At 67.1% G+C, this 51,981-nt stretch carries 46 protein-coding genes and 4 tRNA genes; 31 read left to right on the plus strand and 19 right to left on the minus strand.

Features of this window, described 5'->3' with window-relative positions; all coding sequences use genetic code 11:
- Positions 1-164: 164 nt before the first annotated feature.
- Positions 165-893: a CerR family C-terminal domain-containing protein gene (locus AAG801_RS10290; protein ID WP_341888302.1), complete on the minus strand. Its 729-nt coding sequence runs from the start codon at positions 891-893 to the stop codon at positions 165-167.
- 141 nt (positions 894-1,034) lie between these two features.
- Here AAG801_RS10290 and AAG801_RS10295 point away from each other — a divergent pair, with 141 nt between their 5' ends.
- The 10 genes from AAG801_RS10295 to AAG801_RS10340 all read left to right on the plus strand — a co-directional run bounded on the left by AAG801_RS10295 (position 1,035) and on the right by AAG801_RS10340 (position 10,882).
- A complete protein-coding gene (locus AAG801_RS10295; RefSeq protein WP_341888303.1) occupies positions 1,035-2,579 on the plus strand; it encodes a sigma 54-interacting transcriptional regulator in 1,545 nt (514 codons plus the stop codon).
- The gene (locus AAG801_RS10300) at positions 2,576-2,842 is read left to right on the plus strand and encodes a hypothetical protein (RefSeq protein ID WP_192196496.1); all 267 of its coding nucleotides are present in this window, start codon (positions 2,576-2,578) and stop codon (positions 2,840-2,842) included. Before AAG801_RS10295 ends, AAG801_RS10300 begins: the two co-directional genes overlap by 4 nt.
- Before the next feature lie 156 nt (positions 2,843-2,998).
- The gene (locus tag AAG801_RS10305; RefSeq protein ID WP_341888304.1) at positions 2,999-4,195 is read left to right on the plus strand and encodes a substrate-binding domain-containing protein; all 1,197 of its coding nucleotides are present in this window, start codon (positions 2,999-3,001) and stop codon (positions 4,193-4,195) included.
- Positions 4,196-4,369: 174 nt separating this feature from the next.
- A complete protein-coding gene (locus AAG801_RS10310; RefSeq protein ID WP_341888305.1) occupies positions 4,370-5,830 on the plus strand; it encodes a hypothetical protein in 1,461 nt (486 codons plus the stop codon).
- Positions 5,831-5,879: 49 nt separating this feature from the next.
- Positions 5,880-6,644 (plus strand): ABC transporter ATP-binding protein, encoded by a 765-nt coding sequence (locus AAG801_RS10315; RefSeq protein WP_341888306.1) that lies wholly within the window; start codon positions 5,880-5,882, stop codon positions 6,642-6,644.
- On the plus strand, positions 6,641-7,369 hold the full coding sequence (locus AAG801_RS10320; protein WP_192196499.1) for an ABC transporter ATP-binding protein: 729 nt from the start codon (positions 6,641-6,643) through the stop codon (positions 7,367-7,369). The genes AAG801_RS10315 and AAG801_RS10320 overlap by 4 nt, the downstream gene beginning before the upstream one ends.
- The gene (locus tag AAG801_RS10325) at positions 7,366-8,346 is read left to right on the plus strand and encodes a branched-chain amino acid ABC transporter permease (RefSeq protein WP_101492917.1); all 981 of its coding nucleotides are present in this window, start codon (positions 7,366-7,368) and stop codon (positions 8,344-8,346) included. The genes AAG801_RS10320 and AAG801_RS10325 overlap by 4 nt, the downstream gene beginning before the upstream one ends.
- Before the next feature lie 13 nt (positions 8,347-8,359).
- On the plus strand, positions 8,360-9,427 hold the full coding sequence (locus tag AAG801_RS10330; RefSeq protein WP_101492918.1) for a branched-chain amino acid ABC transporter permease: 1,068 nt from the start codon (positions 8,360-8,362) through the stop codon (positions 9,425-9,427).
- Positions 9,428-9,450: 23 nt separating this feature from the next.
- Complete coding sequence (locus tag AAG801_RS10335) at positions 9,451-10,323, plus strand: alpha/beta hydrolase (protein ID WP_099797515.1); 873 nt, start codon at positions 9,451-9,453, stop codon at positions 10,321-10,323.
- A 52-nt stretch (positions 10,324-10,375) separates the two neighbouring features.
- On the plus strand, positions 10,376-10,882 hold the full coding sequence (locus AAG801_RS10340; protein ID WP_341888307.1) for a DUF1993 domain-containing protein: 507 nt from the start codon (positions 10,376-10,378) through the stop codon (positions 10,880-10,882).
- Positions 10,883-10,888: 6 nt separating this feature from the next.
- On the opposite strand, the gene AAG801_RS10345 is transcribed toward AAG801_RS10340, so the two are convergent.
- Positions 10,889-11,740 carry a class I SAM-dependent methyltransferase gene (locus AAG801_RS10345; protein WP_341888308.1) on the minus strand — a complete coding sequence of 284 codons (852 nt, stop codon included), beginning with the start codon at positions 11,738-11,740 and terminating at the stop codon, positions 10,889-10,891.
- Complete coding sequence (gene hemH, locus AAG801_RS10350) at positions 11,737-12,777, minus strand: ferrochelatase (protein WP_341888309.1); 1,041 nt, start codon at positions 12,775-12,777, stop codon at positions 11,737-11,739. Before hemH ends, AAG801_RS10345 begins: the two co-directional genes overlap by 4 nt.
- Positions 12,778-12,792: 15 nt before the next feature.
- On the opposite strand from hemH, the gene AAG801_RS10355 reads away from it, so the two are divergent.
- Positions 12,793-13,524: an HAD-IA family hydrolase gene (locus tag AAG801_RS10355; RefSeq protein WP_099796711.1), complete on the plus strand. Its 732-nt coding sequence runs from the start codon at positions 12,793-12,795 to the stop codon at positions 13,522-13,524.
- A gap of 12 nt (positions 13,525-13,536) precedes the next feature.
- Here AAG801_RS10355 and AAG801_RS10360 read toward each other — a convergent pair whose 3' ends face one another.
- A complete protein-coding gene (locus AAG801_RS10360; RefSeq protein ID WP_062475864.1) occupies positions 13,537-13,842 on the minus strand; it encodes an NIPSNAP family protein in 306 nt (101 codons plus the stop codon).
- 120 nt (positions 13,843-13,962) lie between these two features.
- Between AAG801_RS10360 and AAG801_RS10365 the strand changes: the two genes are divergently transcribed.
- Positions 13,963-14,604 carry a LysE family translocator gene (locus AAG801_RS10365; RefSeq protein ID WP_341888310.1) on the plus strand — a complete coding sequence of 214 codons (642 nt, stop codon included), beginning with the start codon at positions 13,963-13,965 and terminating at the stop codon, positions 14,602-14,604.
- Positions 14,605-14,619: 15 nt separating this feature from the next.
- Here the strand turns inward: AAG801_RS10365 and AAG801_RS10370 are convergent, their stop codons facing one another.
- Genes AAG801_RS10370 through hpnC form a run of 4 tightly spaced genes read right to left on the minus strand, consistent with a single transcriptional unit; the run spans position 14,620 to position 17,980 of the window.
- On the minus strand, positions 14,620-14,928 hold the full coding sequence (locus AAG801_RS10370; RefSeq protein ID WP_341888311.1) for a hypothetical protein: 309 nt from the start codon (positions 14,926-14,928) through the stop codon (positions 14,620-14,622).
- 4 nt (positions 14,929-14,932) lie between these two features.
- Positions 14,933-16,198, minus strand: coding sequence for a hydroxysqualene dehydroxylase HpnE (hpnE, locus tag AAG801_RS10375; protein ID WP_341888312.1), 1,266 nt, complete (start codon positions 16,196-16,198; stop codon positions 14,933-14,935).
- A gap of 19 nt (positions 16,199-16,217) precedes the next feature.
- Positions 16,218-17,057 carry a presqualene diphosphate synthase HpnD gene (gene hpnD / locus AAG801_RS10380; RefSeq protein ID WP_341888313.1) on the minus strand — a complete coding sequence of 280 codons (840 nt, stop codon included), beginning with the start codon at positions 17,055-17,057 and terminating at the stop codon, positions 16,218-16,220.
- Positions 17,054-17,980: a squalene synthase HpnC gene (hpnC, locus tag AAG801_RS10385; protein WP_341888314.1), complete on the minus strand. Its 927-nt coding sequence runs from the start codon at positions 17,978-17,980 to the stop codon at positions 17,054-17,056. Before hpnC ends, hpnD begins: the two co-directional genes overlap by 4 nt.
- Before the next feature lie 157 nt (positions 17,981-18,137).
- On the opposite strand from hpnC, the gene AAG801_RS10390 reads away from it, so the two are divergent.
- The 13 genes from AAG801_RS10390 to AAG801_RS10450 all read left to right on the plus strand — a co-directional run bounded on the left by AAG801_RS10390 (position 18,138) and on the right by AAG801_RS10450 (position 33,126).
- Complete coding sequence (locus tag AAG801_RS10390) at positions 18,138-19,982, plus strand: potassium transporter Kup (RefSeq protein ID WP_341888330.1); 1,845 nt, start codon at positions 18,138-18,140, stop codon at positions 19,980-19,982.
- 111 nt (positions 19,983-20,093) lie between these two features.
- Entirely contained in the window at positions 20,094-21,296 is a 1,203-nt protein-coding gene (locus AAG801_RS10395; protein ID WP_341888315.1) for an efflux RND transporter periplasmic adaptor subunit, read from the plus strand.
- Positions 21,293-24,457, plus strand: coding sequence for an efflux RND transporter permease subunit (locus AAG801_RS10400; RefSeq protein WP_341888316.1), 3,165 nt, complete (start codon positions 21,293-21,295; stop codon positions 24,455-24,457). The genes AAG801_RS10395 and AAG801_RS10400 overlap by 4 nt, the downstream gene beginning before the upstream one ends.
- 206 nt (positions 24,458-24,663) lie before the next feature.
- A tRNA-Leu gene (locus AAG801_RS10405) sits at positions 24,664-24,750 on the plus strand.
- A 26-nt stretch (positions 24,751-24,776) separates the two neighbouring features.
- Positions 24,777-26,090, plus strand: coding sequence for a trigger factor (gene tig, locus AAG801_RS10410; RefSeq protein ID WP_101492930.1), 1,314 nt, complete (start codon positions 24,777-24,779; stop codon positions 26,088-26,090).
- Positions 26,091-26,213: 123 nt separating this feature from the next.
- Positions 26,214-26,822, plus strand: coding sequence for an ATP-dependent Clp endopeptidase proteolytic subunit ClpP (clpP, locus tag AAG801_RS10415; protein ID WP_095745077.1), 609 nt, complete (start codon positions 26,214-26,216; stop codon positions 26,820-26,822).
- Positions 26,823-26,932: 110 nt separating this feature from the next.
- Entirely contained in the window at positions 26,933-28,201 is a 1,269-nt protein-coding gene (clpX, locus tag AAG801_RS10420; RefSeq protein WP_099796720.1) for an ATP-dependent Clp protease ATP-binding subunit ClpX, read from the plus strand.
- Positions 28,202-28,216: 15 nt separating this feature from the next.
- Positions 28,217-30,658: an endopeptidase La gene (gene lon / locus AAG801_RS10425; RefSeq protein WP_101492931.1), complete on the plus strand. Its 2,442-nt coding sequence runs from the start codon at positions 28,217-28,219 to the stop codon at positions 30,656-30,658.
- Between the two features lie 61 nt (positions 30,659-30,719).
- Positions 30,720-30,795: transfer RNA gene (locus AAG801_RS10430), tRNA-Gly, on the plus strand.
- Positions 30,796-30,859: 64 nt separating this feature from the next.
- Positions 30,860-30,933, plus strand: a tRNA-Cys gene (locus AAG801_RS10435).
- Positions 30,934-31,031: 98 nt separating this feature from the next.
- A tRNA-Leu gene (locus AAG801_RS10440) sits at positions 31,032-31,123 on the plus strand.
- A 23-nt stretch (positions 31,124-31,146) separates the two neighbouring features.
- Positions 31,147-31,788: a DUF6806 family protein gene (locus AAG801_RS10445; protein ID WP_101492932.1), complete on the plus strand. Its 642-nt coding sequence runs from the start codon at positions 31,147-31,149 to the stop codon at positions 31,786-31,788.
- Positions 31,789-31,821: 33 nt separating this feature from the next.
- Entirely contained in the window at positions 31,822-33,126 is a 1,305-nt protein-coding gene (locus tag AAG801_RS10450; protein ID WP_341888317.1) for an MFS transporter, read from the plus strand.
- A gap of 13 nt (positions 33,127-33,139) precedes the next feature.
- Here the strand turns inward: AAG801_RS10450 and AAG801_RS10455 are convergent, their stop codons facing one another.
- The 7 genes from AAG801_RS10455 to proV form a co-directional block, all read right to left on the minus strand.
- The gene (locus tag AAG801_RS10455) at positions 33,140-35,335 is read right to left on the minus strand and encodes an Ig-like domain-containing protein (protein ID WP_341888318.1); all 2,196 of its coding nucleotides are present in this window, start codon (positions 35,333-35,335) and stop codon (positions 33,140-33,142) included.
- Positions 35,336-35,423: 88 nt separating this feature from the next.
- On the minus strand, positions 35,424-36,212 hold the full coding sequence (locus tag AAG801_RS10460; RefSeq protein ID WP_341888319.1) for a hypothetical protein: 789 nt from the start codon (positions 36,210-36,212) through the stop codon (positions 35,424-35,426).
- 14 nt (positions 36,213-36,226) lie between these two features.
- Positions 36,227-37,039: a glutamate racemase gene (gene murI, locus AAG801_RS10465; protein ID WP_341888320.1), complete on the minus strand. Its 813-nt coding sequence runs from the start codon at positions 37,037-37,039 to the stop codon at positions 36,227-36,229.
- Positions 37,036-38,589, minus strand: a complete 1,554-nt coding sequence (locus tag AAG801_RS10470) for a fumarate hydratase (RefSeq protein ID WP_341888321.1) — start codon at positions 38,587-38,589, stop codon at positions 37,036-37,038. Before AAG801_RS10470 ends, murI begins: the two co-directional genes overlap by 4 nt.
- A gap of 103 nt (positions 38,590-38,692) precedes the next feature.
- Positions 38,693-39,703: a glycine betaine/L-proline ABC transporter substrate-binding protein ProX gene (gene proX / locus AAG801_RS10475; RefSeq protein WP_341888322.1), complete on the minus strand. Its 1,011-nt coding sequence runs from the start codon at positions 39,701-39,703 to the stop codon at positions 38,693-38,695.
- A gap of 22 nt (positions 39,704-39,725) precedes the next feature.
- Positions 39,726-40,910: a glycine betaine/L-proline ABC transporter permease ProW gene (proW, locus tag AAG801_RS10480; protein WP_341888323.1), complete on the minus strand. Its 1,185-nt coding sequence runs from the start codon at positions 40,908-40,910 to the stop codon at positions 39,726-39,728.
- Between the two features lie 21 nt (positions 40,911-40,931).
- Positions 40,932-42,185 carry a glycine betaine/L-proline ABC transporter ATP-binding protein ProV gene (proV, locus tag AAG801_RS10485; protein WP_099796730.1) on the minus strand — a complete coding sequence of 418 codons (1,254 nt, stop codon included), beginning with the start codon at positions 42,183-42,185 and terminating at the stop codon, positions 40,932-40,934.
- A gap of 557 nt (positions 42,186-42,742) precedes the next feature.
- On the opposite strand from proV, the gene fumC reads away from it, so the two are divergent.
- Positions 42,743-44,140: a class II fumarate hydratase gene (fumC, locus tag AAG801_RS10490; RefSeq protein WP_341888324.1), complete on the plus strand. Its 1,398-nt coding sequence runs from the start codon at positions 42,743-42,745 to the stop codon at positions 44,138-44,140.
- Positions 44,141-44,204: 64 nt separating this feature from the next.
- Here the strand turns inward: fumC and AAG801_RS10495 are convergent, their stop codons facing one another.
- Positions 44,205-44,822, minus strand: a complete 618-nt coding sequence (locus tag AAG801_RS10495) for an NAD(P)-dependent oxidoreductase (RefSeq protein ID WP_341888325.1) — start codon at positions 44,820-44,822, stop codon at positions 44,205-44,207.
- A gap of 108 nt (positions 44,823-44,930) precedes the next feature.
- On the opposite strand from AAG801_RS10495, the gene AAG801_RS10500 reads away from it, so the two are divergent.
- Positions 44,931-45,842, plus strand: a complete 912-nt coding sequence (locus AAG801_RS10500; RefSeq protein WP_341888326.1) for a LysR family transcriptional regulator — start codon at positions 44,931-44,933, stop codon at positions 45,840-45,842.
- Here AAG801_RS10500 and AAG801_RS10505 read toward each other — a convergent pair.
- Positions 45,839-46,474 carry a YqhA family protein gene (locus tag AAG801_RS10505; RefSeq protein WP_192196523.1) on the minus strand — a complete coding sequence of 212 codons (636 nt, stop codon included), beginning with the start codon at positions 46,472-46,474 and terminating at the stop codon, positions 45,839-45,841. The genes AAG801_RS10500 and AAG801_RS10505 overlap by 4 nt on opposite strands.
- Positions 46,475-46,625: 151 nt before the next feature.
- Between AAG801_RS10505 and acs the strand changes: the two genes are divergently transcribed.
- Both acs and AAG801_RS10515 read left to right on the plus strand, forming a co-directional pair.
- On the plus strand, positions 46,626-48,623 hold the full coding sequence (gene acs, locus AAG801_RS10510) for an acetate--CoA ligase (RefSeq protein WP_341888327.1): 1,998 nt from the start codon (positions 46,626-46,628) through the stop codon (positions 48,621-48,623).
- 198 nt (positions 48,624-48,821) lie between these two features.
- A complete protein-coding gene (locus AAG801_RS10515; RefSeq protein WP_101492946.1) occupies positions 48,822-49,322 on the plus strand; it encodes a Signal transduction histidine kinase in 501 nt (166 codons plus the stop codon).
- A gap of 33 nt (positions 49,323-49,355) precedes the next feature.
- Here the strand turns inward: AAG801_RS10515 and AAG801_RS10520 are convergent, their stop codons facing one another.
- Positions 49,356-49,661: a c-type cytochrome gene (locus tag AAG801_RS10520; protein ID WP_062482639.1), complete on the minus strand. Its 306-nt coding sequence runs from the start codon at positions 49,659-49,661 to the stop codon at positions 49,356-49,358.
- A gap of 107 nt (positions 49,662-49,768) precedes the next feature.
- Here AAG801_RS10520 and AAG801_RS10525 point away from each other — a divergent pair, with 107 nt between their 5' ends.
- Both AAG801_RS10525 and AAG801_RS10530 read left to right on the plus strand, forming a co-directional pair.
- Positions 49,769-50,026: a TIGR04438 family Trp-rich protein gene (locus AAG801_RS10525; RefSeq protein ID WP_101492947.1), complete on the plus strand. Its 258-nt coding sequence runs from the start codon at positions 49,769-49,771 to the stop codon at positions 50,024-50,026.
- Positions 50,027-50,074: 48 nt separating this feature from the next.
- On the plus strand, positions 50,075-50,893 hold the full coding sequence (locus AAG801_RS10530; protein WP_341888328.1) for a DUF3592 domain-containing protein: 819 nt from the start codon (positions 50,075-50,077) through the stop codon (positions 50,891-50,893).
- A 7-nt stretch (positions 50,894-50,900) separates the two neighbouring features.
- On the opposite strand, the gene AAG801_RS10535 is transcribed toward AAG801_RS10530, so the two are convergent.
- Positions 50,901-51,981: dihydroxy-acid dehydratase (locus AAG801_RS10535; RefSeq protein WP_341888329.1), on the minus strand; the 1,081-nt coding region annotated here is incomplete at its 5' end.

Here is a 51,981-nt window from a genome sequence, read left to right on the forward strand (position 1 = left end):
CCACCAGTCGGCCAGCGCGGTGAGCGAGCCGCCGTGCGGCAGGGGCGCGTGCCACTGGGCGGGGAAGGGCGCCTGCACCGAGGCGGGCGGGCGCGTGAGGCCGCAGCCTGCCAGGCCGAGGCCCAGCGGCAGGCTCAGAACAAGGGCAATCCGTCGGAGTCGTCTCATGGCTTCTTTCTTTGCTCGGCGGCCACCTGGCGGCGGCGTGCGGTTTCGGCCTGGACCAGCGCCATCGCGTAGCCCGTGAGCCGGTCGGCCCAGGTGTCGATCGCGCGCGGCGTGCGCAGCAGCGACGGGCGCAGGGCCTCGATGAAATCCTGGCTCACGTACAGCTGCATCGACAGCCCCGTGATCGCGAAGGTCAGGCGGTGGATGTCGTCGTCGGCGCGCGCCATCTGCAGGTGCCGGCACAGCAGTTCAACGATGGCGCGGTGCGGCCCCTTGATGTCGCGCTCCAGCTCCTTGGCCCACTGGCTGGTGGGCTCCAGCATCTCGCGCATGTGCAGCTGGATGCACTGGCGCACGATCTCGCCCTGCTTGAGCGGATCGATCATGGCCACCATGCAGATGCGCAGCGTGTCCTCGAGCGACTGGCCGGGCACGTTGCAGGCGGCCACGAGGTCGTTCGAATCGCTGCCCATCGGTTCGTTGAAGGTGGCGGAGTACAGCCCCTCCTTGTCGCCGAAGTAGTAGCTGATGGCCGACACGTTCACGCCGGCCTCGCGCGCGATTTCGCGGATCGAGGTCTTGGCGAAACCGTTCTGGGCGAACAGCCGCAGCGCGGTGTGCAGCAGGCGGTGGCGCGCCTCGGCGCCGTCGCTGCGGGGCGCGCGGCGCGGGGGCGGCGTGAGGGCCGGCGTGGGCGCTGGCGTGAGGGGGTCTCGGGCGTTCATCGGCGCGATTAGAGCACGGTCGAAATCAAACGATTGATTTACTTAAGGCTTGCTGAAGGCTTTTGTTTTTGGTTGCATGTCGGGGGTGAGCGAGGTCCGGCCCCGCGCAGGGGAGGGCGCCGCACACAGTACGATCCGCGCATGCCCGTTGCTCCCTCCGCCGCCGCACCGCCGCCCGCCTTGCCCCTGGACGCCGAAGGCATCCTCGCGCTCGCCGCGCGCTCGATGTTTCATTTGTTTTCGAGCATCAGCCAGGGCATGTTCCTGGTCGACCGCAGCGGGCGCATCGTCTGGGTGAACGAGGGCTACAGGCGCTTCCTGCCGGCGCTGGGCTTCTCGTCCATCGACGAGTTCATGGGGCACATGGTCGAGGACGTGATTCCCAACACCATGATGCGCCGCGTACTCGACACGGGCGAGCCGATCCTCATCGACCTGCTGACCAACAAGGCCGGCACCTTCGTCGTGAGCCGCATCCCGCTGCGCGAGGAGCGTGAAGACGGCGACCGGGGCCTGGGCGAAGTGATCGGCGCCATCGGCATCGTGCTGTTCGACCAGCCCGAGACCACGCTGCAGCCGCTCATCAGCAAGTTCGCGCTGCTGCAGCGCGACCTCGACGACGCGCGGCGCGAGCTGGCCAGCCAGCGCAACAACCCGCTCTACCAGCACGCGCCCGACGGCCAACGCCGTTCCAAGTACACCTTCGCGAGCTTCATCGGCAGCAGCCCGGCGGCCGTGGAGGTGAAGCGCCATGCGCGCCGCGCCGCGCAGTCCACCAGCCCGGTGCTGTTGCTCGGCGAGACCGGCACCGGCAAGGAATTGCTGGCGCATGCGATCCATGCGTCGTCCACGCGCGCCAAGGGCCAGTTCGTCAGCGTCAACATCGCGGCCGTGCCCGACACGCTGCTCGAGGCCGAGTTCTTCGGCTTCGCCCCCGGCGCGTTCACCGGTGCCGACAAGCGAGGGCGCGAAGGCAAGTTCAAGCTGGCCGACGGCGGCAGCCTGTTCCTCGACGAAATCGGCGACATGCCGCTGGGCCTGCAGGCCAAGCTGTTGCGCGCGTTGCAGGAAGGCGAGATCGAGCCGCTGGGCTCCAACAAGCTGATTCCCTTCGACGCGCGCGTGATCGCCGCCACCTCGCGCGACCTGCCCGAGCTGGTGCGGCGCGGCCTGTTCCGCGAAGACCTGTATTACCGCCTCAACGTGCTGCCGCTGCGCGTGCCACCGCTGCGCGAGCGGCGCAGCGACATCCCGGCGCTGGTCGAAGCGCTGGGCGAAGACATGGCGCTGCGTAGCGGCGAGGCGCCGCCCGAGCTCACACCCGATGCGCTCGCGCTGCTGGCCGGCCAGCACTGGCGCGGCAACATCCGCGAGCTGCGCAACGTGCTGGAGCAGGTGACGATGCGCAGCGACTCGCAGCGCATCGATGCGGCCCAGCTCGAACGCATCCTGCGCGAGGCAGGGCTGGAACAGATCGAAGCGCCCGACACCTCGCACAGCCTGCGCGACGTGGACCAGGAGGCCGCGCTGCTGCGCCCGCTGTCGCAGCAGGTGGCCGAGCTGGAACGCAAGGCGATCGCCGCCGCGCTCGAAAGCACCGCCGGCAACAAGCTCGCGACCTCGCGGCTGCTCGGCATCTCGCGCGCCACGTTGTACGAGCGCATGACCGGGATGGGCTTGTCATGAGCGTGAAGGCGTTGCGTTCCACCTTCGGCCCGAACTGCCACTGGTGCGGCCTGCCGATGGATTTCGACGAGCCGCACGGGCGCCCCGAGTCGGCCACCATCGAACACCTGCTCGACGCCACGCTGGGCGGCGTGCGCCAGCAGAAGCACCGGCGGCTCGCGCATGCGGTGTGCAACCACACGCGCAACGCGCTGCGGATGCAGGCGGAGCGCGAGTTCGAAGGCTGGCTCGCGGCGCGCCGCGACTCTGCTGGGAAACCCTGACTGATTAAAAGACAGTTGTCTGAAAACAAGACAACACGAATGCACTGAAATCAGGCGAAACCGGTTGCGCCCGAATGAGGAAGCCTTTGTTATCAATGGCTTAGGTGGGTGGCACGAACTGTGCAATATTCAGTCACCTTTATCAGGAGACAAGACATGCACCGTCGCCACCTCATCGCCCTAGCCGCCCTAGCCGCCCTGGGCGCCACCGCCGCAACCCTGCCCGCCTGGGCCCAATCGAACGAGATCCGCATCGCCCACGTCTACAGCAAGACCGGCGCGCTGGAGGCCTACGGCAAGCAGACCCAGACCGGCCTGATGATGGGCCTGAACTACGCCACCGGCGGCACGATGATGGTCAACGGCAAGAAGCTCGTGGTCCTCGAGAAGGACGACCAGGGCAAGCCCGACCTGGGCAAGTCGCTGCTGGCCGCCGCGTACTCCGACGACAAGGCCGCGCTCGCGGTCGGCCCGACCGCTTCGGGCGTGGCACTGGCCATGCTGCCGGTGGCCGAGGAGTACAAGAAGATCCTGATCGTCGAGCCCGCCGTGGCCGACTCGATCACCGGCGACAAGTGGAACAAGTACATCTTCCGCACCGGCCGCAACTCGAGCCAGGACGCCATCTCCAACGCCGTGGCCATCGACAAGGCCGGCGTCACCGTCGCCACGCTCGCACAAGACAACGCCTTCGGCCGCGACGGCGTGAAGGCCTTCGGCGCCGCGCTGAAGAAAGCCAAGCTCGCGCACGAGGAATACCTGCCGCCCACGACCACCGACTTCACGGCCGGCGCGCAGCGCCTGATCGACAAGCTGAAGGACCAGCCGGGCCGCAAGATCATCTGGATCGTCTGGGCCGGCGCGGGCAACCCGTTCAAGATCGTCGACCTCGACCTGAAGCGCTACGGCATCGAGATCGCCACCGGCGGCAACATCCTGCCGGCGATGGCGGCCTACAAGTCGCTGCCGGGCATGGAAGGCGCGGCCTACTACTACTTCGGCATTCCGAAGAACCCGGTGAACGAGGCGCTGGTCGCGGCCCACTACAAGGAATTCAAGACGCCGCCGGACTTCTTCACGGCCGGCGGTTTCTCGGCCGCGATGGCGGTGGTGACGGCGCTGAAGAAGACCAACGGCGACACCAACACCAACAAGCTCATCAGCACCATGGAAGGCATGAGCTTCGACACGCCCAAGGGCAAGATGACCTTCCGAAAGGAAGACCATCAGGCGATGCAGTCGATGTACCACTTCAAGATCAAGGCCGACCCCGCCTTCGCGTGGGGCGTACCGGAGCTGGTGCACGAGATCAAGCCCGAAGAGATGGACATCCCCATCAAGAACAAGCGCTGAACACGGCGCTGATCGCCCCCTGAACCCGCGGCGCGCATGCAGGCGCCGCCCCCTTTCGCCCCGGATGGCCGCCGGGCGAAGCGCCAGCCTGCGTCCGCGCACGCCGGCGTGCTCCACGGTCGATTCGTCAGTCTGCAAGCAAGCGTTCGATACATAAACCAATAGGAGACAGCGATGCCAGCGATGCGAAGAAATGCGATGTGGAAGGGGTTTGCCGCAGCAGCGGTGATCACGGCGGCGGTGCAGGCCGCTACAGCGGCCGTGCCGCTGCCGGCGCTCGGCGCCAATCCGGCGGAGGTGAGCGTGTCCGGCCTGTCGGCCGGCGGCTTCATGGCGGTGCAACTGCACGTGGCGTATTCGGCCACCTTCAAGCGCGGCGCGGGCGTCGTTGCCGGCGGTCCGTACTACTGCGCCGAAGGCTCGGTGCTCAATGCCACCGGGCGCTGCATGACGCACAGCACCAGCATTCCGGTGTCGACGCTCGTGAGCACCACCAACAGCTGGGCCGCCAGCGGTGCGATCGACCCGGTGTCGAACCTCACCAACTCCAAGGTGTACCTGTTCTCGGGCACCTCCGACAACACCGTCAAGCAGCCGGTGATGGACGACCTGAAGACCTATTACCAGAGCTTCGTGCCGGCCGCCAACACGGTCTACAAGAACAACCTCGGCGCGGGCCACGCGATGGTCACCGACGACTACGGCGGCGCCTGCAGCACCACGGCCGCGCCGTACATCAACAACTGCGGCTTCGATCTCGCGGGCGAGATCCTCACGCAGCTGTACGGCCCGCTGAACCCGCGCAACAACGGCACGCTCGGCGGCACCTTCACCGAGTTCAACCAGTCGGAGTTCGTCACCGGCCACGGCGTGGCCGCCACCGGCTGGCTCTACGTGCCGCAGGCCTGCACCACCACCTCGTGCCGCGTGCACCTGGTGCTGCACGGCTGCAAGCAGAACTACACCGACGTGAGCGACCAGTACGTCAAGAAGACGGGCTACAACCGCTGGGCCGACACCAACAACATCATCCTGATCTACCCGCAGACCAGCACCGCGGCCACCAACAGCTGCTGGGACTGGTGGGGCTACGACAGCGCCAACTACGCCAAGAAGTCGGGTCCGCAGATGGCCGCCATGAAGGCGATGATCGACCGCGTGACCGGTTCGGCCGGCGGCGGCGGGTTGCCGGCACCCACGGGCGTGGGCACCTCGGGCGCGACCAGCAGCAGCATGGTCATCGGCTGGGCCGGCGTCTCGGGTGCCAGTGGCTACAACGTGTACCGCGGCGGCAGCAAGGTCAACGCCTCGCCGGTGGCCGGCACCAGCTACACCGACACCGGCCTGGCCGCGTCGACCACCTACAGCTGGACCGTGGCCGCACTGAACGCGAGCAACGTCGAGGGCGCGATGTCGGCGGCCGCCACGGGCGCGACCACGGCGGGTTCGGGTGGCGGTGGGGGCACGTGCTACACCGCGAGCAACTACACGCACACCATCGCCGGGCGCGCCTATGCGCTGTGGGGCCTGACCTATGCCAACGGCTCGGGCCAGTCGATGGGCCTGTGGAACATCTACGCCATGACCACGCTGAAGCAGACGGGCACCAACTACTACGTGATCGGCACCTGTTGAGGCCGCTCACCGAGCACTGATTTTTTCGATTCGCAAGGACCTTTTCACAATGCTTGAGACCCGGGATCTGACCATCCGCTTCGGAGGGCACGTGGCCGTCAACAGCGTGAGCTGCGCATTCGCGCCAGGCACGCTGACGGCCATCGTCGGCCCCAACGGCGCGGGCAAGACCACTTACTTCAACCTGATCTCCGGGCAGCTCAAGGCCACGGCCGGCACGGTGTCGCTCGACGGGCAACCGTTGTCGCACCTGTCGCCGTCGGCGCGCACGCACGCCGGGCTGGGCCGCGCGTTCCAGCTCACCAACCTGTTCCCGAACCTCACGGTGCTGGAGAACGTGCGGCTCGCCGTGCAGGCCACGCGTGCCGGCGCGCACCGCCACGGGCTCAACCTGTGGAGCATCTGGAGCGACCACAAGGCGCTGACCGAACGCGCCGACCAGATCCTGACCGACGTGGCGCTGGAGCCGCGCGCCCACGCCACGGTGGCCAGCCTGCCGCACGGCGACCAGCGCAAGCTCGAGGTGGCGCTGCTGATGGCGCTCGAGCCCAAGGTCTTCATGTTCGACGAGCCCACGGCCGGCATGCACGCGGCCGAGGCACCCGTCATCCTCGACCTGATCCGCAAGCTCAAGCAGGACAAGACCAAGACCATCCTGCTGGTCGAACACAAGATGGACGTGGTGCGCGAACTCGCGGACCGCATCATCGTGCTGCACAACGGCACGCTCGTGGCAGACGGCGAACCGGCCGAGATGATCGCCTCGCCCGTGGTGCAAGAGGCCTACCTGGGCATCGCGAAGGAGGCCGCATGAGTGCCGACAACCTGTTGACCCTCGAAGGCGTGCAGACGCACATCGGGGCGTACCACATCCTGCACGGCGTCGACCTGGCCGTGCCCAGGGGCCAGCTCACCATGCTGCTGGGCCGCAACGGCGCGGGCAAGACCACCACGCTGCGAACCATCATGGGCCTGTGGCATGCGTCGCAGGGCAGGGTGCAGTTCGACGGCAAGGACATCACGGCCATGCACACGCCGCAGATCGCCGGACTCGGCGTGGCCTACGTGCCCGAGAACATGGGCATCTTTTCCGACCTCACGGTGAAGGAGAACATGGTGCTGGCCGCGCGCGGCGCGAAGAACGCCGACGCCATCGACGACACGCGCCTGAAGTGGATCTTCAAGCTCTTCCCCGCGGTCGAGAAATTCTGGAACCACCCGGCCGGCAAGCTGTCGGGCGGGCAAAAGCAGATGCTGGCCGTGTCGCGCGCCATCGTCGAGCCGCGCCAGCTGCTCATCATCGACGAGCCGAGCAAGGGCCTGGCGCCCGTGATGATCAACAACATGATCGAAGCCTTCGGCGAGCTCAAGCGCAGCGGCGTGACGATCCTGCTGGTCGAACAGAACATCCACTTCGCCCAGCGCCTGGGCGACACCGTCGCGGTGATGGACAACGGCCGCGTGGTGCACAGCGGCTCGATGGCCGCGTTTTCCGCCGATGCGCAACTGCAGCAATCGCTGCTCGGACTTGCCCTATGAAACTCGACTTCGACTGGAAGCCACTGCTTCTCGCCCCCGTTCTCGCGCTCGTCGCGCTGCCGCTCACGGGCTCGTTCTCGACCTGGCTCACGCTCACGGTGGCGGGCCTGGCGATGGGCATGATCATCTTCATCATCGCCTCGGGCCTCACGCTGGTGTTCGGCCTGATGGACGTGCTCAACTTCGGCCACGGCGTGTTCATTGCGCTGGGCGCCTTCGTGGCCAGCAGCGTGCTCGGCCTCATGGGCGACTGGACCGGCTCGGGCGAGCTGTGGCGCAACCTCGTGGCCGTGTTCCCGGCCATGCTGGCCGCGATGGCGGTGGCCGGCGCCATCGGCCTGGCCTTCGAGCGCTTCATCGTGCGGCCGGTGTACGGCCAGCACCTGAAGCAGATCCTCATCACGATGGGCGGCATGATCATCGGCGAGGAGCTCATCAAGGTGATCTGGGGCCCGGCGCAGATTCCGCTGCCGCTGCCCGAGGCGCTGCGCGGCTCGCTGCTGATCGGCGATGCCGCCATCAGCAAGTACCGGCTGCTCGCCGTTGCGGTCGGCGTGGTGGTGTTCGGCGTGCTCGCCTGGACGCTGGGCCGCACCAAGATCGGCCTGCTCATCCGCGCCGGCGTGCAAGACCGCGAGATGGTCGAGTCGCTGGGCTACCGAATCGGCCGGCTCTTCGTCGGCGTGTTCGTGGTGGGCAGTGCGCTGGCTGGTCTGGGCGGCGTGATGTGGGGGCTGTTCCAGCAGAACCTGGTGCCGCAGATGGGCGCGCAGGTCAACGTGCTGATCTTCATCGTGATCATCATCGGCGGGCTGGGCTCGACCGGCGGGGCGCTGCTCGGCGCGCTGCTGGTGGGGCTCATGACCAACTACATCGGCTTCCTGCTGCCCACGCTCACGCAGTTCGCGAGCATCTTCCTCATGGTGGCCGTGCTGCTGTGGCGCCCGCAGGGCGTATACCCCGTGGCGAACCGTTGAGGAGAAAGCCGTCATGTTCCTGAAACGACTTCTCTCCAACGACATGCCGCGCAGCCGCCTGTTGGCGCTGCTGCTGGTGGCGCTGTTCCTGGCGCTGGCGTTCGCGCCGTTCCTGTTCCCGGGCGTGAAGGCGCTGAGCGTCGCGGCCAAGATCCTGGTGTTCGTGGTGCTGGTCGCGAGCTTCGACCTGCTCTTGGGCTACACCGGCATCGTGAGCTTCGCGCACACGATGTTCTTCGGCATCGGCGCCTACGGCATCGCCATCTCGGCCTCGCGGCTCGGGCCCAACTGGGGCGCGGTGCTGGTGGGGCTGGGCGCGTCGCTCGCCATCTCGCTGGTGCTCTCGCTGGCCATCGGCTTGTTCTCGCTGCGGGTGCGTGCGATCTTCTTCGCGATGATCACGCTGGCCGTGGCCTCGGCGTTCCAGACGCTGGCCTCGCAGCTGTCGGACTTCACCGGCGGCGAAGACGGCCTGACCTTCAAGCTGCCCGAGCTGATCTCGCCGAGCTTCGAGTTCGCCGAAGAGCCGTTCCTCGGCGTCTCGCTCGACGGGCGGCTGCTGTGCTACTACCTGTTGTTCGTGGCGGCGGTGGTGCTGGTGCTGGCGATGCTGCGCATCGTGAACTCGCCCTTCGGCCGCGTGCTGCAGGCCATCCGCGAGAACGAGTTCCGTGCCGAGGCCATCGGCTACCGCGTGGTGGTGTACCGCACCACAGCGGCCGTGCTGTCGGCACTGTTCGCCACGCTGGCCGGCGCGATGCTCGCCATCTGGCTGCGCTACAACGGACCCGACACCTCGCTGAGCTTCGAGATCATGATCGACGTGCTGCTCATCGTGGTGATCGGCGGCATGGGCACGATCTACGGCGCCGCCATCGGCGCGGTGCTGTTCGTGGTGGCGCAGAGCTACCTGCAGGACCTGCTGCGCATGGGCAGCGAAGCCGCCAGCGGCCTGCCGTGGCTCGCGGCGCTGCTGTCGCCCGACCGCTGGCTGCTGTGGCTGGGCGTGCTGTTCGTGCTGTCGGTGTACTACTTTCCGACCGGCATCGTCGGCAAGCTGAGGGCGAGGGCGGCGAAATGAATGACGGCAATAACAACAGCACCATGACGCCGACATCGCACTACGCCCAGCTCTGCGGCCGTGAAATCCACTGGCTCGATTGGGGCGCCGCCAACGCGCCCGTCGTCATCGCCTGGCACGGCCTGGCGCGCACCAGCCGCGACATGGACGAACTGGCGCAGCACTTCGCGGCGCGCGGCTTCCGCGTGATCTGCCCCGACACCCTGGGGCGTGGCCTGAGCCAGTGGAGCCCCGCGCCCGACGACGAATACACGCTCGCGTTCTACGCACGCCTGGCCAACGCGCTGTGCGACGAGCTGCGGCTGGGCCGCGTGCACTGGGTGGGCACGTCGATGGGCGGCGCGATCGGCACGGTCTGCGCGTCGGGCCTGTTCGAGCCGCGCATGAAGGCGCGCATCGCCAGCCTCACGCTCAACGACAACGCACCGCAGCTCGCGCAGGCCGCCATCGAGCGCATCCGCGCCTATGCCGGTGACCCGCCGGCCTTCGACACCGTGGCCGAACTCGAGGCTTTTTTCCGCACGGTCTACAAGCCCTACGGCTGGCTCAGCGATGCGCAGTGGCGCCGCTTGACCGAAAGCTCCACGCGCCGCCTGGCCGACGGCCGCGTCACGCCGCACTACGACCCGGCGATGGTCAAGCAGTTCAGCGCGCACGACAACGACTACCTGATCTGGCCGCACTACGACGTGATCGAGGCGCCGGTGCTGTGCCTGCGCGGCGCCGAGTCCGACCTGGTGCTGCCCGAGGTGATCGACGAGATGCACCGGCGCGGGCCGGGCGCGGCCGGGCGCCTGCAGGTGATCGAGGTTGCGGGCTGCGGCCACGCGCCCGCGCTCAACGTGGCGGAGCAACTGGACCCGATCGAAGGGTTTATTCGCGCGGCCGGTCGTTGAAGGCACGGCCGGATCACAATCCGGCCGACTTCAACTCCAAGACCACCTCGCCATGGCCCTCTCGATGTACGACCTGTCCGTGCCGGTTTTCACGCGCGGACTCGGCCAGCTGACCCACCTGCTCGACAAAGGCCTCGCGCATGCGAAGGCCCAGGGCATTGATCCGGCGACGCTGGTCGACGCGCGCCTCGCGCCCGACATGCTCACGCTGGCCGGCCAGATCCAGCGCGCGAGCGACGCCTCGAAGCTGGGCACGGCGCGCATCGCGGGCATCACCGCGCCGAGCTTTCCCGACGAGGAAAAGACCTGGGACGATCTGCTGGCGCGCATCGCGAAGACGCAGGACTTTCTGGCGACCGTGGACCGTGCGCTCATCGACGGCCAGGAAGAACGCCCCGTGACCATCAAGGCGCGCGAAGGCGAAGCGCACTTCACCGCGCAGCGCTACCTGCTGCAGTTCGCGCTGCCGAACTTCTTCTTCCACGTGACCACCGCCTACGACGTGCTGCGCCACAAGGGCGTACCCGTCGGCAAGATGGACTATCTCGGTCGCTTCTGAGTTCGTTCAGGCGCGGCGTGCCGCCAGCCCGTACATCAGCGGAATGCGCGGCATGCCTTCGGGCGGGGCCATGCGGCGCCCGCCCATGTCGCGCATGCCCTCGAAGGGCTTCCAGCCGTTGGTATACGGGTACTCCTCGAAGCGCTCGATGGCCAGGCCCGCCTGCGCGAGCGCGGTCGTCACCTGGCCCACGCCCCAGGTGAACTCGAAGCTCGGGTGCGGGTTGCGAAAGCCCTGCACGCCGGGCATGGGGCGGTCGTCCGGCACGAGGCCATCGCCCGACTCGGCCACGTAGTCGCCTACGCCTTCCTCGGGCACGGGCGCGTCGTTGAAGTAGTCGTAGTGAAACTTCCACTGCGGATCGAACACCAGCGCGAACGGGTGGAACTCGACGATCACGAAGCGCCCGCCGGGTTTCAGCAGCTGTGCCACGCCGCGCGCCCAGGCACCGAGGTCGGACAGCCAGCACAGCGTGCCGTACGAACAGAACACGAGGTCGTGGCGCTCGTTGCGTGCGGCAGCGGCCTCGAAGTAGTCGTAGACGTCCGCGCGTTCGAAGCGCGCGGCAACGCCCGAGTCGGTCGAAAGTTTGGTAGCGAAGTCGATGGCTTCGTCGGAGATGTCGACACCGGTCACGCGTGCACCACGGCGCGCGATGCTCAGGCTGTCTTGCCCCGCGTTGCACTGCAGGTGCAGCACCGAGAGGCCGTTCACGTCGCCGAGCAGGGCGCTCTCTTCTGGGAACAGCGTGGAGCCGCCCGCGCGGAAGAAGGCGGCCTGGTCGCCCTTGTGGCTGTTGTGCGCGACCGTGGCCGCGTTCCACGACTGGCGGTTGGCTTCGTGCAGGTCTTTCTTCATGGTGTGGTCGTGTCTTGTCGGGTCGGCCAGCCCGCCAGGTGGCGTTCGGCAATGCCCGTGAGTGCGGTGATCCACGCCGGGCTGTCGTTGAGGCAGGGGATGTAGCCGAAGCGCTCGCCGCCCGCGTGCAGGAAGGCTTCGCGGCCTTCCATCGCGATCTCTTCGAGTGTTTCGAGGCAGTCGGCCGGAAAGCCCGGGCACACCACGTCGACGTGCTTCACGCCGCTCGCGCCGAGTTCGTGCAATGTCGGCTCGGTGTAGGGCTCCAGCCACTTGGCGCGGCCGAAGCGCGACTGGAAGGTCGTGCGGTACTGCGGGGACGACAGGCCCAGCCGCGCCGCGAGCAGGCGTGCGGTCTCGAGGCACTGCGCCTCGTAGGGATCGCCGAGCGCGATGTTGCGCGCGGGAATGCCGTGGAAGCTCATCACCAGCAGCTCGCCGCGGCCTTCGGTCGTCCAGTGCTTCTCGATGCCTTGCGCGAGCGCTTCGATGTAGGCGGGGTCGTCGTGGTACTGGTTGACGAAGCGGAATTCGGGAATGCGGCGTTGCTTGCGGCTCCAGTCGTTCACCGCATCGATCACGCTCGCGGTGGTCGTGGCCGAATACTGCGGGTAGGCCTGCAGCACCAGTACGCGCGTCGCGCCCTCGGCTTGCAGCGCATCGAGCCGCGAGGCAATCGACGGGTTGGCGTAGCGCATCGCGTCGCGCACCGTCACGCGGTGGCCGCGTTCGCCGAGCCAGCCGGCCAGCAGGGTGGCCTGCTTCTGCGTCCAGACCTTGAGCGGCGAGCCCTCGGGCAGCCAGATGCTCGCGTACTTCGCGGCCGATTTCGCGGGCCGCGTGCGCAGGATGATGCCGTGCAGGATCAGCGCCCACAGCACCTTGGGAATCTCGACCACGCGCGGGTCGCCCAGGAAGTCGGCGAGGTAGGGGCGCACCGCGGCGGCGGTGGGTGCATCGGGCGAACCGAGGTTGCACCAGAGCACGGCGGTGCGGTCGTTCTTGCTGTTCTGACTGTCTTGGGGGGCGAGAGGCATGCGATATTCTCGGGCATGACTTCCGCTTCCCCGGCGCCCGGCGGCGCCACGCCGCTCGACATCTCGCGCATTTCGGCGATCTCGCTCGACCTCGACGACACGCTGTGGCCGATCTGGCCGACCATCGAACGCGCCGAGCGCGTGCTGCACGAATGGCTGTTGCGCGAGGCGCCCAAGACGGCCTCGCTGCTGCTCACGCCGGGCGTGCTGCGCGAACTGCGCGAAGCCACCGCCAAGGAGCGCTCCGACCTCGCGCACGACCTGAGCGCGCTGCGCCGCGAGTCGATCCGCACGGCGCTCACGCGCGCGGGCGAAGACCCGGCGCTGGCCGACCCGGCCTTCGATGCTTTCTTTGAAGAGCGCCAGCGCGTCACGCTGTATGACGACGCGCTGCCGGCGCTCAAGTGGCTCAGCGAGCGCTACCCGCTGGTGGCGGTGTCGAACGGCAACGCCGACATCCACAAGACCGGCGTCGGTCGGTGGTTCCGCACCGCCTTCAATGCGCGCGCCTTCGGCAGCGGCAAACCGCACGCACCGATCTTCCGCGCCGCGGCGGCCTCGGTCGGCCTGCTGCCCAAAGACGTGCTGCACGTGGGCGACGATGCCGCGCTCGACGTGGTGGGCGCGCTCAACGCCGGCATGCAGGCCGCGTGGCTGGTGCGCGACGAGCGCCCGTGGGAACACGGCGCGCGTCCGCAGCTGATCGTGCCCAACCTGCACGCGCTGTGCATCGCGCTGGGCGCCTGAGCTTTCTTCGGGTCAGCGGAACACGGGTCGGAAGAAGCTGCGCTCGTAGCTGACGATGCAGCGCGTTTCCTCCGCGTAGCGGAAGGCGGCCTGGCAGTCGGCGTCCTGCATCGAGTCGGCGCGGTAGGTTTCGTACGCGGCCAGACTGGGGAAGCTGAACATCGCCAGCGCGACGTTGTTCGCGCCTTCGGACGGCAGGAAGTAGCCGTGGTGCTGGCCGCCGAACTTCTCGACCAGTGGAATCCAGAGCTTGCCGTAGTGCTCGAATTCCTTGAGCTTGAAGGGATCGACGATGTAGCGCAGGTAGCAGGTGATCATGGGTGACGGGGGTCTAGGGACTATCGGCACGGCCTCAGCGGCGCGCGGCTGCCCGGACTATAGTTTTGCGGCTGCCTTCTTTCACTGCTTTCTTCGTCGCGTCCGCGCGAATTTCCTCCCATGCATCTCTCCACCTGGCTCCTCTTTTGCGGCGTGACTCTGCTCGTCGCCTTCACGCCCGGCCCGGCCGTGCTGCTCGCGGTCTCCAACGCCATCACCGTCGGTCCGCGCCGCGCGATGATCAGTTCACTGGGCAATGCCTGCGGGCTCTTCCTGGTGTCGGCCGCCGCGATGGGCGGACTGGGCGTGGTGCTCAACACCTCGGCCACGGCCTTTATGGTGCTGAAGGTGGCGGGCGCGGGCTACCTCGTGTACCTGGGCATCCGGCAATGGCGCAGCCGCACGAGCGTGTTCGCCGAGCTGCAGCCTTCGGGTGCACCAGCGCCTTCGCGCTCTGCGCGCCGGCTGTTCGGGCATGGCGTGACGGTGGCGCTGACCAACCCCAAGGGCATCCTGTTCTTCTCGGCGCTGTTCCCGCAGTTCCTCACGCACGACGCGCCGATCCTCACGCAGTTCGCCGTGCTCACCACGACCTTCGCGGCCGGCTCGGTGCTGGCGCACGGCTCGTACGTGCTGCTGGCGCGCCTGCTGAAGAAGCAGTTCGCGAACCCGAAGCGCGCCAAGCTTTTCAACCGCGTGTCGGGCGGTGCTTTCGTGCTGTTGGGGTTGAGTCTGCTGCGCCTGCGCAACAAGACGGCCTGAGTCGGCCGTCGCTTTTCAGTCGAGCCCGAAGCGCTCGCGCAGCGCCGCGCAGAAATCGGCGGTGCCGCTGAGCGAGAGCGTGAGGGTGTCCAGGCGCGGGTTCTCTTCCTGCGTGCGCTGCACGTCGCAGTCCCACATCGCGCCTTCATCGAGCGCGCCGCGCGCGCCGGGGAAGGTGGTCTCGGCCCAGGCCAGCACCAGATCGATCTCGGCTTCCACCTCGGGCGTGCGCTCGGGCTGGGTCGAGGCCATGGCGTCGAAGGTGCCGTGGTCTTCGGTGTCTTCGCTGTAGTCGAAATCGAGGTAACGCAGGGTCGTGGTCATGAGGTCACGGTGTGGCCAGCGCGCGCGCGACGGCCAGTCCGTTGAGGACGGCGCCTTCGAGCGTGGCGGGGTAAGGGCCTTCGGTGTAGTCGCCGCAAGCCAGCAGCCCCGGCGCGATGGTGGCCGGCGGACGTGCCAGGCCGGGCGTGCAGGCGAAGGTGGCGCGTTTTTCGACCACGGTCTGGATCGGCGTGAGGCCCGGCTGACCGAGTTGCGCGCCGGCTTGGGCGAGCACCTGTTTCTCGAGCGTCTCGCGCGGCGTTTCGTTGGCGCTCACGACGAAGGCGAGCACGCCCGCCGGTCCGCCGAGCTGGCCGCGGTCGAACACGAACTGGGCCGGTGCGCTGCCCGGCTGGCTGCGCAGCGCGAGCATTGGCTCGGCCAGCGGCGCGGCGCCGCGCACGTAGACCGTGGCAATCGCCTCGAAGCGCAGCGATTCGGTGACGTTGCACCAGCGCGACGCAGCGGGCAGGCCGGTGGCACGCGCGAGCCGCGCGGCGTCCCAGGGGGCGCCCGCGAGCACGGCCTGGTCGAAGAGTTCGTCGTCGACGCGCCACTGATCACCTTCGGGCGCGATGGCGCGCACGCGGTGGCCGATGCGCGTGGTGGCGCCATGCTGGGCGAGCCACGCCAGCGCGGCATCGGGCAGCAGCGCGCCCAGGTCGACGCGCGGCAGCAGCAAGTCGGCACCGCCGCGCCCGCTGAACAGCGCGTCGTGCAGCACGCGCAGGAACACCTGGCCGCTCGATTGCGACACCGGCGTGTTGAGTGCCGAAACGCACAGCGGCTCGATCAGCTCCTGCATCACGCGCGGCGTGAGGCCGGTGCAGAGCGTGGCAACGCTCGTGCCGGGCGCGCAGCGAAAGCCTGCGAGGCGCCAGCGCACGGCGGTGGACAGCAGCGTGGCCTTGTCGCGCCAACTCCAGCCGCGCGCGGTGAAGATGCCGATCAGCAGGTCGAGCGGCGGCGGACGGCCCGCGGGCAGCTGCAGCCCGCCGCCGTCGGCAAAGCGCAGCGAGAGCGGCAGGCGCTGCAGGGCGGTGTCGACGTCCACACCCACGTCGCGCATGAGCGCCAGCGTGGCGGTGTAGGCGCCGATCAGGATGTGCTGGCCGTTGTCGAGCGCCATGCCATGCATGTGGTCGACCCGCCGCGCGCGCCCGCCGGCCATCGGCGCGGCTTCGAACAGGGTGACGGCGTGGCCGAGGCGCGTGGCCTCGACGGCGCAGGCGAGGCCGGCCCAGCCGGCGCCGATGACGGCGAGCCTCATCGGCACGAAAGATGGGGCGTCATATCCGGCCGAGCGCCTGGACTTTCCATGCGAGCCACAGCTTGCGCACGGGGGTGAGGCTGACGCGCTGGTTCAGCACCTGGAAGTCGTCGCGCTCGATCTCGCGCAGCAGCGTGCGGTAGATGCTGGCCATCATCAGGCCGGGTTTCTGGGTGCGGCGGTCGGCCAGCGGGAGCAGGGCCAGCGCTTCGTCGTAGGCGGCGTGGGCACGCTGGGCCTGGAACTTCATGAGCGCGACAAAACGGTCGGAGTGGATGCGGTTGAGGATCTCGTGCGCCTTCACGTCGAACTGCTGCAGCTCGTTGACGGGCAGGTAGATGCGACCGCGCAGCGCGTCTTCGCCCACGTCGCGCAGGATGTTGGTGAGCTGCAGCGCCAGGCCGAGCTTGTGGGCGTAGGCGGTGGTCTGCGGATCTGTCTGGCCGAAGATGCGCGCCGCGACTTCGCCCACCACGCCGGCCACGAGGTGGCAGTAGCGCGCGAGGCCGGGGAAGTCGAGGTAGCGGGTCTGGTCCAGGTCCATCTGGCAGCCGTCGATCACCTCGTGGAGCTGGCGCGCCTCGATGCCGTAGGCCGCGGCATGCGGCATGAGCGCCTGCATGACCGGGTGGCGCGGCGTGCCGGCAAAAGCCTGGGCGACTTCGGTGCGCCACCAGGCGAGCTTGGTGGCAGCCACGCCGGGGTCGGAAACCTCGTCGACCACGTCGTCGACCTCGCGGCAGAAGGCATAAAAAGCCGTGATCGCGGCGCGACGCGGCTTGGGCAGGAACAGGAAGGCGTAATAGAAACTGCTGCCCGAAGCGGCGGCCTTGTCTTGCACGTATTGCTCGGGATTCATCGGGGAGGCGCTGCTTTCATGGGGCGTGATTGTCTCCGCATCCGCCATGCCTTCCAGAGCAGCACGGGTGCATCGGCTTTGCCGACGGTGGGGCGCTGCGTGAAGGTGTCGAAGCCCAGGTCCTCGATCTTGTCGAGGATGCGCAGGCCGCCCTGCACAACGAGGCGCAGCTCCCAGCCCACGCGGCCCGGCAGGCGGTGCACGAGCGGGGCGCCCTCGGTCATGAGTTCGCGCGCCCAGAAGGCCACCACGGCGATCAGGTTGATCGCCTCCTGCGGCGGCGGGGCCGGCGACAGCGGTTCGAAGACCTTGAAATGCTCCGACGTCAGGCCGCGCCGCGCGCAGTCGGTGCGCGGAAAGTAGAAGCGCCCGCGCGGCAGGTCGACGCTCGGGTCCTGCCAGAAGTTGATGAGCTGCAGCGCGCTGCAGATGGCGTCGCTCTGGGCCAGCGCCTGCGCATCGGTCACGCCGTACAGGTGCAGCAGCAGCCGGCCGACCGGGTTGGCGGAGCGGCGGCAGTAGTCGAGCAGCTCGGCGCGGTCGGCATACGTGCCGCGGTCGCGCGTTTTCTCGATGTCCTGCATGAAGGCGCTGAGCAGGTCGGCGAGCAGGTCTTCGGGCAGGCGGTACTCGGTGATGGCCCAGGCCAACGGGCCGAACACATGGGGCCAACGCGAGTCGGGCAATGCTTCGCCGCGCGCGGCGGCAGCCAGTTCCTCGCGGTAGGCGCGCAGCTCGGCCAGGCGCGCATCGGGCGAGGCGTCGCCTTCGTCGGCGATGTCGTCGGCGGTGCGGGCAAAGTGGTAGATCGCGGCGATCGGTGGGCGCAGGTGCGGCGGGCACAGCCACGAGGCCACGGGGAAGTTTTCGTAATGGGCCGGCGCGGCGGCATGACGGGGATTGGCGGGGGGAGTGGCGGACACGCCACGATTGTCGGCGACGTCATGTCCGGGCACTATGCTGGCGGCGTCGCCACTTTCCATCTCTCTTTCGCCCATGACGATGAAAGCAACTGCCGCGGCTTCCGGGACTGCGCTTCCCGCTTCGGGCGACACCGCACATCCGGCCGGGCCGGGTCTGATGATCGCGGCGCTGGGCGTCGTCTTCGGCGACATCGGCACCTCGCCGCTGTATGCCTTCAAGGAGACGATGAACCCCGAGCACGGCGTGCCGTTCTCGCCCGACGCGGTGCTGGGCCTGCTCTCGTTGATCTTCTGGGGCCTGATGTTCGTGGTGACGCTCAAGTACGTGGTGTTCGTGCTGCGCGCGGACCACGACGGCGAGGGCGGCATCCTGGCGCTGCAGGCGCTGGCGCGCAACGCGGTCTCGGGGCCCAAGACCCGGCCCTGGGTGTGGCGCGGGATCGGGCTGCTGGGCCTGGTGGGCGCGGCCATGTTCTACGGCGACAGCCTGATCACGCCGGCCATCTCGGTGCTGTCGGCGGTCGAGGGCCTGGAGGTGCAGGCGCCGGTGCTGCAGCGCGCGGTGATCCCGATCACGGTGGCGATCCTCATCGGGCTGTTCATGGTGCAGAAAAAAGGCACCGGCGTGGTCGGCAAGATCTTCGGGCCGGTGATGCTGCTGTGGTTCCTGGTGCTGGGCCTGTCCGGCCTCTGGCAGGTGCTGCAGCAACCGCAGGTGCTGGCGGCGCTCGATCCGCGCCGGGCGGTGGGCTTCCTGGTCGAGCACCGGGCGCAATCGCTCGCGGTGCTGGGCGCGGTGTTCCTGGCGTTCACGGGCGGCGAGGCGCTGTATGCCGACATGGGGCACTTCGGCGCCAGGCCGATCCGGCTGGCGTGGATCTTCATCGCGCTGCCGGGGCTGGTGCTCAACTACTTCGGGCAGGGCGCGCTGGTGCTGGCGAACCCGGCGGCCATCGACAACCCGTTCTTCCGGCTCTTTCCGTCGTGGGGCGTGCTGCCGATGGTGGTGCTGGCCGCCATGGCCACCGTGATCGCGTCGCAGGCGGTGATCTCAGGCGCCTTCTCGCTCACCGCGCAGGCGATGCGCATGGGCTACCTGCCGCGCATGCGCGTGGTGCAGACCTCGGGCACGGCCATCGGGCAGATCTACGTGCCCGCCGTCAACTGGCTGCTGATGGTCGGCGTGCTGCTGCTGGTGCTGGGCTTTCGCAGTTCGGGCGCGCTGTCGGCGGCGTATGGCATCGCGGTGTCGATCACGATGGTGACGACCACGCTCCTGGCCGGCATCGTGGCCTGGGGCCTGTGGCGCTGGAACAAGGTGGCGGTGGTGGTCGGCGTGCTGGCCTTCGCGGCGGTCGACCTGACCTTCGTGGTGTCCAACAGCCTGAAGGTGGCCGAGGGCGGCTGGCTGACGTTGGCGGTGGCGGCCGGGGTGATGGTGCTGTTCACCACCTGGGCCAAGGGCCGGCGCCTGGGCCTGGAAGCGGCGGCGGCCGACAGCCTGCCGCTGCGGCCCTTCGTCGAGTCGCTGGCGCGCCACCTGCCGCACCGGGTGAGCGGCACGGCGGTGTTCCTGAACCCCGACGCCACGGCGGTGCCGCATGCGCTGCTGCACAACCTGAAGCACAACCAGGTGCTGCACGAGCAGGTGATCGTGCTGCGCGTGCTCTCGTGCGACACGCCGCGCGTGGACGCGCGCCTGCGCATCGAGGCCGACCAGCTCATGGACGGCATCTGGGTGGTCACCGCGCGGCACGGCTTCATGGAGCGGCCCGACGTGCCCGAGTTCATCCGCATCCTGGCCTACCAGAAGACGCTGGCCATCGACTCGATGAAGACCTCGTACTTTGTCTCCCGCGCCTCGGTGGGCGAGGAGAACCTGCCGGGCATGAACCCGGTGCGACGGGTGCTGTTCGGCTGGCTGCAGCGCAACGCGGGCCGGGCATCCGATTACTTCGAGCTTCCCGACAACCGGCTGGTCGAGATGGGGCAGAGAACGTAGCGGAAACAATTAGTCAACTGACCCGCGGGTCATTGACACTGTTTAACGTTTACCCTAGATTACTAACCGGTGGGTCATTAATGACCCGGTTCCTCTCTTCTTGGGTGTCTCATGACCGCCTCCGCCGCCTCACTCCGTGCCCGCAGCGCCGCCTGGCTGCTGCTTCCCGCCATATTTCTGGCCGGCTGTTCGCCGAAACCCCCTGCCCAGGAGCCCGTGCGGGCGGTCAAGTTCGTGACCGTCGGCACCAGCGACTACGACGCCCAGCCCGAGTTCTCGGCCGAGGTGCGGGCGCGCGTGGAGTCGCGCCTGGGCTTCCGAGTCGCAGGAAAAATCACCAAACGCCAGGCCGAACTCGGCCAGCACGTGCAGGCCGGCCAGGTGCTGGCGCAACTCGATCCGCAGGACTACCGCCTGGCCGCTGACGCCGCCCGCGCCCAGCAGGCCGCCGCGCAGACCAACCGCGACCTGGCAGCCGCCGACCTGAAGCGCTACACCGAGCTGCGCTCGCAGAACTTCATCAGCGGCGCCGAACTGGAACGCCGCGAAACCACCTGGAAGGCCGCGCAGGCGCAGCTCGAACAGGCGCAGGCGCAACTGGCCTCGCAAGGCAACCAGGCCAGCTACACGACGCTGGTGGCTGATGTGGCGGGCGTCATCACCGCCATCGAGGCCGAGCCGGGCCAGGTGGTGCAGGCCGGCACGCCGGTCGTGCGCATCGCCCAGGACGGCGCACGCGACGTGGTGTTCGCGGTGCCTGAAGACCGCGCCGCGCTGATCAAACCCGGCTCGCCGGTCGCGGTGCGCGGCTGGTCCGGCGGCGAAGTGCTGCAGGGCAAGGTGCGCGAGGTGGCGGCCAGTGCCGACGCGGTCACGCGCACCTACTCGGTCAAGGTGTCGATCGACGCCGCGACTTCGCCGGCGCTCGGCGCCACGGTCTACGCAAGGCCCCAGGCCCTGGCGCGCACCGACGTTGCGGTGATCAAGCTGCCGACCAGCGCGCTGCGCCAGGAAGGCAAGGGCTCGGCGGTCTGGGTGCTCGAGAAAGACAGCATGACCGTGCGCTCGCAGCCGGTGCAGGTGGTCACGGCCGACGGCAATGAAGCGGTGATCGGCGCGGGCCTGGCGCCCGGCATGATGGTCGTGGCCGCGGGCGTGCACGTGCTGTCGCCGGGTCAGAAGGTCACGGTCTACCAGTCGAAGGAGGCCATGGCGGCCGCCGCCAACGGCCAGCAACAGGCGCAGGCGCAGCAGCGGGCCGTCGAGGCCGTGGCCGCGACGAAGAAGGAGATCGCAACGGGTGCCGCCAAATGACGGAAGGCCCTGCGACCCCCGCGAACCCTGAAACTCCCGGACACAAACCCGCCGGCTTCAATCTTTCCAAATGGGCGCTGGACCACGCGCCGCTCACGCGCTACCTGATGGTGGTGCTGATGGTGCTGGGCGCGTTTGCGTACTTCCAGCTCGGCCAGGACGAAGACCCGCCGTTCACCTTCCGCGCGATGGTGGTGCGCACCTACTGGCCCGGCGCCACGGCGCAGCAGGTGGCCGAGCAGGTCACCGACAAGATCGAGCGCACGCTGCAGGAAGCGCCGTACGCCGACAAGATCCGCAGCTATTCGAAGCCCGGCGAGTCGCAGATCATTTTCCAGATCAAGGATTCGTCGAAGGCCGCCGAGGTGGCCAACGTCTGGTACACGGTGCGCAAGAAGATCGGCGACATGCGCGGCACCTTGCCCGCGGGTGTGCAGGGGCCGTTCTTCAATGACGATTTCGGCGACGTCTACGGCGTGATCTACGCGCTGGAGAGCGAAGGCTTCAGCTACGCCGAGCTCAAGACGCTGGCCGACGACGTGCGCCAGCAATTGCTGCGCGTGAAGGACGTGGCCAAGGTCGACCAGTTCGGCGTGCAGGACGAAAAAGTCTTCATCGAGATCTCGCAGAAGCGCTTGGCCCAGCTGGGGCTCGACTTCAACGCCGTGCTGGCGCAGCTCGGCTCGCAGAACGCGGTCGAAAGCGCCGGCACGATCCAGTCGCCGCTCGACGTGGTGCAGGTGCGCGTGGGCGGCCAGTTCACCAGCGTCGAGCAGCTGCGCGAGATGCCGATCCGCGGCAGCTCGGGCAACCAGATCAAGCTCGGCGACATCGCCGAGATCCGACGCGGGTACGTCGATCCGCCGGCCGTGAAGGTGCACCACCAGGGTAAGGAAGTGATCGCGCTTGGCGTGTCGATGGCCAAGGGCGGCGACATCATTGCGCTGGGCAAGGCGCTGAAGGCCACCACCGCCACCATCGACCAGCGCCTGCCGGCCGGCGTGAAGCTGGCGCAGGTGCAGGACCAGCCGGTGTCGGTGGCCAGCTCGGTCAATGAGTTCGTCGGCGTGCTCATCGAGGCCGTGGCCATCGTGCTGGCCGTGAGCATCATCGCGCTCGGCCTGCACAAGGGCGGGCGCTTCGGCTGGTACATCGACATGCGCCCGGGGCTGGTGGTGGCGATCACCATTCCGCTGGTGCTGGCCGTGACCTTCCTGGCCATGAACTACTTCGGCATCGGGCTGCACAAGATATCGCTGGGGTCGCTGATCATCGCGCTCGGCCTGCTGGTCGATGACGCGATCATCGCGGTCGAGATGATGGTGCGGAAGATGGAAGAGGGCTACGACAAGGTCCGCGCCGCCACCTTCGCCTATGACGTGACGGCCAAGCCGATGCTCACGGGCACGCTCATCACGGCGGCGGGCTTTTTGCCCATCGGCATCGCCAAGTCGGTGACGGGCGAGTACACCTTCGCGATCTTTGCGGTGACGGTGATTGCGCTGGTGCTGTCGTGGATCGTGTCGGTGTACTTCGTGCCGTACCTGGGCACGCTGCTGCTCAAGGTGAAGCCGCACGACCCCGACGCGCCGCCGCACGAGCTGTTCGACACGCCGTTCTACAACGGCTTTCGCCGCGCGGTGAACTGGTGCGTGCAGCACCGCTGGCTGACCATCGGCGCCACCGTGCTGATCTTCGCGCTCGGCATCTTCGGCATGGGCAAGGTGCAGCAGCAGTTCTTCCCCGATTCGAGCCGGCCCGAGATCATGGTGGACCTCTGGTTCCCCGAGGGCACCTCGTTCGCGGCCAACGAAGAGGTGGCCAAACGCGTCGAACAGCGTGTGATGAAGGAAGAGGGCGTGAAGACCGTCAGCACCTGGATCGGATCGGGCGTGCCGCGCTTCTACCTGCCGCTGGACCAGGTCTTTCCGCAGACCAACGTGTCGCAGCTCATCGTGCTGGCCAAGGACCTGAAGGTGCGCGAGCGCCTGCGCCTGCGCCTGCCCGCGGTGCTCGCCGAAGAGTTTCCCGAGGTGCGCGGCCGCGTCAAGTTGCTGCCCAACGGCCCGCCGGTGCCGTACCCGGTGCAGTTCCGCGTGGTCGGCACCGAGCCCGCCCAGCTGCGCGCGCGCGCCGACGAGGTGAAGGCTGTGCTGCGCGAGAACGCGAACCTCATCGGCGTGAACGACAACTGGAACGAGTCGGTGAAGGTGATCCGCCTCGAGATCGACCAGGCCAAGGCGCGTGCGCTCGGCGTGACCAGCCAGGCCATCGCGCAAGCCTCGCGCACCATGTTCAGCGGCACCACGGTCGGCCAGTACCGCGAGAACGACCTGCTGATCGACATCGTGCTGCGCCAGTCGGCCGACGAGCGCGAAGCGATTTCGGACATCGGCAACGCCTACATTCCGACGACCACGGGCCGTTCGATACCGCTCACGCAGATCGCCCGCCCGGTGTTCACCTGGGAACCCGGCGTGATGTGGCGCGAGAACCGCGACTACGCGATCACCGTGCAGGGCGACGTGGTGGAAGGCCTGCAGGGCGCCACCGTGACCGAACAGCTGCTGCCCAAGCTGCGCGAGCTCGAAGCCGGCTGGCATGCGGCCGGGCAGGGCGGCTACCGCATCGAGGTGGCGGGCGCGGTCGAGGAAAGCAGCAAGGGCTCGGCCTCCATCGTGGCGGGCGTGCCGATCATGCTGTTCCTGGTGTTCACGCTGCTGATGCTGCAGCTGCACAGCTTCAGCCGCTCGCTGCTGGTGTTCATCACCGGCCCCATGGGCATCGCTGGCGTGGCCGCCGCGCTGCTGCTGCTGAACCGGCCTTTCGGCTTCGTGGCGCTGCTCGGCGTGATCGCGCTGATGGGCATGATCCAGCGCAACGCCGTGATCCTGATCGACCAGATCGAGAGCGACCGCGCGGCCGGCGTGCCGGCCTGGGACGCGATCGTCGAATCGGCCGTGCGGCGGCTGCGCCCCATCGTGCTGACCGCTGCGGCGGCGGTGCTGGCGATGATTCCGCTGTCGCGCAGCGTGTTCTGGGGGCCGATGGCCGTGGCCATCATGGGCGGGTTGATCGTGGCCACCGTGCTGACGCTGTTGGCGCTGCCGGCGATGTATGCCGCGGCCTTCCGGATCAAGCGGGAGCCGCAAGCGGCGTGAAAAGGCGCTTTCCACGGACCGTTTTCGCGCGGCCCGTATCCCTTGCGCGAGAGTGGGTGAAATCCCCGAAAGGGGGAAGCCGGAAGGCCCCCATTCTTGCGTTTAAAATGCGCGGTTGACCGATTTCAGGCGGACGGTCTTGGGCCAGCGGGTTTTCCTGCAGCGCCGAGGCCGTCCGCCTTTGCATTCACCTGAAATTTGGCATCGCGCGGGTGGCGAAATTGGTAGACGCACCAGGTTTAGGTCCTGACGTTCGCAAGAACGTGCCGGTTCGAGTCCGGCCCCGCGCACCAGCCACACCCCTCACAAGGAAGACACCATGACCGTGAACGTTGAAACTCTCGAGAAGCTCGAACGCAAGATCACGCTGACCCTGCCGGTCGGCACCATCCAGAACGAAGTCGATTCGCGCCTCAAGAAGCTCGCGCGCACCGTCAAGATGGACGGCTTCCGTCCCGGCAAGGTGCCGATGAACGTCGTGGCCCAGCGCTACGGCTACTCGGTGCACTACGAAGTCATGAACGACAAGGTTGGTGAGGCCTTCTCGCAAGCCGCGAACGAAGCCAAGCTGCGCGTCGCCGGCCAGCCCCGCATCACCGAGAAGGAAGAGTCGCCCGAAGGCCAGCTCGCCTTCGACGCGGTCTTCGAAGTGTTCCCCGAAGTCAAGATCAACGACCTGTCGGGCGCTGAAGTCGAGAAGCTGTCGGCCGAAGTCGGCGACGAAGCCATCGACAAGACCCTGGACATCCTGCGCAAGCAGCGCCGCACCTTCGCCCAGCGCGCGCAAGACGCCGTGGCCGAAGACAACGACCGCGTGACGGTCGACTTCGAAGGCAAGATCGACGGCGAGCCCTTCCAGGGCGGCAAGGCCGAAGACTTCCAGTTCGTCGTCGGCGAAGGCCAGATGCTCAAGGAATTCGAAGACGCCGTGCGCGGCATGAAGTCCGGCGACAGCCGCACCTTCCCGCTGTCGTTCCCGGCCGACTACCACGGCAAGGACGTGGCCGGCAAGCAAGCCGACTTCATGGTCACCGTGAAGAAGATCGAAGCCTCGCACCTGCCCGAAGTCAACGAACAGCTCGCCAAGTCGCTCGGCATCGCCGAAGCCACCGTGGAAGGCCTGCGCGCCGACATCAAGCGCAACCTCGAGCGCGAAGTGAAGTTTCGCCTGCTGGCCCGCAACAAGAACGCGGTGATGGACGCCCTGGTGGCCAACGCCGAACTTGACCTGCCGAACGCCAGCGTGCAGTCGGAAGTCGCCCGCATGATCGAAGGCGCCCGCGCCGAACTCAAGCAGCGCGGCATCAAGGACGCCGACAAGGCCCCGATCCCCGAAGAAGTGTTCCGCCCGCAAGCCGAGCGCCGCGTGCGCCTGGGCCTCGTGGTGGCCGAGCTGGTGCGTGCCAATGAACTGCAGGCCAAGCCCGAGCAGATCAAGGCCCACATCGACGAGCTGGCTGCCAGCTACGAGAAGCCGCAAGACGTCGTGCGTTGGTACTTCAGCGACAACAACCGCCTGGCGGAAGTCGAAGCCGTGGTCATCGAAAACAACGTGACCGACTTCGTGCTGGCCAAGGCCAAGGTCAACGAAAAGTCGGTGTCGTTCGACGAACTGATGGCGCAGCAGCAGTAAGCTGGTTTCCGTCGCTGCATGCAGCAACGCCGATGGGGCTTGTGCTTTGCGGCACGAGCCCCATTTCACTCAGGCGTACAGTTCAATCAGAGCGAACGAATCCATTTTCCGGAGAGCAAATTCATGAGCGCACAGGAAATTCAAGGCCTCGGCATGATCCCGATGGTCGTCGAGCAGTCGGGCCGCGGCGAGCGGTCGTATGACATCTACTCGCGTCTCCTCAAGGAACGCATCATCTTCCTGGTGGGCGAGGTCAACGACCAGACCGCCAATCTCGTGGTGGCCCAGCTGCTGTTCCTCGAGAGCGAGAACCCGGACAAGGACATTTCGTTCTACATCAACTCCCCGGGCGGCAGCGTGAGCGCCGGCATGGCGATCTACGACACGATGCAGTTCATCAAGCCGTCGGTGTCGACCATGTGCCTGGGCTTCGCAGCCAGCATGGGCGCCTTCCTGCTGGCGGCCGGCGAGAAGGGCAAGCGTTTCTCGCTGCCCAACTCGAAGATCATGATTCACCAGGTGCTCGGCGGCGCACGCGGCCAGGCCACCGACATTGAAATCCATGCACGCGACATCCTGCGCACCAAGGACCAGATGAACCGGATCCTGGCCGAACGCACCGGCCAGCCGCTGGAAAAGGTCAAGTCGGACACCGAGCGGGACTACTTCCTGACCGCTGACGAGGCCAAGGATTACGGCCTGGTCGACCAGGTTGTCGCCCAGCGCGGTTAAAGCCGCCCGGCGCCTCGGGCGCCCAAAAGGCAAAAACGGCGTTTTCCACACGGGAAACGCCGTTTTTGTTTAGTTATCATTGTCCATACCCTGTCACGAGGCAAAAGTCCATGGCCGAAAAAAAAGGCACCTCCAGCGAAAAAACGCTTTATTGCTCGTTCTGCGGCAAGAGCCAGCATGAGGTCAAGAAGCTGATCGCGGGCCCTTCGGTCTTCATCTGCGACGAATGCATCGACCTGTGCAACGAGATCATCCGTGACGAGCTGCCGGCCGGTGAGGAAGCGCGCGACGCGCGCAGCGACCTGCCCACGCCGCTGGAGATCAAGACCAACCTCGACAACTACGTGATCGGCCAGGAGCCGGCCAAGCGCATGCTGTCGGTGGCCGTCTACAACCACTACAAGCGCCTGCGCCACAAGGAAAAGAACACCAAGGGCGACGAGGTCGAGCTCAGCAAGAGCAACATCCTGCTGATTGGCCCCACGGGTTCGGGCAAGACGCTGCTGGCGCAAACGCTCGCGCGCATGCTCGACGTTCCCTTCGTGATGGCCGACGCCACCACGCTGACCGAAGCCGGCTACGTGGGCGAAGACGTCGAGAACATCATCCAGAAGCTGCTGCAAAGCTGCAACTACGAGGTCGAGCGTGCCCAGCGCGGCATCGTCTACATCGACGAAATCGACAAGATCTCGCGCAAGTCCGACAACCCCTCGATCACGCGCGACGTGTCGGGCGAGGGCGTTCAGCAGGCGCTGCTGAAGCTCATCGAAGGCACCATGGCCAGCGTGCCGCCCCAGGGCGGGCGCAAGCACCCGAACCAGGACTTCCTGCAGATCGACACGACCAACATCCTGTTCATCTGCGGCGGCGCCTTTTCGGGCCTCGAGAAGGTCATCGAAAACCGCACCGAGGCCTCGGGTATCGGCTTCGGCGCCGCGGTCAAGAGCAAGGCACAGCGCAGCATCACCGAGGTGTTCCGCGAAGTCGAGCCTGAAGACCTGATCAAGTTCGGCCTGATCCCCGAACTGGTGGGCCGCATGCCTGTGGTTGCCTCGCTGGCCGAGCTGAGCGAAGACGCGCTGGTGCAGATCCTCACCGAGCCCAAGAATGCGGTGGTGAAGCAGTTCACCAAGCTGCTGCAGATGGAGGGCGTGGACCTCGAAATCCGTCCCGCGGCGCTCAAGGCGATCGCACGCAAGGCGCTGGCCCGCAAGACCGGCGCGCGCGGCCTGCGCTCGATCCTTGAACAGTCGCTGATCGACACCATGTTCGAATTGCCGAACGCGACCAATGTCGACAAGGTGGTGGTCGAGGAATCGACCATCGACGAAAACAAGCCCCCGCTGCTCGTGTACCGCGAAACGGCGAAAAAGGCCTAAAGGACAAGGACGCTCATGTCTGGTCATACCCCATTGCCCCCCGAAGCCCTCGACCTGCCGCTGCTGCCGCTGCGCGACGTCGTGGTGTTTCCCCACATGGTGATCCCGCTCTTCGTGGGTCGCCCGAAGAGCATCAAGGCGCTCGAGCTGGCGATGGAAGCCGAGCGCCGCATCATGCTGGTGGCCCAGAAGGCCGCCGCCAAGGACGAGCCCTCGGTCGAGGACATGTTCGAGGTCGGCTGCGTCTCGACCATCCTGCAGATGCTCAAGCTGCCCGACGGCACCGTGAAGGTGCTGGTCGAAGGCCAGCAGCGCGCCCGCGTCAACCGCATCGATGACGGCGAAACCCATTTCTCGGCCAACGTGACGCCCGTCGAGGCGCTCGAAGGCGGCGAGAAGGGTACCGAAGTCGAGGCACTGCGCCGCGCCGTGATGCAGCAGTTCGACCAGTACGTCAAACTGAACAAGAAGATTCCGCCCGAGATCCTGACCTCGATCTCGAGCATCGACGACGCCGGCCGCCTGGCCGACACCATCGCCGCCCACCTGCCGCTCAAGCTCGACAACAAGCAGGCCGTGCTCGACCTCGACGACGTCAAGGCGCGCCTGGAAAACCTGTTCGGCCAGCTCGAGCGCGAAGTCGACATCCTCAACGTCGACAAGAAGATCCGTGGCCGCGTGAAGCGCCAGATGGAGAAGAACCAGCGCGACTTCTATCTCAACGAGCAGGTCAAGGCCATCCAGAAGGAGCTCGGCGAAGGCGAAGAGGGCGCGGACATCGAGGAGATCGAGAAAAAGATCAAGCTCGCCAAGATGTCCAAGGAAGGCCTGAAAAAGGCCGAGGGCGAGCTCAAGAAGCTCAAGCTCATGTCGCCCATGTCGGCCGAAGCCACGGTGGTGCGCAACTACATCGACGTGCTCATCGCCCTGCCGTGGAGCAAGAAGACCAAGATCAAGCACGACCTGGCCAATGCCGAGGCGGTGCTCAATGCCGACCACTACGGCCTCGAGAAGGTCAAGGACCGCATCCTTGAATATCTTGCGGTGCAGCAACGCGTCGACAAGGTGAAGGCACCCATCCTGTGCCTCGTGGGCCCACCGGGTGTCGGCAAGACCTCGCTGGGGCAGTCGATCGCGAAGGCGACCGGCCGCAAGTACACCCGCATGGCGCTGGGCGGCATGCGCGACGAAGCCGAGATCCGCGGCCACCGCCGCACCTACATCGGCGCATTGCCGGGCAAGGTGCTGCAGGGCCTGAGCAAGATCGGCACGCGCAATCCGCTGTTCCTGCTCGACGAGATCGACAAGCTGGGCACCGACTTCCGCGGCGACCCGTCGAGCGCGCTGCTCGAAGTGCTCGACCCGGAGCAGAACCACACCTTCGGCGACCACTACGTGGAAGTCGACTTCGACCTGAGCGACGTGATGTTTGTCGCCACGTCGAACTCGATGAACATTCCGCCGGCGCTGCTGGACCGCATGGAAGTCATCCGCCTCTCGGGTTACACCGAGGACGAGAAGACCAACATCGCGATCAAGTACCTGCTGCCCAAGCAGCTGAAGAACAACGGCGTGAAGGACGACGAACTGGCCGTCACCGAATCCGCTGTGCGCGACATCGTGCGCTACTACACGCGTGAAGCCGGCGTGCGTTCGCTAGAGCGTGAGCTGTCCAAGATCTGCCGCAAGGTGGTGAAGGGCCTGCTGCTCAAGCAACTGACGCCCAAGGTCACGGTCGACGGCGAGAACCTCAACGAGTTCCTTGGCGTGCGCAAGTACAGCTTCGGCCTGGCCGAGAAGCAGAACCAGGTCGGCCAGGTGGTCGGCCTTGCGTGGACCGAGGTCGGCGGCGATCTGCTGACGATCGAGGCGGTCACGATGCCCGGCAAGGGCGTGATCAGCCGCACGGGTTCGCTCGGCGACGTGATGAAGGAATCGGTCGAGGCCGCACGCACCGTGGTGCGCAGCCGCTCGCGCCGCCTGGGCATCAAGGACGAGGTGTTCGAGAAGCGCGACATCCACATCCACGTGCCCGACGGCGCGACGCCCAAGGACGGCCCGAGCGCGGGTGCGGCGATGACGACGGCCTTCGTGTCGGCGCTCACGGGCATCCCGGTGCGTGCCGACGTCGCGATGACCGGCGAGATCACGCTGCGCGGCGAGGTCACGGCCATCGGCGGCCTGAAGGAAAAGCTGCTGGCCGCATTGCGCGGTGGCATCAAGACCGTGCTGATCCCCGAAGAGAACGCCAAGGACCTGCAGGACATTCCCGAGAACGTGAAGAACGGCCTCGAGATCGTGCCGGTGAAGTGGATCGACAAGGTGCTCGAGATCGCACTCGAGAAGATGCCCGAGCCGCTGTCCGACGAAGAGGTGGCCGCATCGGCTGCTGCAGTGGCCGAACTGGCCAAGCAGCGTGCTGGGGCGCCGGCCTCCGAAGGCTCGGTCAAGCATTGATCGATTGATTGCAGAACTTGTGAAGCCTCAAAAAACTGGTATATAATTTGAGGCTCGAAACGCGGGAATAGCTCAGTTGGTAGAGCGCAACCTTGCCAAGGTTGAGGTCGAGAGTTCGAGACTCTTTTCCCGCTCCAGTTTTTGAAAAAGGGAAGCAACCAGCTTCCCTTTTTTTCGCAGTTCGATTTCGTTATTCAGCGTGGCGCGATAGCAAAGCGGTTATGCAACGGATTGCAAATCCGTGTAGCCCGGTTCGACTCCGGGTCGCGCCTCCACTCTCTCATCAAGACCGATCGGCTCCGATACGCAAGCCCCGCCAACCGACGTTGCCGGGGCTTGTTTCATTTGGGTTATCGTCGATGTTCAACCTGTGGCCCGGATGGTGAAATTGGTAGACACATCGGACTTAAAATCCGCCGCTTCCTTGATCGGGGCATACGGGTTCGACCCCCGTTCCGGGTACCACCATATTTACAAGGGAGTATTTGATGCCTCGCTACAACGCTCCATTTGAGATCCATGTGCATGGCGATGTGCCGCTGCGCTCGGACGCGAGCTTCGAGCAAATCCAGGAGGCGCTGAAGCCGCTCTGGAAATACGCGGGCGCCAAATCGCTGGCCGACGGTGCCACCAGCACCTACGAAGAAGAACCCGGCATCCGCTTCGAGCAAAAGGACCACACGCTGCAGATCTGCTGGACCGTGCCGGGCGACGAAGACTTCCGCCAGGCGCTCGACGAGATGTGCATGGCCCTGAACGAACTCTCCGAACGCGGCGCCGCGATCGAAGTCACCTTCTACGACACCGATTTCGACGAAGAAGAGGGTGACCCCGACGAAGAGTCGCGCGACGACTTCCTGATGCTGTTCGTGGGCCCCAACCCGGCCGCGATCATGCAGGTGCAACGCGACCTGCTGGTCGAAGACGTGGTCAACCTCATGGAACGCCACTTCGACGGCGCCGAGCTGGGCGGCGTGGTCTCCGAAATCGATCGCCTCTTCAGCGACCGTTTCGACGCACTCGTGAACTCGCTCGAAATCGGCAAGCGTCCGCGCGGTGCCGGTGGCGCTGGCGGCGGCAGCGGTGGTGGTGGTCACGGCGGTGGCCGTCGTCCGCGCCACCTGCACTGATCCTCTAGGTTTCTCGCCCGGTCCCAAGGCCGCATGGCCCTGTTCCCAGCCTCCGCATTGCGCCCCGGCGTGCGCAAGCGCGAGGTGTTCGGCTGGGCGATGTACGACTTCGCGAACTCGGGCTATACCACGGTCGTGATCACGGCGGTGTTCGCCGCCTACTTCGTCGGCGGCATCGCCAAGGGCGCGCCATGGGCCACCTTCGCGTGGACCGCGGCCCTCAGCACCTCGTATGCCATCGTGATGCTCACGATGCCCGCCATCGGCGCCTGGGCCGACCTGCACGGCGCCAAGAAGCGCGTGCTGGTCATGACGACCACAGGCTGCGTGCTCGCCACCGCGGCGCTCGCGCTCACGCCGGGTTTCGCGGGCGGCGCGATGGGCGTTGCGCTCGCGATGGCGCTGGTCATCGTTTCCAACGCTTTCTATTCGTACGGCGAGTCGCTGACGGGCGCCTTCCTGCCCGAGCTGGCGACGGCCGAAGGCATGGGCAAGGTGAGCGGCTGGGGTTGGGCCTTCGGTTATGTCGGCGGCATGCTGGCGCTGGGGCTGTGCCTGGCCTACGTGCTGTGGTCGCAGGCGCGCGGGCTGCCGGCGGCGCACTTCGTGCCGGTCACGATGCTGATCACGGCGGCGATCTACGGCACTGCCGCCTGCGCGACCTTCGCGCTGCTGCCTGAGCGCGCCTTACCGCAGTCGAGCCGCGGCCAAGGCAGCGCCTGGAAGCAGCTGCGCGCCACGTTCCAGCAGGCCCGCGCCTACCGCGACTTCATGTGGCTGCTGGTCTGCACCGTCTGCTACCAGGGCGGTGTGGCGGTCGCGATCACGCTGGCGGCGATCTACGCGGAGCAGGTGATCGGCTTCGTCGCGAGCGAGACGATGGTGCTGATCTTCGTGCTCAACCTCGCGGCCGCGCTTGGCGCCTTCGCCTTCGGCTACGTGCAGGACCGTATCGGCCACAAGGTGTCGCTGGCCGCGACGCTGCTTGCATGGATCGCGGTGTGCGTGATTGCCGCATGGGTCACGACCAAGGGCGGCTTCTGGTGGGCCGCCGCCATCGCGGGGCTGGCGATGGGTTCGAGCCAATCCGCCGGGCGCGCGATGACGGGCTACCTTGCGCCGCCGCAGCAGCTTGCCGAGTTCTTCGGGCTCTGGACCTTCGCCACGCGCCTGGCCAGCATCATCGGCCCGCTGAGCTTCGGTGCCATCACCTGGGCCACCGGCGGCAACCAGCGCATCGCGATCCTCTCGACCGCGGTGCTGTTCATCGGCGGGCTGTTGCTGCTGCTGCCGATCGACATGCAGCGCGGCCGCAAGGCCGCACTGCAGGTTCGCTAGTCGTCAGCGACGCTCAGGGCAGCTTGTCGCCGAACAGGCTGTCGCGCGTGAGCGGGTAGCCGGCTTCCGGCGCGTAGCGCTGGACCCAGTTGGCCGGATTTTTCACGCGTGCTGCGAAGGCCGCCAGGTCCGAGCGATCGAGCGAGCCGGTGTAGATCGTGTTGGTCTGGTTGAGCGGATCGACCGTGAAACTGAACGCCGTGCCCGCCGTCGTGAGCGCATCGGGAATTGTGCCCGCGGCGCCGCCGAGCGTGATGCTCGCGAGGTAGTTGCCGACCGCGGTGATCTTGCCCGCCTTGCCTTCGCCGACGCCCTCGATGGTGCCGCCCGCGATCGCGTAGACCGTCTCCGACTTGCCGATACCGCCCGGCGAGCCGAGCGTGTAGCCGATGTCCGCGATCGGGCTGCCCACGACGTCGGTCTGGATCGTGACGATGGTGCCGGCCGGCAGATTCTGGTTCGCGGTCCAGAAGAAGGCGGTTTCGTTCGTGAGGTCGGTGAACTCGGCCGCGTCCTTCTTGCGGTCGCGGTCGGTGAACAGCACCTGCGTGCCGCCGTTCACCGCCTTGAGCAGCACGAACGCATAGGCGTCGGGCGCCTCGGCGTTGGCGGCCATGAAGAGCAGGTCACCGGCTGCCAGCGGCGTGGGCACGCCGGCCGTCGTGAAGCCCAGCGTCGTCGTGTCGTTGATGCCTGCGAAGGCATTGCCGGCTGCGTCGGTGATGGCGTTGGCATCGACCGTGACGTAATAGCCGGCGTTCATCGCGAGCTTGGCCGTGGGCACCAGCGTCAGCACGTTGAACGCCACCTGCACGCGCGCGGCGGGGCTGTTGGCGTGGAAGGTTTCGACCACCGCACCGTCGGCCGCATGCAGCACGATGCGCCCGGACCCGAGGCGCACGGCTTCGTTGAACGACAGGATGACCGAGGTGTCGAGGTTGACGCCCACACGGCCGCCCGGCGGCGATGCCTTCTTCAGCTTCGGCGCGGCCGTGTCGACCCACGGGGCGCCCAGGCGCACGACGAAGCCGTCGAACTTCTGTTCGGCGGCAGGCAGGTCCTTCGAGGCGGTCTTGCCGTCCCACTTCGTGTCGCCGTTGTCCAGCAGCAGCTGCACCTGCGTGCCGGCCTTCACCGGGCCCGGCACTTCGACGATGGATTCGAAGCTGCCGCCCGTTTCCTTGCGCAGCGCGTCAAGGTCGTTCGACAGTTCGACCGGTGCGCTGTTCGGGTTGCCGTTCCAGGCGAACAGCGCGAAGTTGCGGTCCACCTCCGGTACCGCGGCGCCCGCCGGTCCCGCGACGATCAGGTAGTTGCCGTCCGTGCCCTTGTCGATCGAGCGGATGCCCCGGCCTCCCAGCTCCAGTTCGATGGGTGCGCCGAAGACGGCTTGCGTGGCGGTGCCGGCCATCAGCGCGGCGTGGTTCTGCAGCGGCACGATCAGCGCCTTGGCGCGCACCGAGGCGCCGGTCTGCGGCGCGCGGAAGCCCAGCCACAGGGCGGTGTCGCCCGGCGCGCTGGTCATGCCTTCGATCGAGAAGCCGTCGATGCGCTCCGGCACGATGCCGGCGGCGGCCGACACGGCAAAGCCGAAGTGGTCAGTGCCGAGTCCGTGGGCGTTGTCCTTGTCCCACGCGATGAGTTGCGCTTCGAGCAGCGAGAACTGGCCCACGTAGTCGAACGTGGTGGCGGCGCCCGTGCCGCTGACCTTCACTGCGAAGAGGTGCGAACGGTCAGCCGCCGCGTCGCCGCCGTCCTTTTTGTTGCTGTTGGAGCCGGTGAAGTACAGCGTGTCGCCGATGCGCGTACCGGCTTCGAGGTCGAGTTCCTTGGCGAGCTTGGGGCCTTTGTCCTTGTAGCTCCATTCGTTCACCGCCGCGCCGCCGGCGCGCGGGTACACGCGCAGCACGTTCGATTCGTCGTCCGCTACGAGCATGAAGTCGCCGGGCAGGGCGATGGCGGTCGATGCGTCGGACGAGCCTTCGGTGCTGCCGGCGTTGGGTGTGAACTGCGCCTTCGAGACGAGTTGGTCGGCCTCGGGTTGAGCCGCGACAGGCGGCGTGGTCGGCGGCGAGTTGGCCGTGGGCGGAAAGAAACCGTTGAAACCGCCGTCACTGCCGCCGCCGCAGGCCGCGAGCAACAACGAGAGGGCGCCGGCGAGCAGCATGGGTTGGAAGGGAATGCGGGACGGGTTGGAAAGCGAACTCATGGTGCGTGGCCGTTCTTGGGAACAAACCGCGCATGCTGTTACTTTCGTATGACGGGTCCGTGAAAGACCCGCCGGATTCAGGTGCGCATCAGGGCGCCTGCTGCAGCGACTTCGGCACCTTGTAGCGCTCGCCGTCATGGCGCAGCGTCACGGTGCTGAACTTCGCGGGCAGCGCTTTCTCGACGCAACCCTGGTCTTCCTGTTCCTGCGCGCGGCTTTGCACCAGCGTGCGCGACAGCTGCAGGTCGGCGAAGCCGTTGCTCGTCGTGCGCGCGACCGACAGCATGGTGCGCAGCTTCTCGAAGTGGCCGGTGCAGGTGGCGTCCCAGCCGCCGTTGTCGTGGTCGAGCTCGACCTCCTGCAGCACCTGCTGCAGCTTGTTGCCACGCTGCACGTACAGGCGCACGGTCTCGCTGGCCTGCGGGCCCGAGGTCGGGCTGTTGCCGCGGTAGCGCACACGCAGGCCGAAGGCGCGCGTGTCGGACGACAGCACGTAGCGCGAGGTGTCGACGCGGATTTCCTGGATCGCGGTGGTGGCGTCTTCGTCGAGCGCCTCGGGCAGGAAGATCCGCCCGATCACCGTGTCGCGGTCGGTGTTGCCGTTGTCGGGCCGCTGGATCAGCAGCAGCGCCAGGTCGAAGACCTTGGCGCCCTTGTCCGTGGTCTCGCGCGGCATGGGCAGCACGACGATGCTGCGGCCGGGAAACGCCGGCCAGACCTTGCAGGCGGCAAGCCGCTCGTCGAGCGGTTGCTTGGGATAGAGCTTGGCATGCATGCGCTCGGCCAGCCCGCTTTCGCAGGCGGCGTGGCTCAGGCTGACGGTGGCCCCGAGGCCCAGCAGGAGCAGTGCATGACGCAGAAAGGAGAGGAGACGCATTGCCAGTCGTGAGGTCAGGCGGCGTTCGCTGCAGGCACTGCGGCAATTTGCGTGCGCGTGGGGAGCCAACGCGTGGCGGCGGCTTCGAGCACCGCGAGGTTGCCGCTGCTCTCGAGCACCAGCCCGCCTTCGCTGCCACCGTCGGCCAGCCGGCCGAGCGACGTCAGCACGCGACGGGTCTGCTGTGCGACCGGCGCGCCGGTGTCGATGAAGCGCAGCGTCGACGGTGCGTGGCGCTGCAGTTCGTCTTTCACGAGCGGGTAGTGCGTGCAGCCGAGTACCACGGTGTCGACCTGGCCCGGGTCATCGCCGAAGGGCCCGGCCTCCGCCATGTAACGCGCGCACAGCGCGGCGATGGTGGCGCTGTCGAAGCCTTCAATGGCCTTCACGAGGCCGTCGCACGGCACGGGCCGCACGGTCGCCGTAGCAGCGAAGGAATCGCGCAGCGCCGCGTACCGGGCGCTGGCGAGCGTGCCGCGTGTGGCCAGCACCGCGATGTGGCCCGTGCGGCTCGTCGCTACCGCGGGCTTGAGCGCCGGCTCCAGGCCCACGATGGGCAGGGCGGGGAATTCGGCGCGCAGCACGTGGATCGCCGCCGTGGTGGCCGTGTTGCAGGCCACCACGAGCGCCTTGATGCCGTGCGCGCGCAGCAGGTGTTCGACCACCTGGCGCGAGTGCGCGATGACGTAGGCGTCGCCGCGCTCGCCGTACGGCGCGTTCGCGGTGTCGGCGAAGTAGACGAAGCGTTCGGTCGGCAGCTCGGCCTGCAGCGCGGCGAGCGTGCTCAGCCCCCCGACGCCGCTGTCGAACACGCCGACCGGGTTCAAGCGACTTCCAGCGGAATGGTCTTGAACTCGCCGCTGGCGATGCGCTTCTGCCACTCGGCCGGGCCGGTGATGTGCGCGCTGGTGCCGCCGGCATCGACCGCCACGGTCACGGGCATGTCGACCACGTCGAATTCGTAGATCGCTTCCATGCCCAGGTCCGCAAAGCCCACGACCTTGGCGGTCTTGATGGCCTTGCTCACGAGGTAGGCGGCGCCGCCCACGGCCATGAGGTAGGCGCTCTTGTGCTTCTTGATCGCCTCGATGGCGACCGGGCCGCGCTCGGCCTTGCCGATCATGGCGATCAGGCCGGTTTCGGCCAGCATCATCTCGGTGAAGCCGTCCATGCGCGTGGCGGTGGTCGGGCCGGCGGGGCCCACGGCTTCGTTGCCGACCGGGTCGACCGGGCCGACGTAGTAGATGACGCGGTTGGTGAAGTCGACCGGCAGCTTCTCGCCCTTGGCCAGCATGTCCTGGATGCGCTTGTGCGCGGCATCGCGGCCGGTGAGCATCTTGCCGTTCAGCAGGATCGTGTCGCCCGGCTTCCAGCTGGCCACTTCGGCGGGCGTGAGCTTGTTCAGGTCGACGCGCTTGCTCTTCTTTTCGTCGGGTGCCCAGTTCACGTCGGGCCACAGGTCGAGCGACGGCGGATCGAGGTACACCGGGCCGCTGCCGTCCATCACGAAGTGCGCGTGGCGCGTGGCCGCGCAGTTGGGGATCATCGCCACGGGCTTGCTGGCCGCGTGCGTCGGGTACATCTTGATCTTGACGTCGAGCACGGTGGCCAGGCCGCCCAGGCCCTGCGCGCCGATGCCCAGGGCATTGACCTTCTCGAACAGCTCCAGGCGCAGCGCCTCGACCTTGCTCAGCTCGGCGCCCGAGGCGGCCTTGGCCTGCAGCTCGTGCATGTCCAGGTCGTCCATCAGGCTTTCCTTGGCCATCAGCGCGGCCTTCTCGGCGGTGCCGCCGATGCCGATGCCCAGCATGCCCGGCGGGCACCAGCCGGCGCCCATGGTCGGCACGGTCTTGAGCACCCAGTCGACCACGCTGTCGCCGGGGTTCAGCATGACCAGCTTGCTCTTGTTCTCGCTGCCGCCGCCCTTGGCGGCCACCGTCACCTCGACGGTGTTGCCGGGCACGATCTCGGTGAAGATCACCGCGGGCGTGTTGTCCTTGGTGTTCTTGCGATCGAACTGCGGGTCGCCCACGACCGAGGCGCGCAGCGTGTTGTCGGGGTGGTTGTAGCCGCGGCGCACGCCTTCGTTGATGGCGTCGTCCAGCGAACCGGTGAAGCCGCCCCAGCGCACGTCCATGCCCACCTTGAGGAACACGTTGACGATGCCGGTGTCCTGGCAGATCGGGCGGTGGCCCGTGGCGCTCATCTTGCTGTTGGTCAGGATCTGCGCAATGGCGTCCTTGGCGGCGGGGCTCTGCTCGCGCTCGTAGGCCTTGGCCAAGTGGGCAATGTAGTCCGCGGGGTGGTAGTAGCTGATGTACTGGAGCGCGGCGCTGATCGATTCGATCAGGTCGGCCTGCTGGATCGTGGTCGTCATGGTGGGGAGTCTTATTGGAGGGGGAACGCCCTCGATTATCTCAGCCACCAATACCGCAGGCCGGCGCCGGGCGAAAGGGCGCCGGCGCGGGTGTGAGTCGGTGTTACCTGGCGGCGGCGCGCGCCTCGGCAATCCACCCATCGAAGGTCGCCTGGTGCACGCGAATCCACCCGTCGGCGTGGCGCGTCACGTCCTGCATGCTGTTCGCGCCTTCGCTCATGCGCAGGTTCTGCGCGTTGATGTCGGCGATCGGCAGCTTCATCACCTCGAACAGGCGGCCGGCAGCGGGGTTCTTCTCGATGAAGGCCCGGTTGGCGACGATGCGCTGCTGGTTGGCCAGGAAGCCGTAGTTGCGGCCATTCGACAGCCGCGTGTTCCCCGGCTCGCCGGCCTGCGGCGGCGAGAACGGCACCTGCAGCCAGACCACGTCAGCGCCCGGACGCAGCACGGCGCTGACCCAGTACGGCGTCCAGGTGTAGTAAAGGATTGGCTTGTCCTGCTTGAAGCGCGCGATGGTGTCGGCCATGAGCGCGGCGTAGCTGCCCTGCTTGTGGGTCACGCTGTCGCGCAGCTGGTAGGCGCTCAGGTGGCCCTCGATGGCCAGCTCGCAGCCCCAGCCGGGGTTGCAGCCGGTGAGGTCGGCCTTGCCGTCGCCGTCGGCATCGAACAGCTTGGCGATGGCCGGGTCTTTCAGCTGCGCGAGGTTGGTGATGTTGTATTGCTCGGCGGTCTTGCGATCGATCAGGTAGCCCTGCACCGCGCCGTCGGAGTACACGCCCTGGTGCCACAGCTTGGCATCGCCGCCGCTGTTCTTGTAGAAGTCGGCGTGCAGCAGGCTCCAGTGGTTGGCCATGAAGGTGGCGTCGCCATTGGCAATGGCCAGGTGCTCGGTAGCAGGCTCCAGGTCTTTCATGGGCTCGACTTTGTAGCCGAGCTTCTCGAGCGCGCGCATCACCAGCAGCGTCTGGAACGCTTCCTCGGCGAGCGAGCTTTTCAGCGGCTGCACGGTGACGCCCTGGCCGGGCAGATCATTGGCGGCCTGTGCGGTCGCACCGAAGGCGACGAAGCCCAGCGCCAGGAGGCTGCGGGCGAAGAAGAAACGGGTGGTCTTCATGCGTGGATGTCCTCCGTGACGGTCAGTGCGCTTGCGTGGAAAGGGCGGGCACGGCGTCGTTCGCGTGCTGGCCGCGCGAGGGCGTGCCGACAAGGCGCTGCAGCGTGCGCAGCGCGAGGCCGGCCGGGCCCGTGTACCACCAGCGGTGGCCGGCGCTGCGGCGCGACTTGCCCATGGCCTGCGTCAGGCGGTCCAGCGTGATCGCCAGCAGCACGATGCCCAGGCCACCGACGGTGGCCAGGCCCATGTCGAGCCGGCCGATGCCGCGCAGCACCATCTGGCCGAGGCCACCCACGGCGATCATCGAGGCGATCACCACCATCGACAGCGACAGCATCAGCGCCTGGTTGATGCCCGCCATGATCGAGGGCATGGCCAGCGGCAGCTTCACCTTCAGCAGCATCTGCCAGGGCGAGGCGCCGTAGGCGCGTGCGGCCTCGATGAGGTCGGGACGCACCTGGCGCAGGCCGAGGTTGGTCAGGCGCACCAGCGGGGCGAGCGCGAAGACGATGGTCACGATCACGCCCGGGACGTTGCCGATGCCGAACAGCATCACCACGGGTACGAGGTAGACGAAGGCCGGTGTGGTCTGCATCGCGTCGAGCACCGGGCGCATCACGCGCTGGGCCCGGTCGTTGCTGGCCAGCAGCACGCCCAGCGGCAGGCCGATGACCATGCAGAACACCAGCGAGGTCAGCACCAGCGACAGCGTGACCATGGCTTCAGGCCAGATGCCGAGCATGGTCACCAGCATCAGCGACACGACGGTGCCGATGGCCAGCGCGCGGCCGGCGAACTGCCAGGCGAGCAGGCCGATGAGCGCAATCATCGGCAGCGCGGGCAGGGCGGTGAGCAGGCTTTGCACCGAGTTGAGCGTGCTGTCGATGGGCAGGCGCACGGTCTGGAAGAAGGGGCGGAAATGCTCCACCACCCAGCCCAGGCCCTGGTTGATCCAGGCCTCGACGGGCAGCGAGCCGTCCCACAGGCGGTGCAGTGCGAAGCCGCTGGTGGCGGTGTCGGCCTGCCCGGCGACGGCGTGCGCGGCGTTCGCCGGCGCGTCGAGCCAGGCGCTGGCGGTCGAGGTGTCAGGCGCGGCAGAGATCGCTTCCCACGGGTCGAGGGCGGCGGCGGGCGCGGCGGGCGTGTCCAAAACGGGTGCGTCCAGCAGGGGCGCGTTCAGGTCGGAAGGCAATGTGGTGTCGTTCATCGTTCAAGGTCCTTCGTGAATTCAGTGCGGCTCGGCGGCGAGTGCGGGGGCGGCGTGCGGCGAGACGGGTTCGATCGGCGGCGTGTCGCGGTCGAGGAACTTGAGCAGCGTCGTCTTGCTGATCGCACCGCAGAAGCGGCCGTCGCCGGCCACCACCGGCAGGGCGCACGGCGCCTGCGCGAGCTGGCCGATCAGGCCAGCCACGGGGGCTTCGGCGTCGATGCGCGGCAGTTCGTCGAGGAAGGCGTGGTGCAGCCCGAGCGGGCCCGAATGCCCGTCGAGCGCGCCGCGCAGCGTGTCGGCCGACACCACGCCCAGGAAGCGCTTGGTCGGGCTGGTCACGTAGGCGAAGTCACGGTCCTGGTCTTCGAGCAGCTTGAGCGCCGCGTGCGCGCCGCGCTCCGGGTGCTCGCACACCACGGTGAGCGATTTGCGCGCGATGTCGGCCGCCTTGAACACCGCCGCCGCGTCCACGCCGCGCACGAAGCTGCGCACGTAGTCGTCGGCCGGCCTGCGCAAAATCTCGTCAGGCGTGCCGACCTGGATCACGTGGCCGTCCTTCATGATCGCGATGCGATCGCCGATGCGCATGGCTTCGTCCAGGTCGTGCGAGATGAAGACGATGGTGCGGCGCTGCACCTGCTGCAGCCGCAGCAGTTCCGATTGCATCTCGGTGCGGATGATCGGGTCGAGCGCCGAAAAGGCCTCGTCCATCAGCAGGATCGACGGGTCAGACGCCAGCGCGCGCGCCAGGCCCACACGCTGCTGCATGCCGCCCGAGAGCTCGTCGGGGTAGCTGTCGCCCCAGCCCGAAAGGCCCACCTGCGCGAGCGCCAGGTCGGCCTGCGCGAGGCGGTCTTTCTTGCGCGTGCCCGACAGCTCCAGGCCGAAGGCGGTGTTCTCGCGCACCGTCATGTGCGGCATCAGCGCGAACGACTGGAACACCATGCTGATGTCCTTGCGGCGCAGCGCGCGCAGCTTGCTGTCGGAGTGCTCGTTGATGTCGGCGCCATCGATCACGATGCGCCCGGCGGTCGGCTCGATCAGCCGGTTGAGCAGCCGCACCAACGTCGACTTGCCGGAGCCCGACAGGCCCATGATCACGAAGATCTCGCCGGCCTGGATCTCGAAGGTGGCGTCGAACACGCCGATCGACTGGCCGGTTTGCGCCAGGATTTCCTTCTTGGAAAAACCTTGGCGGACCAGTTCAAGCGCTTGTTCGGGCGAATCGCCGAACACCTTGAAGACATGGTCGATGAGAATTCCTTTGGCCATATGCCGGGGCTCCTTGAGTGAAGGGTGGACACAGCACCGCCCCGAAGGACGGCAACGGCCACGCCATCAGCCCGATGAGGGAGCTGCCCGACAGCGCGCATGAAGATTGCGCATGCGCATGCAATGGCCCGGCGAGCCCCGAGGGCTGCCGACAGGCACTGAAAACGACGTGGCGACGAAGCCAGTGCCCGCCGGATGCTTCATTCGCAGACAACGGGCCTGGTCGAGGGGCGCCGCCTGGATGAGCGTGACGTGGCAATGGGGCCGGAAAAAGATCCGGCCGGTTTGCCGGGCTGGGCCCGGCGTGAAGGGCCTTGCACCGCGACGGGATTCACAGATCCGCGAGTAGCGCAAGGGTGACCAACATGACTTGTTGGTCGTCGGAAGCCCATGATTATAACTTTTTGGCATGACGCGAGTCAACCCGGGGGCGTATCGTGTCTGTGGGACGGGGGCGAATGGCCTCGTCAGATGCGAGCCATTCTTATTGAGCCGATACTCGGCACCGCGTCCGGTGAGCGGGCGCAACCATCCAAGACTGCGGAGCCATTTTTCTCATGACGACTTCTCCCAAGACCCGTGCCGAGCGCGACACCTTCGGCCCGATCGACGTGCCGGCCGACAAGCTGTGGGGCGCGCAAACGCAGCGCTCGCTGCAGAACTTCGACATCTCCGGCGAGCAGCAGCCGCGGGAGATCATCAAGGCGCTGGCGCAGGTCAAGCGCGCATCGGCCGTGCTCAATCACGCGCTGGGCCTGCAGGACGAAAAGAAGACCCAGGCCATCGTGGCCGCGGCCGACGAGGTCATTGCCGGCAAGCACCCGGGCGAGTTCCCGCTCGTGGTCTGGCAGACCGGCTCGGGCACGCAGAGCAACATGAACGTCAACGAGGTGCTGGCCAACCGCGCGAGCGAAATCCTCGGCGGCGAGCGTGGGGAAGGGCGCCTGGTGCACCCGAACGACGACGTGAACCGCAGCCAGTCGAGCAACGACGTGTTCCCGACCGCCATGCACGTGGCGGCCGTCGAGGCCATCACGCACAAGCTGCTGCCCGCCATCGCCAAGCTCCGCGGCACGCTGGCCAAGAAGGCCGAAGACTTCGCCGACATCGTGAAGATCGGCCGCACCCACCTGCAGGACGCCACGCCGCTCACGCTGGGCCAGGAGTTCTCGGGCTACGTGGCGCAGCTGGCGCACGGCGAGGCGCATGTGCGCGCCGCGCTGCCGCACCTGTGCGAACTGGCGCTGGGCGGCACGGCCGTCGGCACCGGGCTCAATGCGCCCAGGGGTTATGCGGAGCAGGTCGCGGCCGAACTGGCGAGGCTCACGAGCCTGCCGTTCGTCACCGCGCCGAACAAGTTCGAAGCCATGGCCAGCGTCGATGCGCTGGTGCATGCCCACGGCGCGCTGAAGACGCTCGCCGCCAGCATGAACAAGATCGCCAACGACGTGCGCTGGCTCGCGAGCGGCCCGCGCAGCGGCATCGGCGAGCTGAGCATTCCCGAGAACGAACCCGGCTCGTCGATCATGCCGGGCAAGGTCAACCCGACCCAGAGCGAAGCCGTCACGATGCTGGCAGCGCAGGTGTTCGGCAACGACGTGGCCATCAACATCGGCGGCGCTTCGGGCAACTTCGAACTGAACGTGTTCCGCCCGATGGTGGCGCACAACTTCCTGCAGAGTGTGCGCCTGCTGGCCGACGGCATGGTGAGCTTCAACGACCACTGCGCCGTGGGCATCGAACCGAACCGCGAGCGCATCACGGAACTGGTGCAGCGCTCGCTGATGCTGGTGACGGCGCTGAACACGCACATCGGCTACGACAAGTCGGCCTATATCGCGAAGAAGGCGCACAAGGAAGGCACGAGCCTGCGCGAAGCGGCGATTGCATCGGGGCATCTCACCGCCGAGCAGTTCGACCAATGGGTGGTGCCGGAGAACATGACGGGCCGTTGAGTCGGATCAGCCCATGAAAAAAGGACCCGCGAGGGTCCTTTTTCGTTGGCGCTTGATCGATCGATCAGTAGCCGATCGTGTAGCGCTGGCGCGAATGCGCCGGCTTTTCCAGCTCGTCGATGAACGCGATCGCGTAGTCCTCGAACGTGATCCAGCTGCGGCCTTCGGCGCTCACCAGCAGGTCGTCGGTGCCGAGGCGGAACTTGCCCGTGCGCTCGCCGTCGACGAACTCGGCGGAGGGCGACAGGAAGGTCCAGTCGAGGTCCTTCTCGTTGCGCAATGCGTCCAGGAACACGCCGCCGGCCGTGGCTTCGGCGCGGTAGGCATCGGGGAAGTTCGGCGTGTCGATCACCTTCAGGCCGGGTGCCGCAAACAGGCTGCCGGCGCCGCCGACCACCAGCAGGCGCTTCACGCCTGCACGCTTGACCGGCTCGATGACGGCCGCGGGCGGCACGGTGGCGAAGTGCGCGGCGCTGAACACGGCGTCATGGCCGGCCACGGCCTTTTCGAGGGCGGCGGCGTCGAGCGCGTCGACATCCACGGCCTTCACGTTGGCACGGCCCGACAGCTTTTCGCTGGCCTTGCGCGCGATGGCAGTGACGGTGTGGCCGCGGCGCAGCGCTTCTTCGAGAAGGCGGCTGCCGGCACGTCCGGTGGCTCCGATGATGGCGATGTGGCTCATGAGGGACTCCAGTCAAAAGGTTGGGAAGGGGATGAACCTCATCTTAGGTTTCTGGTTTCGAAAGAAATACCTCGAATTCCGCGCTTCTTTATTCCTAAAATCGTTCGAATGGACCGATTGAATGCAATGCGGGTGTTCGTCACCGTCGTGGATGCGGGCAGCCTTTCGGCCGCGGCCGACAAGCTCGACATGTCGCGCCCGGTGGTCACGCGCTACGTGGCCGAGCTGGAGCAATGGACCGGCGCACGCCTGCTGCACCGCACGACGCGCCGCCTCAGCCTCACGGCGGCGGGCGAAGAGCTGCTGCCACGCTGCCGCCAGGTGCTGGAACTCGCGGGCGACATGCAGGCGGCGGTGCGTCATCCGGCGGAGGCGCCGAGCGGACAGCTGCGCATCACCGCCAGCACCTCGTTCGCGCAGGCGCAGCTGGCCCGCGCGGTGGCCGACTACGTGCGGCGGTATCCGGGCGTGGCGGTCGACCTGGTGCTGCTCGATCGCGCGGTGAACCTGGTGGACGAGCGCATCGACCTCGCGATCCGCGTGTCAGCCGAGATCGATCCGAACCTCATTGCGCGTCGGCTGTCGGTGTGCCGCTCGGTGGTCTGCGCAACGCCCGATTACCTGAAGGCGCACGGCCAGCCGCAGCGCGTAGAAGAGCTGGCGCAGCGCAACTGCCTCACGCATTCGTATTTCGGCCGCAGCCTCTGGAACTTCACGCGCAAGGCCGACGGCCTGCCGGTTTCGGTGGCGGTGGCCGGCAACCTGTCGACCAACGACGCGGCCAGCCTGATGGCGCTGGCGCAGGCCGGGGCGGGCATCGCGATGCTGCCCACCTATCTGACGTCGGGGTTGCTGCAGTCGGGCGAGCTGGTGTCGCTCTTTCCCGATCACGAGCCGCAGGTGCTGGGGGTGTACGCGGTGTACGCCTCGCGCAAGCACATGCCGTCTGCGCTGCGCACCTTGCTCGATTTTCTGGCCGAGCGCTTCACCGAAGTGCCGGCCTGGGACACGCCTTCTTAGTGACGCGGGTTGGCGGCGGCCGCCTCGTTCATCAGCTTGTCGGTGTAGGCGATGGCCATGGCCGAGAACAGGAACGCGATGTGGATCACGGTCTGCGCGATCAGCACCTTGTCGGTGTAGTTGTCCGCGTTGATGAAGGTCTTGAGCAGGTGGATCGAGCTGATGCCGATGATGGCGGTGGCCAGCTTCACCTTGAGCACCGAGGCGTTCACGTGGCTCAGCCACTCGGGCTGGTCCTGGTGGCCTTCGAGGTCCATGCGGCTCACGAAGGTCTCGTAGCCGCCCACGATCACCATGATCAGCAGGTTGGAGATCATCACCACGTCGATCAGCGCCAGCACCACCAGCATGATCACCGTCTCGTTGAGCGCGCCGACGGGGGCGGTGGTCTTGTAGCCGATGCTCGCGATGAGGGCCTGCAGCGCGTCCTTGTTGCCGAAGGCGGCTTCGACCAGGTGCAGCAGCTCGACCAGGAAGTGCACCACGTACACGCCCTGGGCCACGATCAGCCCCAGGTACAGCGGCAGCTGCAGCCAGCGGCTCGCGAAGATGAGCCGGGGCAGGGGCTTCAGCGGGGAACTGCGCGCTGGTACGGGCGCGTTCCGGGCGTCGAAAGGATCGGGGGCGGACATGAAGTAAGAAGACAGATGTAAAAAGTCGGGCGATTTTAGGGGTCTCCCAGTGACGCACTCGTGATAACCCTGCGAACTAACATCGACCCCGTCAGTGGCCCGTAAGTGCGTGCCCCGACATTACGGCCGCATTCAATCAGGAGACAAGAGCATGAGCAGCGCATCGAAGAACATTGAATCCGTCCTCGTCGAGAACCGCGTGTTCCCGCCCGACGCCCGCGCCACCGAAGGCGCCCGCATTGCCAGCATGGCCGCCTATGAAGCGTTGTGCAAGGAAGCCGAACAGGACTTCGAAGGCTTCTGGACCCGGCTGGCCAAGGACAACCTCCAGTGGACGAAGCCGTTCACCCGCACCCTCGACGAATCGAAGGCCCCGTTCTACGAATGGTTCGGTGACGGCGAGCTCAATGCCAGCGCCAACTGCCTGGACAAGCACATCGGCACCCCCGTCGAGAACAAGATCGCGATCGTCTTCGAAGCCGACGACGGCGCCGTCACCCGCGTCACCTACAAGGAGCTGCTGGCCCGCGTGAGCCAGTTCGCCAACGCGCTCACGGCGCAGGGCATCCAGAAGGGCGACCGCGTCATCATCTACATGCCGATGACCATCGAAGGCGTGGTCGCCATGCAGGCCTGCGCGCGCATCGGCGCCACCCACAGCGTGGTGTTCGGCGGCTTCTCGGCCAAGGCGCTGCAGGAACGCATCATCGACGCGGGCGCCGTGGCCGTCATCACCGCCAACTACCAGCTGCGCGGCGGCAAGGAACTGCCGCTGAAGGCCATCGTGGACGACGGCATTGCGCTGGGCGGCTGCGACACGCTCAAGACCGTGCTCGTGTACGAGCGCACGCCCACCGCGTGGAACCGTGTGGAGGGCCGCGACAAGACCTTCACCGAAGCGCAGGCAGGGCAGAGCACCGAGTGCGCGCCGGTGCCGGTCAATGCCGAGCACCCGCTGTTCATCCTCTACACCTCGGGCTCCACTGGCAAGCCCAAGGGTGTGCAGCACGCCACCGGCGGCTACCTGCTGTGGGCCAAGCTCACGATGGACTGGACTTTCGACATCCGCCCCGAAGACCTGTTCTGGTGCACCGCCGACATCGGCTGGATCACCGGCCACACCTACGTCGCCTACGGCCCGCTCGCGGCCGGCGCCACGCAGGTCGTGTTCGAAGGCATCCCGACCTTCCCGCACGCGGGCCGCTTCTGGGAAATGATCGAGAAGCACAAGGTCTCGATCTTCTACACCGCGCCCACCGCCATCCGCTCGCTCATCAAGGCGGCCGAAGGCGACGAGAAGGTGCACCCGAAGAACTGGGACCTGACCAGCCTGCGCATCCTCGGTTCGGTCGGCGAGCCGATCAACCCGGAAGCGTGGATGTGGTACCACCGGAACATCGGCGGCGAGCGCTGCCCGATCGTCGACACCTTCTGGCAGACCGAAACGGGTGGCCACGTCATCACGCCGCTGCCGGGCGCCACGCCGCTGGTGCCGGGCTCGTGCACCTTGCCGCTGCCGGGCATCATGGCCGCGATCGTCGACGAGACGGGCAAAGACCTGCCCAACGGCGCGGGCGGCATGCTGGTCATCAAGCGGCCCTGGCCTTCGATGATCCGCACGATCTGGAACGACCCCGAGCGTTTCAAGAAGAGCTACTTCCCCGAAGAGATGGGCGGCACGATCTACCTGGCCGGCGACGGCGCGGTGCGCAGTGCCGACCGCGGCTACTTCCGCATCACGGGCCGCATCGACGACGTGCTGAATGTGTCGGGCCACCGCCTGGGCACGATGGAAATCGAATCGGCGCTGGTTTCTAAAACCGATCTCGTGGCCGAGGCCGCGGTGGTGGGCCGCCCCGACGACGTGACCGGCGAGGCCGTGTGCGCCTTCGTCGTGCTCAAGCGCTCGCGCCCGACCGGTGAAGAGGCCAAGCAGATCGCCAACGAACTGCGCGCCTGGGTCGCGAAGGAAATCGGCCCCATCGCCAAGCCCAAGGACATCCGCTTCGGCGACAACCTGCCCAAGACGCGCAGCGGCAAGATCATGCGGCGTTTGCTGCGCAGCATCGCGAAGGGCGAGGCGATCACGCAGGACACGTCGACACTCGAGAACCCAGCGATCCTCGACCAGTTGTCGGAAACGAACTGACCGCAAACGCGGCCGTCGCCTACCGATTCGGAACAGTTGTCACGAACTGGCTGTAGAGAGGTGTAGGACACGGCCGTTTGTGCGGCCGTGTGCACCAAAGCGGGCTCCTTGCTGAGGTAAAACCGATGTCGTCACCGCGCGCCATGACAGGCGCGCGGCTTTTGTCATCGTGACCGGCTGTTTGCAAGGAGGCGCCACATGGGCGTGAGATCCGCTTTTCTTTTTGTCATCGTGCTGCTCATCGCGGGGCTTGCCGCGCTGAACTGGGGCACGCTGTCGGCCCCCACCGACGTGTGGCTCGGCTTCATGAGCGTGTCGGCGCCGCTGGGGCTGATCATGCTGGGGCTCACGGCCGTGCTCGCGGCCTTCTTCCTCGTGTACGTGCTGTACCTGCACAGCTCGGTGCTGCTGGAGACCAAGCGCCACACGAAGGAAATGCAGACCCAGCGCGACCTCGCCGACAAGGCGGAGGCCTCGCGCTTCACCGAGCTGCGCAACTTCCTGGAAGCGCAGGAGAAGCAGCACATGTCGCACAACGCCGACCGGCATACCGCGCTGCTGGCGCGGATGGAGCAGCTGGAACGCGCGGTCAAGGCGCGTTCGGACCAGACCGACAACACGGTGGCCGCGCACATCGGGCAGCTCGAGGACCGCATCGAGCGCCGTCCGGTGCCCAGCGACATCAACCCGAGCATCTGACCGGGCGCGCCGCGCGCTTCGTTTCTCTGCTGATTACTTCGTCGACAACACCCAGGCCGCGAGCTTCTTCGCATCGGCTTCGCTGACCTGGTTGTTGGCCGGCATCGGCACCGGGCCCCACACGCCCGAGCCGCCCTTGATGATCTTGGTGGCCAGCGTGTTGGCTGCGCCCTTGTCGTCCTTGTACTTGGCCGCGATGTCCTTGAACGACGGCCCGAGCACCTTGCGTTCGACCGCGTGGCAGCTCATGCAGTTCTTCGACGTGGCGAGGGCCAGGTCGGCAAAGGCGGGCGCCGCGAGGCCGAGGCCCAGGGCTGCCATCAACATCGTTCTTTTCATGGGGACTGTTTTCGTAAGGGCTGAGTTACATTCGATCCAACGCGATTGTAGGTAGCGCGGTGCACACGCACTGGCGGCGATACCGACCAACTCGGAGGGTATTCGCGATGTGGTTTCTGCTCTTGGGCCTGCTTGGCATAGCCCTCAAATATTTCGAAGTGGGCATGGTCGCCGGCTGGAGCTGGTGGATCGTGCTGAGCCCGTTCGCGCTGGCCCTGGCATGGTGGGCCTGGGCCGATTCGTCGGGCTACACCAAGCGCAAGGTCATCGAGCGCGAAGAGCGTCGCAAGCAGGCGCGCATCGACCGCCAGAAGACCAACATGGGCCTTCGCACCAGCAACGGGCAACAGCGCCCGCGCCGCTGACCACGCGGCCTCGTCACCTGCGCCGCATGCCAACCCCGGACGCGCGCCATGGACGACGAAGCCGCCACCCACGCCTTGCTCGTTTTCGGGCTGTCGCTGCTGGTCGGACCGGCGGTCGGCGCGCTGGTCGGGCGTTTCAAGACCTTCTTCTGGGGCGCCGGCATTGGTGCACTGCTGATCGGCTGCGCCGGTCTGTACGGCGCGGTCACGGTGGGCTGGCAGCGCTACCAGTCGATCGCGGGCACAGCCTCTACGCAAGGCAGCCTGGTCGAGTTCGTGGAAGAGCGCAGCAAGGACAGCAAGGGCTACGTCACCACCACGCGTGCGCCCGTCGTCGAATACACCGCCGCCGACGGGCAGAAGCGCCGAGTCAAAGGGCTCGGTGGCAGCCTGTCGGACAAGGAGTGGGGCGATGCGGTCGAGGTGCGCTACAGCACCGCTGACCCCGCCCAGGCCCTGGTGGCCGACTTCCAGAACATGTGGGGCATTGTCTGGGGGCTCGGCCTCTTCGGCGGCTTTCCGACGATGTTCGGTCTGTTCTTCACCGGCCTGGCGCTCAAGGAAGGCCGCAAGGGCCAACCGGCACCGGTGCGCGAGCCGACACCCCTGCAGAAGAGATGGCGCACGCGTGGCACGGTGCTGGCGAACGTGGTGTTCCTCGCCGGCTTTGCGCTGGTGTTTCTCTATCCCGATGCGAGCGCGATGAAGCAGTTCGGCGTGGGTTTCTTGACCATCGGCGCGGGGGCGCTGCTGCACTTCGTCGTGCAGAGCTTTCCCCCGGCAATGGATTTCGAAGCCCGGGCCATCTTTGCGATCGTCGGCCTGGGCTTCATGGCCTTCGGCTACGGCGCGTGGATGATGGGCTGAGTCCGTTTCAGAACTTGTCGAGCACCGCGCCCGAGCTCGCGCTCGAGGCGTTGAACGCGAACTTGGCCTGCACGCCACGCGTGTAGCGCGGAGCAGGGGCCTTCCAGCCTTCGCGGCGCTTGGCGATCTCGGCTTCGGGCACGTTCAGTTCAAGCACCAGCTTGTGCGCGTCGATGGTGATCGAATCGCCTTCGTTCACGAACGCAATGGTGCCGCCCGCCGCCGCTTCCGGTGCGACGTGGCCGACCACCATGCCCCAGGTGCCGCCCGAGAAGCGGCCGTCGGTGATGAGGCCGACGCTTTCGCCCAGGCCCGCGCCGATCAGCGCGCCGGTGGGGGCCAGCATTTCCGGCATGCCCGGGCCGCCCTTGGGGCCGAGGTAGCGCAGCACCATCACGTCGCCGGCGACGATCTTGCCGGCCAGGATGGCCTGCAGCGCCGATTGCTCGTCGTCGAACACGCGGGCCGGGCCGGTGATGACGGGGTTCTTCAGGCCGGTGATCTTGGCGACCGCGCCTTCGGGCGACAGGTTGCCCTTCAGGATGGCCAGGTGGCCTTCGTCGTACATCGGCTTGTCGATCGGGCGGATCACGTCCTGGTCGGCGCGCGGCACGTCGGGCACGTCCTTCAGCACTTCTTCGATGGTCTGGCCGCTGATGGTGATGCAGTCGCCATGCAGCAGGCCGGCCTTCAGCAGCACCTTCATGACCTGCGGAATGCCGCCGGCCTGGTGCAGGTCGACCGCGAGGTACTTGCCCGAGGGCTTCAGGTCGCACAGCACCGGCACCTTCTTGCGCATGCGCTCGAAGTCGTCGATGGTCCACTCGACCTCGGCCGCGTGCGCGATGGCCAGGAAGTGCAGCACCGCGTTGGTCGAGCCGCCGGTGGCCATGATGACGGCCACGGCGTTCTCGATGGCCTTCTTGGTCACGATGTCGCGCGGCTTCAGGTCTTTCTTGATCGCCTCGATCAGCACCTTGGCCGATTCCTTGGCCGAGTTGGCCTTTTCGTCGTGCGGGTTCGCCATGGTCGACGAGTAGGGCAGCGAGATGCCGAGCGCTTCGAACGCGCTGGACATGGTGTTGGCC

This window comes from Variovorax sp. YR752, assembly GCF_943372545.1.

Excerpts from the sequence above, each read along its gene's own strand:
- proV (WP_099796730.1), bottom strand. The coding sequence starts at position 42,185 with ATGGCCAAAGGAATTCTCATCGACCATGTCTTCAAGGTGTTCGGCGAT.
- AAG801_RS10360 (WP_062475864.1), bottom strand. The coding sequence starts at position 13,842 with ATGATCACCTGCTACCTGCGCTACATCGTCGATCCCTTCAAGCTCAAG.
- AAG801_RS10400 (WP_341888316.1), top strand. The coding sequence starts at position 21,293 with ATGACGGAAGGCCCTGCGACCCCCGCGAACCCTGAAACTCCCGGACAC.
- AAG801_RS10530 (WP_341888328.1), top strand. The coding sequence starts at position 50,075 with ATGGACGACGAAGCCGCCACCCACGCCTTGCTCGTTTTCGGGCTGTCG.
- AAG801_RS10305 (WP_341888304.1), top strand. The coding sequence starts at position 2,999 with ATGCACCGTCGCCACCTCATCGCCCTAGCCGCCCTAGCCGCCCTGGGC.
- clpX (WP_099796720.1), top strand. The coding sequence starts at position 26,933 with ATGGCCGAAAAAAAAGGCACCTCCAGCGAAAAAACGCTTTATTGCTCG.
- AAG801_RS10455 (WP_341888318.1), bottom strand. The coding sequence starts at position 35,335 with ATGAGTTCGCTTTCCAACCCGTCCCGCATTCCCTTCCAACCCATGCTG.
- AAG801_RS10320 (WP_192196499.1), top strand. The coding sequence starts at position 6,641 with ATGAGTGCCGACAACCTGTTGACCCTCGAAGGCGTGCAGACGCACATC.
- AAG801_RS10390 (WP_341888330.1), top strand. The coding sequence starts at position 18,138 with ATGATCGCGGCGCTGGGCGTCGTCTTCGGCGACATCGGCACCTCGCCG.
- AAG801_RS10525 (WP_101492947.1), top strand. The coding sequence starts at position 49,769 with ATGTGGTTTCTGCTCTTGGGCCTGCTTGGCATAGCCCTCAAATATTTC.
- AAG801_RS10395 (WP_341888315.1), top strand. The coding sequence starts at position 20,094 with ATGACCGCCTCCGCCGCCTCACTCCGTGCCCGCAGCGCCGCCTGGCTG.
- AAG801_RS10290 (WP_341888302.1), bottom strand. The coding sequence starts at position 893 with ATGAACGCCCGAGACCCCCTCACGCCAGCGCCCACGCCGGCCCTCACG.
- AAG801_RS10335 (WP_099797515.1), top strand. The coding sequence starts at position 9,451 with ATGACGCCGACATCGCACTACGCCCAGCTCTGCGGCCGTGAAATCCAC.
- AAG801_RS10330 (WP_101492918.1), top strand. The coding sequence starts at position 8,360 with ATGTTCCTGAAACGACTTCTCTCCAACGACATGCCGCGCAGCCGCCTG.
- AAG801_RS10505 (WP_192196523.1), bottom strand. The coding sequence starts at position 46,474 with ATGTCCGCCCCCGATCCTTTCGACGCCCGGAACGCGCCCGTACCAGCG.
- AAG801_RS10445 (WP_101492932.1), top strand. The coding sequence starts at position 31,147 with ATGCCTCGCTACAACGCTCCATTTGAGATCCATGTGCATGGCGATGTG.
- clpP (WP_095745077.1), top strand. The coding sequence starts at position 26,214 with ATGAGCGCACAGGAAATTCAAGGCCTCGGCATGATCCCGATGGTCGTC.
- AAG801_RS10355 (WP_099796711.1), top strand. The coding sequence starts at position 12,793 with ATGACTTCCGCTTCCCCGGCGCCCGGCGGCGCCACGCCGCTCGACATC.
- hpnE (WP_341888312.1), bottom strand. The coding sequence starts at position 16,198 with ATGAGGCTCGCCGTCATCGGCGCCGGCTGGGCCGGCCTCGCCTGCGCC.
- AAG801_RS10470 (WP_341888321.1), bottom strand. The coding sequence starts at position 38,589 with ATGACGACCACGATCCAGCAGGCCGACCTGATCGAATCGATCAGCGCC.
- acs (WP_341888327.1), top strand. The coding sequence starts at position 46,626 with ATGAGCAGCGCATCGAAGAACATTGAATCCGTCCTCGTCGAGAACCGC.
- AAG801_RS10295 (WP_341888303.1), top strand. The coding sequence starts at position 1,035 with ATGCCCGTTGCTCCCTCCGCCGCCGCACCGCCGCCCGCCTTGCCCCTG.
- AAG801_RS10300 (WP_192196496.1), top strand. The coding sequence starts at position 2,576 with ATGAGCGTGAAGGCGTTGCGTTCCACCTTCGGCCCGAACTGCCACTGG.
- AAG801_RS10520 (WP_062482639.1), bottom strand. The coding sequence starts at position 49,661 with ATGAAAAGAACGATGTTGATGGCAGCCCTGGGCCTCGGCCTCGCGGCG.
- lon (WP_101492931.1), top strand. The coding sequence starts at position 28,217 with ATGTCTGGTCATACCCCATTGCCCCCCGAAGCCCTCGACCTGCCGCTG.
- AAG801_RS10370 (WP_341888311.1), bottom strand. The coding sequence starts at position 14,928 with ATGACCACGACCCTGCGTTACCTCGATTTCGACTACAGCGAAGACACC.
- proW (WP_341888323.1), bottom strand. The coding sequence starts at position 40,910 with ATGAACGACACCACATTGCCTTCCGACCTGAACGCGCCCCTGCTGGAC.
- hpnD (WP_341888313.1), bottom strand. The coding sequence starts at position 17,057 with ATGAATCCCGAGCAATACGTGCAAGACAAGGCCGCCGCTTCGGGCAGC.
- AAG801_RS10495 (WP_341888325.1), bottom strand. The coding sequence starts at position 44,822 with ATGAGCCACATCGCCATCATCGGAGCCACCGGACGTGCCGGCAGCCGC.
- AAG801_RS10310 (WP_341888305.1), top strand. The coding sequence starts at position 4,370 with ATGCCAGCGATGCGAAGAAATGCGATGTGGAAGGGGTTTGCCGCAGCA.
- AAG801_RS10515 (WP_101492946.1), top strand. The coding sequence starts at position 48,822 with ATGGGCGTGAGATCCGCTTTTCTTTTTGTCATCGTGCTGCTCATCGCG.
- AAG801_RS10345 (WP_341888308.1), bottom strand. The coding sequence starts at position 11,740 with ATGAAGAAAGACCTGCACGAAGCCAACCGCCAGTCGTGGAACGCGGCC.
- AAG801_RS10365 (WP_341888310.1), top strand. The coding sequence starts at position 13,963 with ATGCATCTCTCCACCTGGCTCCTCTTTTGCGGCGTGACTCTGCTCGTC.
- fumC (WP_341888324.1), top strand. The coding sequence starts at position 42,743 with ATGACGACTTCTCCCAAGACCCGTGCCGAGCGCGACACCTTCGGCCCG.
- AAG801_RS10340 (WP_341888307.1), top strand. The coding sequence starts at position 10,376 with ATGGCCCTCTCGATGTACGACCTGTCCGTGCCGGTTTTCACGCGCGGA.
- AAG801_RS10500 (WP_341888326.1), top strand. The coding sequence starts at position 44,931 with ATGGACCGATTGAATGCAATGCGGGTGTTCGTCACCGTCGTGGATGCG.
- AAG801_RS10325 (WP_101492917.1), top strand. The coding sequence starts at position 7,366 with ATGAAACTCGACTTCGACTGGAAGCCACTGCTTCTCGCCCCCGTTCTC.
- proX (WP_341888322.1), bottom strand. The coding sequence starts at position 39,703 with ATGAAGACCACCCGTTTCTTCTTCGCCCGCAGCCTCCTGGCGCTGGGC.
- hemH (WP_341888309.1), bottom strand. The coding sequence starts at position 12,777 with ATGCCTCTCGCCCCCCAAGACAGTCAGAACAGCAAGAACGACCGCACC.
- tig (WP_101492930.1), top strand. The coding sequence starts at position 24,777 with ATGACCGTGAACGTTGAAACTCTCGAGAAGCTCGAACGCAAGATCACG.
- AAG801_RS10315 (WP_341888306.1), top strand. The coding sequence starts at position 5,880 with ATGCTTGAGACCCGGGATCTGACCATCCGCTTCGGAGGGCACGTGGCC.
- AAG801_RS10450 (WP_341888317.1), top strand. The coding sequence starts at position 31,822 with ATGGCCCTGTTCCCAGCCTCCGCATTGCGCCCCGGCGTGCGCAAGCGC.
- AAG801_RS10460 (WP_341888319.1), bottom strand. The coding sequence starts at position 36,212 with ATGCGTCTCCTCTCCTTTCTGCGTCATGCACTGCTCCTGCTGGGCCTC.